Origin of the sequence: Pseudomonas sp. OV226 (assembly GCF_003148705.1) — a bacterium.
In the GTDB taxonomy this organism is placed as follows: Bacteria; Pseudomonadota; Gammaproteobacteria; order Pseudomonadales; family Pseudomonadaceae; genus Aquipseudomonas.
Genome location: NZ_QGGS01000006.1, coordinates 172,319 through 229,989 on the forward strand (window position 1 = coordinate 172,319; position 57,671 = coordinate 229,989).

General features: G+C 59.7%; 48 protein-coding genes and 2 pseudogenes (2 of these 50 running past the window's edge). 29 read left to right on the forward strand and 21 right to left on the reverse strand.

Annotated features, from left to right (window positions below):
• The 4 genes from rhlB to C7534_RS13670 form a co-directional block, all read left to right on the forward strand.
• On the forward strand, nucleotides 1–487 hold the end of the coding sequence (gene rhlB, locus C7534_RS13655; RefSeq protein ID WP_077430831.1) for an ATP-dependent RNA helicase RhlB. It extends 1,001 nt beyond the left edge of the window; the window shows 487 of its 1,488 coding nt (coding positions 1,002–1,488); its start codon lies off the left edge, out of view; the stop codon is at nucleotides 485–487.
• A 139-nt stretch (nucleotides 488–626) separates the two neighbouring features.
• Entirely contained in the window at nucleotides 627–1,574 is a 948-nt protein-coding gene (locus C7534_RS13660; RefSeq protein ID WP_077430832.1) for an ornithine cyclodeaminase family protein, read from the forward strand.
• 144 nt (nucleotides 1,575–1,718) lie between these two features.
• Nucleotides 1,719–2,846, forward strand: coding sequence for an NAD(P)/FAD-dependent oxidoreductase (locus tag C7534_RS13665; RefSeq protein ID WP_046028964.1), 1,128 nt, complete (start codon nucleotides 1,719–1,721; stop codon nucleotides 2,844–2,846).
• A gap of 89 nt (nucleotides 2,847–2,935) precedes the next feature.
• A complete protein-coding gene (locus C7534_RS13670) occupies nucleotides 2,936–3,562 on the forward strand; it encodes a helix-turn-helix transcriptional regulator (protein ID WP_046028962.1) in 627 nt (208 codons plus the stop codon).
• Nucleotides 3,563–3,686: 124 nt separating this feature from the next.
• Here C7534_RS13670 and C7534_RS13675 read toward each other — a convergent pair whose 3' ends face one another.
• From C7534_RS13675 to C7534_RS13700, 6 genes are all read right to left on the reverse strand, one after another.
• Nucleotides 3,687–4,463, reverse strand: coding sequence for an ABC transporter substrate-binding protein (locus tag C7534_RS13675; RefSeq protein ID WP_046028961.1), 777 nt, complete (start codon nucleotides 4,461–4,463; stop codon nucleotides 3,687–3,689).
• A 292-nt stretch (nucleotides 4,464–4,755) separates the two neighbouring features.
• The gene (moaE, locus tag C7534_RS13680) at nucleotides 4,756–5,208 is read right to left on the reverse strand and encodes a molybdopterin synthase catalytic subunit MoaE (protein ID WP_109786062.1); all 453 of its coding nucleotides are present in this window, start codon (nucleotides 5,206–5,208) and stop codon (nucleotides 4,756–4,758) included.
• Nucleotides 5,209–5,211: 3 nt separating this feature from the next.
• Nucleotides 5,212–5,454 (reverse strand): molybdopterin converting factor subunit 1, encoded by a 243-nt coding sequence (moaD, locus tag C7534_RS13685; protein ID WP_109786063.1) that lies wholly within the window; start codon nucleotides 5,452–5,454, stop codon nucleotides 5,212–5,214.
• Nucleotides 5,451–5,924 carry a cyclic pyranopterin monophosphate synthase MoaC gene (gene moaC, locus C7534_RS13690; RefSeq protein WP_077430837.1) on the reverse strand — a complete coding sequence of 158 codons (474 nt, stop codon included), beginning with the start codon at nucleotides 5,922–5,924 and terminating at the stop codon, nucleotides 5,451–5,453. Before moaC ends, moaD begins: the two co-directional genes overlap by 4 nt.
• Before the next feature lie 236 nt (nucleotides 5,925–6,160).
• Nucleotides 6,161–7,555 (reverse strand): PhoH family protein, encoded by a 1,395-nt coding sequence (locus tag C7534_RS13695; RefSeq protein WP_046028950.1) that lies wholly within the window; start codon nucleotides 7,553–7,555, stop codon nucleotides 6,161–6,163.
• A 335-nt stretch (nucleotides 7,556–7,890) separates the two neighbouring features.
• Complete coding sequence (locus C7534_RS13700; protein ID WP_109786064.1) at nucleotides 7,891–9,015, reverse strand: polysaccharide deacetylase family protein; 1,125 nt, start codon at nucleotides 9,013–9,015, stop codon at nucleotides 7,891–7,893.
• Between the two features lie 267 nt (nucleotides 9,016–9,282).
• Here C7534_RS13700 and yaaA point away from each other — a divergent pair, with 267 nt between their 5' ends.
• From yaaA to C7534_RS13765, 13 genes and pseudogenes are all read left to right on the forward strand, one after another.
• Nucleotides 9,283–10,062, forward strand: a complete 780-nt coding sequence (gene yaaA / locus C7534_RS13705; RefSeq protein ID WP_109786065.1) for a peroxide stress protein YaaA — start codon at nucleotides 9,283–9,285, stop codon at nucleotides 10,060–10,062.
• Between the two features lie 826 nt (nucleotides 10,063–10,888).
• Complete coding sequence (locus C7534_RS13710; protein WP_109786066.1) at nucleotides 10,889–12,205, forward strand: nucleotide sugar dehydrogenase; 1,317 nt, start codon at nucleotides 10,889–10,891, stop codon at nucleotides 12,203–12,205.
• A 151-nt stretch (nucleotides 12,206–12,356) separates the two neighbouring features.
• The gene (gene alg8, locus C7534_RS13715; RefSeq protein ID WP_109786067.1) at nucleotides 12,357–13,838 is read left to right on the forward strand and encodes a mannuronan synthase; all 1,482 of its coding nucleotides are present in this window, start codon (nucleotides 12,357–12,359) and stop codon (nucleotides 13,836–13,838) included.
• 36 nt (nucleotides 13,839–13,874) lie between these two features.
• Complete coding sequence (locus C7534_RS13720; protein ID WP_046028942.1) at nucleotides 13,875–15,044, forward strand: alginate biosynthesis protein Alg44; 1,170 nt, start codon at nucleotides 13,875–13,877, stop codon at nucleotides 15,042–15,044.
• 9 nt (nucleotides 15,045–15,053) lie between these two features.
• Entirely contained in the window at nucleotides 15,054–16,565 is a 1,512-nt protein-coding gene (algK, locus tag C7534_RS13725) for an alginate biosynthesis TPR repeat lipoprotein AlgK (RefSeq protein WP_109786068.1), read from the forward strand.
• Nucleotides 16,562–18,049, forward strand: coding sequence for an alginate export family protein (locus C7534_RS13730; protein ID WP_077430841.1), 1,488 nt, complete (start codon nucleotides 16,562–16,564; stop codon nucleotides 18,047–18,049). Before algK ends, C7534_RS13730 begins: the two co-directional genes overlap by 4 nt.
• A 26-nt stretch (nucleotides 18,050–18,075) precedes the next feature.
• Nucleotides 18,076–19,665 (forward strand): mannuronan 5-epimerase AlgG, encoded by a 1,590-nt coding sequence (gene algG, locus C7534_RS13735; RefSeq protein ID WP_077430842.1) that lies wholly within the window; start codon nucleotides 18,076–18,078, stop codon nucleotides 19,663–19,665.
• A gap of 10 nt (nucleotides 19,666–19,675) precedes the next feature.
• Nucleotides 19,676–21,124, forward strand: a complete 1,449-nt coding sequence (locus C7534_RS13740; RefSeq protein ID WP_109786069.1) for an alginate O-acetyltransferase — start codon at nucleotides 19,676–19,678, stop codon at nucleotides 21,122–21,124.
• An 8-nt stretch (nucleotides 21,125–21,132) separates the two neighbouring features.
• Complete coding sequence (locus C7534_RS13745) at nucleotides 21,133–22,257, forward strand: mannuronate-specific alginate lyase (RefSeq protein ID WP_109786070.1); 1,125 nt, start codon at nucleotides 21,133–21,135, stop codon at nucleotides 22,255–22,257.
• Between the two features lie 210 nt (nucleotides 22,258–22,467).
• Nucleotides 22,468–24,033, forward strand: coding sequence for an MBOAT family O-acyltransferase (locus C7534_RS13750; RefSeq protein WP_109786071.1), 1,566 nt, complete (start codon nucleotides 22,468–22,470; stop codon nucleotides 24,031–24,033).
• A gap of 11 nt (nucleotides 24,034–24,044) precedes the next feature.
• Nucleotides 24,045–25,163, forward strand: a pseudogene (locus C7534_RS13755) (alginate O-acetyltransferase); the annotation flags it as partial.
• A gap of 217 nt (nucleotides 25,164–25,380) precedes the next feature.
• The gene (locus C7534_RS13760; protein ID WP_109786072.1) at nucleotides 25,381–26,037 is read left to right on the forward strand and encodes an alginate O-acetyltransferase AlgF; all 657 of its coding nucleotides are present in this window, start codon (nucleotides 25,381–25,383) and stop codon (nucleotides 26,035–26,037) included.
• 255 nt (nucleotides 26,038–26,292) lie between these two features.
• Complete coding sequence (locus tag C7534_RS13765) at nucleotides 26,293–27,744, forward strand: mannose-1-phosphate guanylyltransferase/mannose-6-phosphate isomerase (protein WP_109786073.1); 1,452 nt, start codon at nucleotides 26,293–26,295, stop codon at nucleotides 27,742–27,744.
• A gap of 73 nt (nucleotides 27,745–27,817) precedes the next feature.
• On the opposite strand, the gene C7534_RS13770 is transcribed toward C7534_RS13765, so the two are convergent.
• A complete protein-coding gene (locus C7534_RS13770; RefSeq protein ID WP_109786074.1) occupies nucleotides 27,818–30,568 on the reverse strand; it encodes an RHS repeat domain-containing protein in 2,751 nt (916 codons plus the stop codon).
• 166 nt (nucleotides 30,569–30,734) lie between these two features.
• Between C7534_RS13770 and C7534_RS13775 the strand changes: the two genes are divergently transcribed.
• The 4 genes from C7534_RS13775 to C7534_RS13790 all read left to right on the forward strand — a co-directional run bounded on the left by C7534_RS13775 (nucleotide 30,735) and on the right by C7534_RS13790 (nucleotide 34,073).
• Complete coding sequence (locus C7534_RS13775; RefSeq protein ID WP_109786075.1) at nucleotides 30,735–31,199, forward strand: multidrug transporter; 465 nt, start codon at nucleotides 30,735–30,737, stop codon at nucleotides 31,197–31,199.
• Between the two features lie 32 nt (nucleotides 31,200–31,231).
• Complete coding sequence (locus C7534_RS13780; RefSeq protein ID WP_109786076.1) at nucleotides 31,232–32,056, forward strand: SDR family oxidoreductase; 825 nt, start codon at nucleotides 31,232–31,234, stop codon at nucleotides 32,054–32,056.
• Between the two features lie 145 nt (nucleotides 32,057–32,201).
• A complete protein-coding gene (locus C7534_RS13785; protein ID WP_109786077.1) occupies nucleotides 32,202–32,600 on the forward strand; it encodes a DUF4440 domain-containing protein in 399 nt (132 codons plus the stop codon).
• A gap of 174 nt (nucleotides 32,601–32,774) precedes the next feature.
• Entirely contained in the window at nucleotides 32,775–34,073 is a 1,299-nt protein-coding gene (locus tag C7534_RS13790) for a hypothetical protein (RefSeq protein WP_109786078.1), read from the forward strand.
• Between the two features lie 19 nt (nucleotides 34,074–34,092).
• Here C7534_RS13790 and C7534_RS13795 read toward each other — a convergent pair whose 3' ends face one another.
• From C7534_RS13795 to C7534_RS13815, 4 genes are all read right to left on the reverse strand, one after another.
• Nucleotides 34,093–34,959 carry an efflux RND transporter periplasmic adaptor subunit gene (locus C7534_RS13795; protein ID WP_109786079.1) on the reverse strand — a complete coding sequence of 289 codons (867 nt, stop codon included), beginning with the start codon at nucleotides 34,957–34,959 and terminating at the stop codon, nucleotides 34,093–34,095.
• Nucleotides 34,960–34,984: 25 nt separating this feature from the next.
• Nucleotides 34,985–35,185 carry a DUF1656 domain-containing protein gene (locus tag C7534_RS13800; RefSeq protein WP_077430850.1) on the reverse strand — a complete coding sequence of 67 codons (201 nt, stop codon included), beginning with the start codon at nucleotides 35,183–35,185 and terminating at the stop codon, nucleotides 34,985–34,987.
• Nucleotides 35,175–37,367 carry an FUSC family protein gene (locus C7534_RS13805; protein WP_109786080.1) on the reverse strand — a complete coding sequence of 731 codons (2,193 nt, stop codon included), beginning with the start codon at nucleotides 37,365–37,367 and terminating at the stop codon, nucleotides 35,175–35,177. Before C7534_RS13805 ends, C7534_RS13800 begins: the two co-directional genes overlap by 11 nt.
• 139 nt (nucleotides 37,368–37,506) lie before the next feature.
• The gene (locus C7534_RS13815; protein WP_109786081.1) at nucleotides 37,507–39,018 is read right to left on the reverse strand and encodes an efflux transporter outer membrane subunit; all 1,512 of its coding nucleotides are present in this window, start codon (nucleotides 39,016–39,018) and stop codon (nucleotides 37,507–37,509) included.
• A gap of 272 nt (nucleotides 39,019–39,290) precedes the next feature.
• On the opposite strand from C7534_RS13815, the gene C7534_RS13820 reads away from it, so the two are divergent.
• The 3 genes from C7534_RS13820 (at nucleotide 39,291) to C7534_RS13830 (ending at nucleotide 42,742) form a co-directional block, all read left to right on the forward strand.
• Nucleotides 39,291–40,259 carry a LysR family transcriptional regulator gene (locus C7534_RS13820; protein ID WP_046026746.1) on the forward strand — a complete coding sequence of 323 codons (969 nt, stop codon included), beginning with the start codon at nucleotides 39,291–39,293 and terminating at the stop codon, nucleotides 40,257–40,259.
• A gap of 324 nt (nucleotides 40,260–40,583) precedes the next feature.
• A complete protein-coding gene (locus tag C7534_RS13825; protein ID WP_046026749.1) occupies nucleotides 40,584–40,961 on the forward strand; it encodes a DUF6124 family protein in 378 nt (125 codons plus the stop codon).
• Between the two features lie 806 nt (nucleotides 40,962–41,767).
• Nucleotides 41,768–42,742, forward strand: coding sequence for a 2-hydroxyacid dehydrogenase (locus C7534_RS13830; RefSeq protein ID WP_109786082.1), 975 nt, complete (start codon nucleotides 41,768–41,770; stop codon nucleotides 42,740–42,742).
• Nucleotides 42,743–42,782: 40 nt separating this feature from the next.
• Here the strand turns inward: C7534_RS13830 and C7534_RS13835 are convergent, their stop codons facing one another.
• Entirely contained in the window at nucleotides 42,783–43,685 is a 903-nt protein-coding gene (locus C7534_RS13835; RefSeq protein WP_046026751.1) for a DMT family transporter, read from the reverse strand.
• A gap of 138 nt (nucleotides 43,686–43,823) precedes the next feature.
• On the opposite strand from C7534_RS13835, the gene C7534_RS13840 reads away from it, so the two are divergent.
• A complete protein-coding gene (locus C7534_RS13840) occupies nucleotides 43,824–44,699 on the forward strand; it encodes an AraC family transcriptional regulator (RefSeq protein WP_109786083.1) in 876 nt (291 codons plus the stop codon).
• Nucleotides 44,700–44,843: 144 nt separating this feature from the next.
• Here C7534_RS13840 and C7534_RS13845 read toward each other — a convergent pair whose 3' ends face one another.
• The 5 genes from C7534_RS13845 to C7534_RS13865 all read right to left on the reverse strand — a co-directional run bounded on the left by C7534_RS13845 (nucleotide 44,844) and on the right by C7534_RS13865 (nucleotide 50,966).
• Nucleotides 44,844–47,273 (reverse strand): TonB-dependent siderophore receptor, encoded by a 2,430-nt coding sequence (locus C7534_RS13845; RefSeq protein WP_109786084.1) that lies wholly within the window; start codon nucleotides 47,271–47,273, stop codon nucleotides 44,844–44,846.
• A gap of 237 nt (nucleotides 47,274–47,510) precedes the next feature.
• Entirely contained in the window at nucleotides 47,511–48,500 is a 990-nt protein-coding gene (locus C7534_RS13850; protein ID WP_109786085.1) for a FecR family protein, read from the reverse strand.
• Complete coding sequence (locus tag C7534_RS13855) at nucleotides 48,497–49,060, reverse strand: RNA polymerase sigma factor (RefSeq protein WP_109786086.1); 564 nt, start codon at nucleotides 49,058–49,060, stop codon at nucleotides 48,497–48,499. The genes C7534_RS13850 and C7534_RS13855 overlap by 4 nt, the downstream gene beginning before the upstream one ends.
• 336 nt (nucleotides 49,061–49,396) lie before the next feature.
• A complete protein-coding gene (locus C7534_RS13860) occupies nucleotides 49,397–49,804 on the reverse strand; it encodes an HPF/RaiA family ribosome-associated protein (RefSeq protein WP_046026758.1) in 408 nt (135 codons plus the stop codon).
• Between the two features lie 214 nt (nucleotides 49,805–50,018).
• Entirely contained in the window at nucleotides 50,019–50,966 is a 948-nt protein-coding gene (locus tag C7534_RS13865; protein ID WP_046026759.1) for a LysR substrate-binding domain-containing protein, read from the reverse strand.
• A gap of 135 nt (nucleotides 50,967–51,101) precedes the next feature.
• Between C7534_RS13865 and C7534_RS13870 the strand changes: the two genes are divergently transcribed.
• Together C7534_RS13870 and C7534_RS13875 are read left to right on the forward strand one after the other, a co-directional pair.
• Complete coding sequence (locus C7534_RS13870; RefSeq protein ID WP_046026760.1) at nucleotides 51,102–52,478, forward strand: L-serine ammonia-lyase; 1,377 nt, start codon at nucleotides 51,102–51,104, stop codon at nucleotides 52,476–52,478.
• Nucleotides 52,479–52,895: 417 nt separating this feature from the next.
• Nucleotides 52,896–53,213, forward strand: a complete 318-nt coding sequence (locus tag C7534_RS13875) for a DUF3509 domain-containing protein (protein WP_046026761.1) — start codon at nucleotides 52,896–52,898, stop codon at nucleotides 53,211–53,213.
• Here C7534_RS13875 and C7534_RS13880 read toward each other — a convergent pair.
• Nucleotides 53,210–53,710 (reverse strand): phosphate-starvation-inducible protein PsiE, encoded by a 501-nt coding sequence (locus C7534_RS13880; RefSeq protein WP_109786087.1) that lies wholly within the window; start codon nucleotides 53,708–53,710, stop codon nucleotides 53,210–53,212. The genes C7534_RS13875 and C7534_RS13880 overlap by 4 nt on opposite strands.
• Before the next feature lie 364 nt (nucleotides 53,711–54,074).
• Here C7534_RS13880 and C7534_RS13885 point away from each other — a divergent pair.
• Nucleotides 54,075–54,329: pseudogene (locus C7534_RS13885) on the forward strand (YebG family protein); the annotation flags it as partial.
• 169 nt (nucleotides 54,330–54,498) lie between these two features.
• Here C7534_RS13885 and C7534_RS13890 read toward each other — a convergent pair.
• The gene (locus C7534_RS13890; RefSeq protein WP_046026764.1) at nucleotides 54,499–55,518 is read right to left on the reverse strand and encodes a Glu/Leu/Phe/Val dehydrogenase family protein; all 1,020 of its coding nucleotides are present in this window, start codon (nucleotides 55,516–55,518) and stop codon (nucleotides 54,499–54,501) included.
• 183 nt (nucleotides 55,519–55,701) lie between these two features.
• Between C7534_RS13890 and C7534_RS13895 the strand changes: the two genes are divergently transcribed.
• Nucleotides 55,702–56,505 carry a SirB1 family protein gene (locus C7534_RS13895; RefSeq protein WP_109786089.1) on the forward strand — a complete coding sequence of 268 codons (804 nt, stop codon included), beginning with the start codon at nucleotides 55,702–55,704 and terminating at the stop codon, nucleotides 56,503–56,505.
• A gap of 36 nt (nucleotides 56,506–56,541) precedes the next feature.
• On the opposite strand, the gene maiA is transcribed toward C7534_RS13895, so the two are convergent.
• Both maiA and fahA read right to left on the reverse strand, forming a co-directional pair.
• Entirely contained in the window at nucleotides 56,542–57,177 is a 636-nt protein-coding gene (gene maiA, locus C7534_RS13900; protein ID WP_109786090.1) for a maleylacetoacetate isomerase, read from the reverse strand.
• Nucleotides 57,178–57,189: 12 nt separating this feature from the next.
• On the reverse strand, nucleotides 57,190–57,671 hold the 3' end of the coding sequence (gene fahA, locus C7534_RS13905; protein WP_109786091.1) for a fumarylacetoacetase. Its footprint extends 823 nt past the window's final position; only the last 482 of its 1,305 coding nucleotides appear in the window; the start codon falls outside the window, past its right edge; the stop codon is at nucleotides 57,190–57,192.

Here is a 57,671-nt window from a genome sequence, read left to right on the forward strand (position 1 = left end):
CGCCGTTGCCGGTGCCGACAAATACAAATTGCTCTACAACCTGGTCAACGACAACGGTTGGGAGCGGGTGATGGTCTTCGCCAACCGCAAGGATGAAGTGCGACGCATTGAAGAGCGTCTGGTGCGTGATGGCGTCAACGCCGCGCAACTGTCTGGCGATGTACCGCAGCACAAGCGCATCAAGACCCTGGAAGGTTTCCGCGAAGGCAAGATCCGCGTTCTGGTCGCCACTGATGTGGCCGGTCGCGGCATTCACATCGACGGCATCAGCCACGTGATCAACTTCACCCTGCCGGAAGTCCCGGACGACTACGTGCACCGCATCGGTCGTACCGGCCGGGCGGGCGCTGATGGCGTGTCCATCAGTTTTGCCGGGGAGGACGACTCCTACCAGTTACCGTCCATCGAGGCGCTGCTGGGTCGCAAGATCAGCTGTGAAACACCACCGACGCATCTGTTGCGGGCGGTTGAGCGCAAGCGCCCATAACCGGGCACTTGAAGAAAGAGGCGCAGCCGGCAACGGACTGCGCTTTTTTTTCGTCTGGTTTTTTTCAACAGGAGCTTGCCCGATACAACTAAAAGTCCATAATGGACAAATTAGTTTAGTTCAGTGTCCGGAGCCGACCATGTCCAGTACGCCTTATGTGATCACCCAACCTCAGGCTCGCGAGCTGCTGGCCAGGGTCGATGTGCCGCAAATCCTGCGCAAGCTGTTCCGCGACCTGGCTGCCGGGCAAGCGGTGCAACCGGCACAGCAACTGGTGGAATTCCCTCAGGGCGCGGGCGATTTCATCAACTACCTCGGCGTACTGGCGCAAGACGGTGTCTACGGGGTTAAAACCTCACCGTACATCGTCCGCGAACAAGGCCCGCTGGTGACCGCGTGGACCCTGCTGATGTCGATGCAGACCGGCCAGCCGCTACTCCTTTGCGATGCCGGTGAATTGACCACCGCACGCACGGCCGCCACCACCGCCGTGGCGGTCGATGCACTCGCCCCTTTAAAGGCTCGGCGTCTGGCGATCATCGGCAGCGGCAAAGTTGCCCAGGCACACCTGCACTACGTCAAAGACCTGCGCGACTGGCAGAGCATCACGCTGTATTCGCCAAGTCTGAGCGACAAGCAACCCGAAGTATTGGCGCACCTCAACAGTCTCGACCCACGCCTGGTCATCGTCGACAGTCGCGAAGCGGCCACCGGGGACGCCGACGTGATCATGCTGTGCACCTCGTCCGCAGGGCCGGTGATCGACCCGTCAAGCTTGAGTAAACCGGCGCTGATCACCTCCATCAGCACCAATGCCCCACGCGCCCACGAAGTTCCGCCGCAGAGCCTCAATGACATGCAGGTGTTCTGCGACTACCGTGTGACCACACCAGGGTCGGCCGGTGAAATGCTGATTGCCGGCGAGCAACATGGCTGGGACAAGCAGGCGATTGTCGGCGACTTGCCTGACTTGCTGAGCGAAAAGGTACAGCGCCCCGATTACAGCCGGCATGTGTTCTTCCGCTCCATCGGCCTGGGCCTGGAAGACATCGCGCTGGCCAATGCCATTTACCAATTGCAGCGTTAACCCTCCGTTTCTGTAGGAGCAAGGCTTGTCCGCGATTGCATCACCGCGGCTAACCTGAATGCCCGCGGCGTCTGCATCGCGGACAAGCCTTGCTCCTACAGAAAACCATTTACTCCGGCCTTTGCGCCCCATCAGGAGACGTTCATGAGCCAGGCAGACTTCATCATCATCGGCGGCGGGATTGCCGGGGCTTCCACCGGTTTTTGGCTCTCGCAGCAAGCCAGGGTGATTGTGCTCGAACGCGAATCGCACCCGGCCTATCACTCCACCGGACGTTCCGCTGCGCTGTACACCGCCGCCTACGGCACTCCCCAGGTTCGCGCACTGACCCAGGCCAGCCGCGACTTCTTCGACGCACCACCGCCCGGTTTCTGCGAACACCCGCTGCTGACACCACGGGGCGAGATGACCGTGGATTTCACTGGCGATCCCACTGAATTGAACAATCAATACCTCAGCGCCAAAGCCACCGTACCTGAGATGCAACTGCTCAGCGCCGACGAAGCCTGCGCGCGCCTGCCGATTCTGCGCCGGGAAAAAGTCCATGGCGCGATCTACGACCCCACCGCCAGCGACATCGACACCGACGCCCTGCATCAGGGGTACTTGCGCGGCATTCGACGCAACAAAGGCGAAGTCCTGACCGACACCGAAGTGCTAGGCCTGGCCCGGAACGCCGAAGGGATGTGGCAGGTAACCACTAACGGCCAGACCTTCAGCGCCCCCGTCATCATCAATGCCGCCGGTGCCTGGGCCGACAAAATCGGTGCACTGGCCGGCGCCCGGCCGTTGGGCCTGCAACCGAAACGACGTGCCGCTTTCATCTTCGCCGGTCCCGACGGCGTGGACATCCACCATTGGCCGATGCTGGTCAGCCTCGATGAATCGTTCTACATGAAACCCGACGCGGGGATGTTCCTCGGTTCGCCCGCCAATGCCGACCCGGTAGAGCCGCACGACGTGCAGCCCGAGGAGTTGGACATCGCGATGGGCATCTACCAGATCGAAGAAGCCACCACCTTGACCATTCGCCGTCCGACCCGCACCTGGGCTGGCCTGCGCAGCTTCGTACCCGACGGTGATTTGCTCTCCGGCTTCGACCCGACAGTGCCAGGGCTGTTCTGGGTCGCTGCACAAGGCGGTTATGGCATTCAGACGTCACCCGCCATGGGCCAGGCCAGCGCAGCATTGGTGCGCGGCGAAGCCTTGCCGGAGCCACTCAGCCGTTTCGGGCTGGACGCCGGCATGCTCTCCCCCGCTCGCCTGGGCTGATCACCTGCTCAGGTGACGTGTCGACACGATTGCGGCAAACTTCACGCGCCCTTTTTGCAGGGCGCTGACGCTGCCTGGAGCTCCACTGTATGAACGCACCTGAAAAAGACCCGGCGCTGGACAATTACCGAGCGATCGCCGATGCCATCGCCACGCTGTTTTTTCCTCATGCCGAGGTGGTGCTGCATGACCTGCGCACGCAAAAGATCGACTACATCGCCAACAATCTGTCAAAACGCGAAATCGGCGATGACGCCGCGCTGGAGGACATGCTCAGCGACGATGTCAGCGAAACCAACATCGGCCCTTACGAAAAGCTTAATTGGGACGGTCAGAAGATTCGCAGTTTGAGCACGGTATTGCGCGACGCAGAAGGTCACCCGCTCGCGGTGCTGTGCGTCAACCTGAACATCTCGCTGTTCGAAAATGCAAAAGCGGCGCTCGATCTATTCCTGTCGCCGTCCAAATTGATCCCGCAGCCGGATTCACTGTTTCGTGATGACTGGCAGGAGCGCATCAACACCTTCCTGCACGCCTGGCTGCGCGAACGTCAGTTGAGCCTTAACCTGCTGACGCGCGATCACAAACGCGAACTGGTGCTGGCGCTGCACGCCGAAGGCGCCTTCAAGGGCAAGAGCGCTTCGAACTATGTGGCCAATGTGCTGAACATGGGACGGGCGACGGTTTACAAGCATTTGAAGGAATTGAAGGGCTGAAGATTTGCAGTGATTGCTCCGGCCCAATCGCGGGCAAGCCCGCTCCCACAATGTTCGAGTCGTGCACAACATACATGTGCATCACTGAACCTGTGGGAGCGGGCTCGCCCGCGAAAGCGATTGATCAGTCGCCGTAGATATCGGACTTGAAGTACTTGTCGGAAATCTTCTGATACTCGCCATTGGCACGAATACCATCAATGGCAGTGTTCAGCTCACTGACCAGCTCACCATTGCCCTTGCGCACCGCGATCCCCGCACCCTCGCCAACGTATTTCGGGTCCTTCAACTCCGGCCCGACAAACGCATAGCCTTTGCCGCGCGGCATCATCAGGAAGTCATTGAGGGGAATGGTGTCGGCAAAAATCGCATCGAGACGACCGGCGGCCAGGTCCATGTAGATTTCTTCGTTATTGCCATAGCGCTTGACGTTGATGCCCTTGGGCTCAAACACCTCGGTGGCATATCGGTCAGTGGTGGTTGCCCGCTGCACGCCGACAGTCTTGCCCTTGAGGCTGGCGTACTGGTCATCCACGACAGCGCCGTCCTTCATGACCAGACGCGAGGAAGTGAAGTAATACTTGTGGGTGAAATCCACCGACTTCTTGCGGTCTTCGTTAATGGTCATGGACGACAGGGCCATGTCGATTTTCTTCACCTTCAGAGAAGGAATCAGACCGTCGAACTCGCCTTCGACCCACACACATTTGACCTTCATCTGCGCGCACAGGGCATTACCGATGTCGTAGTCGAAACCGACGATCTCGCCTTTGTCGGTTTTGGAAGCGAACGGCGGATAGGCGGCTTCGATACCGATGCGCAGGGTTTTATCAGCGGCGAACAGCGAACTGCACGCCAACAGGCTCAGCGCCAGACCGGTAATGAGGGGGAGTTTCTTCATGTTCGTTCTCTCGCAGGTTGTTGTTGGTTTGGCAAGACAGAGGAAAGAGCTGAAACAGGGAAATATCTTTTTTGTACTTATATTTCCATACTGGACTTTAATGTACAAATCGTCAATCGGGCGCGCGCACCTCGCACCGGCCGATGGTCGGGAGGCGAGTCAGCGAGAATTGATCGTTCCCACGCTCTGCGTGGGAATGCCTGAACGGACGCTCTGCGTTCGGCTCTGAAAGGGACGCGGAGCGTCCCGGGATGCATCCCCACGCAGAGCGTGGGAACGATCAACGCAGGAACTACTTGTTCCAGCGATCCGCCGCCGCATGATCGCTGTCACGCCCTTCCACCCAACGCGGGCCGTCGCTGGTGTTTTCCTTTTTCCAGAACGGCGCGCGGGTTTTCAGGTAATCCATGACAAAGGCACAGGCATCGAAGGCGGCCTGACGATGGGCGCTGGCGGCGCCAACGAAGACGATCGGTTCCCCCGGCTCCAGGGCGCCGATGCGGTGCAACACTTCCAGCTTCAACAGCGGCCAGCGTTGCTCGGCTTCGATGGCAATTTTGCCAAGCGCTTTTTCGGTCATGCCCGGGTAGTGTTCAAGGAACATCCCGGCCACATCGAGGCCGTCATTAAAGTCGCGCACGTAGCCGACAAAACTCACCACCGCGCCCACGCCCACATTGGCAGCGTGCATGGCGTTGACTTCGGCACCCGGATCGAACGGCGCAGGCTGCACGCGAATCGCCATGGCTCAGCCCCCGGTCACGGTCGGAAAAAACGCCACTTCATCGCCATCGCTGACAGGTTCGTCGAGCTGGCACAGGTCTTCGTTGCGGGCGCACATCAAGTTCTGCTCGCTCAATACATCGGCGCCGTCACGTTGGGCCAACTGCGCGCGCACGTCATCAACCGTAGCGAAATCGCCTTGAACCTTTACCGAGTCCACACCGAGCGCTTCACGGTAACGAGCAAAAAACTTCACGGTGACGTTCATGATGGATCCGCCTGGAAATGACCGCTCTTGCCGCCGACCTTCTCCAGCAGTCGCACGCTTTCGATGGTCATGCCGCGATCCACAGCCTTGCACATGTCATAGATAGTCAGGGCTGCCACGCTGGCGGCGGTCAGCGCTTCCATCTCGACGCCGGTCTGCCCGGACAATTTGCAGCGCGCAACGATGCGCACGGTATCGTCGCCTTCGGCACTGAGTTCGACTTTGACCCCAGTCAGCATCAGCGGATGGCACAGAGGAATCAGATCGCTGGTTTTCTTCGCCGCCTGAATGCCGGCAATACGCGCCACGGCAAACACATCCCCTTTGGGATGACCGCCACTGACGATCATCTGCAACGTTTCGGGCAGCATGCGCACCAGCGCTTGGGCCGTCGCTTCACGGAACGTCACGGCTTTTTCGGTGACGTCGACCATGTTGGCGCGACCTTGGGAATCGAGATGAGTCAGCACAGGGTTACTCCTGATCAGGAGCGTCGATTGTAAACCTGCGGGTCAATTTTCCGCACGTTTGATTGCAAGATCACATTGAACCCTGTGGGAGCGTGGCTTGCCCGCGATGGGATCAACGCGTTATGCCTGAGGCACCGCGGTGTCTGCATCGCGGGCAAGCCACGCTCCCACAGGGTTTGCATTCATCCATAAAAAAACCGGGCGACCTTTGGGGCCGCCCGGTTTGGGTTGAGCAGTTACAAATGCGACTCTGCGTATTCGGCCAGAATCGAACGAGGCACCCCTTGCAGGGTGATGTGCACACCGTTGGGGAAGTCTTTGAAGCGTTCGGTCAGGTAGGTCAGCCCGGAGCTGGTCGCGGACAGGTAAGGGGTGTCGATCTGCGCCAGGTTGCCCAGGCACACCACTTTGGAACCGGCGCCGGCACGGGTGATGATGGTTTTCATCTGGTGCGGTGTCAGGTTCTGGCATTCATCGATCAAAATCAGACTCTGCTGGAAGCTGCGACCTCGGATGTAGTTGAGGGATTTGAACTGCAACGGCACTTTGCTGAGGATGTAGTCGACGCTGCCATGGGTGTTTTCGTCATCCATGTGCAAGGCTTCGAGGTTGTCGGTGATAGCGCCCAGCCATGGCTCCATTTTTTCCGCTTCGGTGCCGGGCAGGAAGCCGATCTCCTGGTCCAGGCCCTGCACGCTACGAGTGGCAATGATTCGGCGATAGCGTTTGCTGACCATGGTCTGCTCGATCGCCGCCGCCAGCGCGAGGATGGTTTTACCCGAACCGGCTGCACCGGACAGGTTGACCAGGTGGATATCAGGATCGAGCAAGGCATACAGCGCCAGGCTCTGATAGATGTCACGCGGTTTCAGGCCCCAGGCTTCCTGATGCAGCAGCGGTTCCTGGTGCAGGTCGAGGATCAGCAAACGGTCTTCTGCAATTTCCTTGATCCAGCCGACAAACCCCTGCTCATCAATGATGAACTCGTTGATGTGCACCGCCGGCAGGTTGTCAATCAACTGCACCTCGTGCCAGGTGCGGCCATGGTCCTGACGGGTTTCAACCTTGCTCACACGGTCCCAGAAAGAGCCGGTCATGTTGTGGTAGCCGTTGGGCAGCAATGAAACGTCGTCAACCAATTGGTCGGTGCTGTAGTCCTCGGCCGCGATCCCGCACGCCCGGGCCTTGAGGCGCATGTTGATGTCTTTGGTGACCAGCACGACAGGCAGCTTGGGCGAGCGCGCGTGCAGATCGATCAACTGGTTGATGATGATGTTGTCGTTCAGGTGCTCGGGCAGAATGATATTCGGCTCGGTGCGCTTGCTCATCAGAATTGACAGCAAACCCTTGGGCCCACTTTTGCCACGCTGGATCGGTACACCAAGCTCTACGTCTTCAGGACTGGCATCGCCCAGCGTCTTGTCGATCAGGCGAATCGCCTGACGGCATTCCGCAGCCACGCTGTGATGCCCGCTCTTGAGCTTGTCCAGCTCTTCAAGGACGGTCATCGGGATGGCGACGTGGTGTTCTTCGAAATTGAGCAGCGCGTTTGGATCGTGAATCAATACGTTGGTATCGAGTACATAAAGGATTGGCTGGTTGGAAGAAGAGCTACGTCCGTGATCATCCATACTCGGTCACCTTTGTGGGAGCCAGTAGACGCAATACCTGGGCGGTGCTGCGCCTCGAAGTGGCCGCCGAATCTCACCTGCGGAGAATCAAGTGACTGCAAACAAACGGGTCTTGGAAGACGCCACCTGTGTTGCAGGTTTCGGCGGTCTGTCTTCGTAATACTCCAAAACATGTGACAGAAAAAAGCACTTTGACGTTTTTTTGAAGTTTATTTTTCAGAATGACCAATAGCACTTGGCGGACTGCCACCACCCGTTTAAAGTCGGAAGTCCGCCTGCTGCGAAACCCCTCAAAAAACCGCCTTTAGCCCAATGTTTACGGGCACTTTCCATTTTCAGCGAAACGCGTCCTGACAATCCTCCCAACCGATCCCGCTTTGCGCCGTTTGCGTAATGAGCCAGGGCATCGCCGTTTTCACCGCGTCCTGCTTCACATTGAAATTGATCACGCCGTGGCGCCACAGCAGCATCAGCGTCAGCACACGCTGCGCGCTGGGGTTGCCCTTGAGCTTGCCCGCCCCGTCCTGTGCATCGATATCCCACAACGCCACCTGCAAGCCCTGGGCCTTGAAGAAGCCTTCGGCATCGGAGCGACGTTGACCGTCGGGCGGGCGAAACAGCGGTACATAATTTTCCGGCAATTTGCTTTTGACCAGCTCGACGCTGCGTCGCACCGAATCCTGCCAATCCTGCCAGTGACTATGGGAGCGGAACTCCCAGCCCTGCACGCCGATGCATTGCTGCGAGTACATCGCTTGCAGGCTCGCCACCGAGCGCTCGGCCAGACGCGCCTGAATATCCTTGCCGAGGACGAAGAACGTGCCGCTCATGTTCGATTTTCGCAGGTACTCGGCGACCCAGCCGGTGTTGTCGGGGGCGACGTTGGCCGCGCTGTCGAAGGTCAGCAAAAACAACCGGTCATGCATCGCATCGCCGTTGCGCTCGTAGTCGCCAAAACGATCGACTTCACTGCTGGTCTGCGGAAACAGAGCAGCCTTGCGCAATTGCTCGTCCAGGTACTGCGCGTGGAACAAACGGCTCGGCTCGGCCCACTTGATGTAGTAGCTCTCGTCGCTGACCTGGAACTTGGCCGCTTGCCCGCGCAGGGTTTCCATGTCCTCGACCAGGAAACAGAACGAAGCATCCTGATCACAGCTTTGCTGGGCGAAGTTGTAGTTGGTCAGCAGGCGCTGCCACAGACGCTGGCGCAGTTGGTTGACCGCTTCCAGATTGATCTTGCGCAACCCCAGGCGCTGGGCCAGTGCCGGTTCATCCAGCGACTCGCTGGCCAGCAGCACCCGTGCAAACATGAGGATTTCGCCCCGCGACGCTACGTCGAACAGGGTCGGGCTGGTGAGCTTTTCAGGCCAGGTGCTGCGATCAAACGTCGCCAGATCGCCCGGCGCCGCCAAGGCACCAAAGCTCAACAGCCAGGCTGAAAAAATAAAAACGATACGCAATGGGATGTCTCCATAACAAAACCCGCGCCGCACTATATATCGAGACGATCAAAAGAGCGCAGCCTCGCGTTGCTCGACAGCGGCTACACCTTGATTAACGCCTCTTCGGACGCTCCGCGTCCGCTTCGACGGTGACGCGGAGCGTCACTGGCTGCATTCCCACGCAGAGCGTGGGAACGATCACCGTCCGGCACCTATCACGTTGATAGCTGGAGTCATCCGGCTCTACCCCCTAGAATCGCGCCCACGATTACAGGAGACGACTTCATGCTGATGGTGATTTCACCCGCCAAGACCCTCGATTACGAAACACCGCCGGCAACCCAGCGCTTTACCCAGCCGCAGTACCTCGATCATTCCCAGGAATTGATCATGCAGCTGCGCGACCTGACACCGGCGCAAATCAGCGAGCTGATGCACGTCTCCGACAAGATCGGCGGGCTCAACGCCGCGCGTTTCGGCAGCTGGACGCCTGCGTTCACCCCGGAAAACGCCAAGCAAGCGTTGCTGGCTTTTAAAGGCGACGTGTACACCGGCCTGAATGCACAAACCTTCAGCGAAGCCGATTTCGACTACGCCCAACAGCATCTGCGCATGTTGTCCGGACTGTATGGCCTGCTGCGTCCCCTGGATCTGATGCAACCGTATCGGCTGGAGATGGGCACCAAACTGGCCAATGCCCGCGGCAAGGACCTGTATGCCTTCTGGGGCACGCGAATCAGCGAATGGCTGAACGAAGCCCTGGCCGATCAAGGTGATGACGTGCTGCTGAACCTGGCGTCCAAAGAGTACTTCTCGGCCGTCAAACGCAACGCCCTGAACGCACGCATCATCAATACCGACTTCAAGGACCTGAAGAACGGCCAGTACAAGATCATCAGTTTCTACGCGAAAAAAGCCCGCGGCATGATGAGCCGCTTCGTCATTGAAGAGCGCATCAACAACCCTGCCGACCTCAAGCAATTTGACGTTCAGGGTTACCGCTACAGCGCCGAGCAGTCCAAACCGGACAATCTGGTGTTCCTGCGCGATCACGCTCCCGAATAAAACCACTCTACGGCGCACGACATCCATAACCTCGTCGTGCGCCGACGGCCGATCGTCCAACAATTCCCCTTCCGTCTCGTCGTTTTATTGGCGTCAAAAATACATCACCTCGTTTTTTAACTTTAGTTTCACTCGACTTCGAACTTTTTTTTCAGTAGTGGCACTGAAAATTTTTATCGGTAGTGGCATAAAACTATCGAACTCGGTTATCACCCTATGTATCAAGGGTGAAACAGCAAGTGCCATCACAATGAAAGTAGTGCCATCTTTCTCAATATTTCAAAAAATTTCAGATTCCGCGATGAATGGGCTGGAACTATGTCCAGATGCGTCGTTCATACCACCGGTAACGATTATCAACGTGCTTGTACGAGATAACTTACGCAGACAAGCGATTCACGTAGCGAAGTTGTCACATTAACTTCTGAACATGAGTCACTTATTTGGACAACACACAAAGGACAGGAGATACGCATCATTAATATCACCTGCACGGCCAAGGCAGCGCCCCTATAAACGTGCTCACCTGAGCACCCAACCGCTTGATTTACGGGCTTTTTGCCTGGCATTGAGCGCGCTAGACCTTTGCACAAGCGTCCTCAGGCCAGAGGATCGGCTGCATAACAGGGCACGTCATAATAATAAGGCCTAGTTACGCACATCTTGAGTGCACTTATTTAGACACTCGAAACTTATGTATGTCTGCACACGGCATTGCGGCGCCTGTACGGCGCACTTTCGAGTGCACTATGACCGCAAAACACCATTAACTCCGGCCATCTAATGGCTCGTTGAATACAGTCTTGATAACAGTGAGGTAATTGCGATGCGCATCAGCATATTTGGTTTGGGTTACGTCGGCGCAGTGTGTGCCGGTTGCCTGTCTGCACGGGGCCATGACGTCGTTGGCGTCGATGTTGCCAAAGACAAAATCGATATGATCAACGCCGGCAAATCACCGATCGTTGAACCGGGCCTGGGCGAACTTCTGCGCAAGGGTATCGATACGGGCCGCCTGCGCGGCACCACCAACTTCGCCGAGGCGATTCGTGACACCGACTTGTCGATGATCTGCGTCGGTACGCCGAGCAAGAAAAACGGCGACCTGGAACTGAACTACATCGAAGCCGTGTGCCGCGAAATCGGTTTTGTCCTGCGCGACAAGACCACCCGCCACACCATCGTGGTTCGCAGCACCGTGTTGCCGGGCACCGTGGCTAACGTCGTAATCCCGATTCTGGAAGACTGCTCCGGCAAGAAAGCCGGTGTTGATTTCGGTGTTGCGGTGAACCCTGAGTTCCTGCGTGAAAGCACCGCGATCGCCGACTACGACCTGCCGCCAATGACCGTCATCGGCGAGTTCGACAAAGCATCGGGTGACGTTCTGCAATCGCTGTACGAAGAACTCGACGCACCGATCATCCGCAAGGACATCGCCGTTGCCGAAATGATCAAGTACACCTGCAACGTGTGGCACGCCACCAAGGTCACCTTCGCCAACGAGATCGGCAACATCGCCAAGGCTGTCGGCGTCGATGGCCGTGAAGTGATGGAAGTGGTCTGCCAGGACAAGACCCTGAACCTGTCCCAGTACTACATGCGCCCAGGTTTCGCGTTCGGCGGTTCTTGCCTGCCAAAAGACGTTCGCGCCCTGACCTACCGCGCCAGTTCCCTGGACGTGGAAGCGCCACTGCTGAACTCGCTGATGCGCAGCAACGAATCCCAGGTGCAGAACGCCTTCGACATCGTTTCCAGCCACGACAAACGCAAAGTGGCCCTGCTGGGTCTGAGCTTCAAGGCCGGCACCGATGACCTGCGCGAAAGCCCGCTGGTGGATCTGGCAGAAATGCTGATCGGCAAGGGTTTTGACCTGAGCATCTACGACAGCAACGTCGAATACGCCCGTGTCCACGGTGCGAACCGCGATTACATCGAGTCGAAAATCCCTCACGTCTCGTCGCTGCTCAACGCCGACTTCGACGACGTGATCAACAACTCCGACGTGATCATCCTCGGCAACCGTGACGAGAAATTCCGCGCCCTCGCGCAGAACGCCCCACATGGCAAGCAAGTGGTTGACCTGGTGGGCTTCATGTCCAAAGCCACCAGCGTCAGCGGCCGCACCGAAGGCATCTGCTGGTAATCCGGAATCCCGTCTCTGATACCGCGCTTTCGCGGATGAAACACCTGTAGGAGCACGGCTTGCCGGCGATAACGGACTTGAGATCGCCATCGCCGGCAAGCCGTGCTCCTACAGGGGCGCGGGGCTTGCAACTGACTTTAGGATTCCGATTATGCACAGGCTAAAGCACGGCCTTCTTCAGGCCGCCGGTTGGCTGTTTTACCTAAGTTTACTGATGGGCATCGCCATGGCGCTGCCTGCGTCCACGTTCGACTCCGAGTCGAAGGACTTCATTTTCCTGATCGGGTTCATCGGCATCTGGCGTTACTCGATGGGCGCCACGCACTTTCTGCGCGGCATGCTGTTTCTGTACGTGGTCTACCCGCACCTGCGGCGCAAAGTGCGCAAGCTGGGTAAAGCGGCAGACCCGTCCCACGTGTTTTTGATGGTCACCAGTTTCCGCATCGACGCGTTGACCACCGCGCAGGTTTACGCCTCGGTGATCCGCGAAGCCATCGACTGCGGCCTGCCGACCACCATGGTCTGCTCGATCGTGGAAATGTCCGATGAGCTGCTGGTGAAGAGCCTCTGGTCGCGGATGAACCCGCCGGCCCGGGTCAAACTCGACTTCGTGCGCATTCCCGGCACCGGCAAACGTGACGGCCTGGCCTACGGTTTCCGCGCCATCTCGCGCCACTTGCCGGACGACCGCGCCGTAGTGGCCGTGATCGACGGCGACACCGTGCTCGGCGAAGGCACGGTGCGCAAGACCGTGCCGTGGTTCCAGCTGTTCGGCAACGTCGGCGGCCTGACCACCAACGAGTTCTGCGAAGTGCGCGGCGGCTACATCATGAGCGAATGGCACAAGCTGCGTTTCGCCCAGCGCCACATCAACATGTGCTCGATGGCCCTGTCCAAGCGCGTATTGACCATGACCGGGCGCATGTCGGTGTTCCGTGCCACGGTGGTCACCAACCCGGAATTCATTGCCGACGTGGAAAGCGACTCGCTGCAACACTGGCGCCTGGGTCGTTTCAAGTTCCTTACCGGTGACGATAAGTCGAGCTGGTTCAGCCTGATGCGACTGGGCTACGACACCTTCTACGTGCCGGACGCCGCGATCAACACCGTGGAACACCCACCGGAAAAGAGCTTCATCAAGGCCAGCCGCAAGCTGATGTTCCGCTGGTACGGCAACAACCTGCGCCAGAACTCCCGTGCCCTGGGCCTGGGGATGAAACGCCTCGGCCTGTTCACGTCGGTGGTGCTGTTCGATCAGCGCGTGTCGATGTGGACGTCCTTGCTGGGCCTGACCGTGGCGCTGATTGCCAGCTTCAAATACGGCACCGCGTTCATCCTGGTTTACCTGCTGTGGATCGGCATTACCCGCCTGATCCTGACCGTGCTGTTGTCCCTCTCCGGTCACCGAATCGGCCCGGCCTACCCGGCGATTCTCTATTACAACCAGATCGTCGGCGCGCTAGTGAAGATCTACGTGTTCTTCCGCCTCGACCAACAGTCCTGGACTCGCCAGCCCACTTCTCTGACCCGTGATCTCGCCAGCTTTCAACGTTGGTTCAACACCTGGTCGTCTCGGACCATGACCTTCTCCGCCGGCAGCATTTTTGTCGCCGTGCTGCTGATGATGGTCTGACCGCCCCTCTATTGAATTAACCAGGAAATCGCCCCTATGAATACCGCCGTCAACGCCAATGTAGTGCATGAATCCGAAGCCCAGCGCCAACACGCCCGAGTGAAAATTCCGGCCAAGCTGCGATTCTTCGGTCCAGACCGGACGCCGGTTGAAGCCCGCGTCATCGACCTTTCCGCCGGTGGCCTGGCGTTCAACGCCGGGCAATTGCCGCTCAAAGCCGGCGATGTGTACAAGGCCCGCCTGCAATTCGTCATCGACAACCTCGGCCTGGCCATGGACGTCGAATTGCAGGTCCGCTCCTATGATCGCGAGACCGGTCGTACCGGGTGTCAGTTCCAGAACCTGGAGCCGCGCGATATTTCCACCCTGCGTCACCTGATCACCTCTCACCTGGCCGGCGACATCGTCAGCATGGGTGAAATGCTGGCGACCCTGCAGCGCGACAACTTCACCAAGGCGCGCAAGGTCAAGGATGGCGGCCACGGCATGACCGCGTTCGGTCGTCTGCGTGCAGTGACCTTCAGCCTGGGGATTTTCATCGTCGGCGTGGCGGCGTTCGGCTTCATTTTCAAATCGGTGTACGGCATGTACTTCGTCAGCCACGCCCAGGCCGGCCTGGTCAGCGTGCCCGGCATGAACATCACCATGCCGCGTGACGGCACCGTGCAAAGCCTGATCAAAGCCGACGGCGTTGCCGCCAAGGGCGCACCACTGGCAACGTTCAGCACCAGCATGCTCGACGTGCTCAAAGGTCATCTGGACGAAGATCAACTGCAACCGGCCAAGGTTGAAGAACTGTTCGGCAAGCAAATGACCGGCACCCTGACCTCGCCGTGCGATTGCACCGTGGCGCAACAACTGGTTGCCAACGGTCAGTACGCCAGCAAGGGCGACGTGATCTTCCAGTTGGTGCCACGCAACAGCGAAGCCAACGTTGAAGCCCGCTTCTCCTATCGCCAGTTCCGCGACGTGCGCCCGGGCACCCCGGTCAGCTTCCAGATCGCCGGCGAAGACAAAACCCGCACCGGCAAAATCGTCAGCAGCACCAGCCTGAAAAGCGCTGACCTGTCATCCGACATCCGCGTACTGATCCAGCCTGACGAAGCCCTGGACAGCAGCCTCGCCGGTCGCCCGGTCGAAGTGAACAGCGATCGTGGCCCGAACCTGAACTGGCTGATCGACAAAGCCATGGCTGCCGGTCTTTAAATCGAGGACATGCCTGTGACTATCATCAGCCTCCTGAGAACACCGAGATCCCTGTGGGAGCGGGCTTGCCCGCGATGGGATCACTGCGGTGTTTCTGAAGAACCGCGTCAAGCGAATCGCGGGCAAGCCCGCTCCCACAGGGGTTATATGGTGTGCTCGCTGGCGCTGGCAGTCAGCCTGGCCGGTTGCGCCGGCCTGCCCGACCAGCGTCTGGCCAACGAAGCCCTCAAGCGCGGCGACACGGCGCTGGCTCAGCAGAACTACAAACAACTGGCCGACCTGGGCTACAGCGAGGCGCAAGTGGGCCTGGCCGATATCCAGGTCGACAGCCGTGACCCGGCGCAGATCAAGCAAGCCGAGGCGACTTATCGCGCCGCAGCCGACGTCTCGCCGCGAGCGCAGGCCCGCCTCGGTCGCCTGCTGGTGGCCAAGCCGGGCTCTACCGAAGCCGAACAGCACGAAGCCGAAGGCCTGTTGAAAAAAGCCTCGGCCAATGGCGAAGGCAACACCCTGATCCCGCTGGCCATGCTCTACCTGCAATACCCGCACAGTTTCCCGAACATCAACGCGCAGAAACAGATCAGCCAATGGCGCGCCGAAGGCAAACCGGAAGCGGGTCTGGCGCAAGTGCTGCTCTACCGCACTCAAGGCACCTACGACCAACATCTGGATGAAGTCGCCAGCATCTGCAAAGCCGCCCTGAACACCACCGACATCTGCTACGTCGAACTGGCCACGGTTTATCAGAAACAGGCCAAGCCCGAGCAACAGGCCGAGCTGATCAAGCAGATGCAAGCCGCACACGCCCGCGGCACCGTCTCCGCGCAGCGGGTGGACAGCGTCGCCCGTGTGCTCGCTGATTCGAGCCTGGGCAAAACCGACGAGAAAACCGCGCAGTCACTGCTCGAACCCATCGCCCCGGGCTACCCGGCGTCGTGGGTCACGCTCGCGCAATTGCTCTATGACTTCCCCGAACTGGGCGATCTCGACCAGATGATGAAGTACCTGGACAACGGTCGCGCCGCCGACCAGCCGCGCGCCGAACTGTTGCTGGGCAAGCTCTACTACGAAGGCAAAATGGTCCCGGCCGACGCCAAGGTCGCCGAAGAACATTTCCAGAAAGCCGTCGGCCGCGAAGTCGCCGCCGATTACTACCTCGGCCAGATCTACCGCCGCGGTTACCTGGGCAAGGTCTATTCGCAAAAAGCGCTGGACCACCTGCTGACCGCTGCACGCAACGGTCAGAACAGCGCCGACTTTGCCATCGCCCAGCTGTTTTCCCAAGGCAAGGGCACCCGGCCCGACCCGCTGAACGCTTATGTCTTCAGCCAATTGGCCAAGGCTCAGAACACCCCGCAAGCCACTGAGCTTGCGCAAACACTCGAAGCACAACTGCCGCCTGCCCAGCTCGCCGAGGCCCAACGCCTGTTGAAACAAGAACAGGCCGTTCGCGGGTCCTTGAGCCAGAACACGCTGGAACTGCATGCCCTGCAAGAAGAAGACGGCGAGGAATCCCTATGAAGTTGAATCCATTCATGAAGGCCGGCATCGGCCTCACGTTCGCGCTGATCTGGTCTTGCCCGACACTGGCCGCGATCACTGAAACCAAAAACTTCGGCCTCGAAGTGAAAGTCACCGGCCAGTCCGAAGACGACAGCGACCTGGGCACCCAGAGCGGTGGCGACGTCAACGGCGTCGGCCTCGACCTGCGTCCGTGGATCTATGGCGAGAGCGGCGCGTGGAGCGCCTACGCCATGGGCCAGGCCGTGACCGCCACTGACATCATCGAGACGGATACCTTGCAAGGGACCGCCGGCGACGGCACCACGCCGACCACCAACGATGATCGCAAGACCAAGAAAAACTACCTGGCGATGCGCGAATTCTGGGTCGGTTACAGCGGCCTCACGCCGTATCCGGGCGAGATGCTCAAGTTCGGTCGCCAACGTCTGCACAATGCTGACGGCCAATGGCGCGACACCAACATCGAAGCCCTGAACTGGACCTTCGACACCACCCTGTTGCGCGCCAACGTCGGTGTCGCCGAACGCTTCAGCGAGTACCGCACCGACCTCACGGAACTGGCCCCCAAAGACAAGGATCGCCTGCACGTCTACGCCGACGCGGAGTATCAGTGGACGCCGGGCAACTGGGTCGGCATTCGGGGTCATCACACCCACGATGACGGCAAGCTCGACTACCCGCAACCGGGTGTACCCACCGATTCGCTGGACAAAAAACAGAACGGCGACATCAGCTGGCTGGGCCTGACCGCCGACAGCGACGCCTACAACTGGCGCAACACCAACACCGTCAATTACTGGGGCAGCATCACCGGCATGAGCGGCGACACCGACACGGTCAACCCGCTGAACGCCAACGGTACGCCTCCGGCCGAAGCCAAGCGCGGTCAAGACCTCAATGGCTGGGCCACGGATGTCGGCGTGCGTCTGCGCCTCGATCCGCAATGGCAAGTCGGTGCCGCCTATGCCCGCGCCAGTGCCGAGTACGAACAGAACGGCCTGGAAAGCAACCGCTCGAACTACACCGGTACCCGTTCGCGGGTTCACCGTTTCGGCGAAGCCTTCCGCGGTGAAATGCAGAACATGCAGACCGCGACCCTGTTCGGTTCGTGGATGCTCAACGACGAATACGACGCCAGCCTGATCTACCACAAATTCTGGCGCGTCGACGGCAACAAGCCGATCGGCAGCAACGGCATCAACGCGGTCGAGAACAACACCGACGACCCGACCGGCGCGATTCTCTCCACCACTTCCCTGCCGCTGAACGATGGCGAAAAAGACCTCGGTCAGGAAATGGACCTGGTCGTGACCAAGTACTTCAAGCAAGGCCTGTTGCCGGCGGCGTTGAGCCAGTCGATCGACGAGCCTTCGGCACTCGTGCGTTTCCGTGGTGGTGTGTTCAAGCCGGGTGATGCGTACGGCAAGGAAGTCGATTCGTACATGCATCGCGCGTTTATCGACGTGATCTGGCGCTTCTGATGCGAACCGCGAAGGGAGTGCCCGACATGAACAATTCGAAGCGAGGTTCGCTCACCTTGCTGGCCAGCGCGATGTTGCTGGCCAGTGCGGCTGCCTTCGCCAATGTGGAGCCGGTCACACCCGTCCAGAAAGGACACCCGGCGACCCTTGCCAAAGGTTTGCAACAAGCCAAGACCTACACCGTCAGCAGCGCGCCGACCGCGCCGCTGGAACTGGCCAAACCAAAACTGCCGGACCTGTCCGGTTACACCGCCGAAGCCATTGCCGCGAAGATCGTGCGCAGCAAGGCCGGCAAAATCAGCGTGCGCCGGATGATGCAGGAAGACGCCCTGAAGGACTTCATCGGCGGTGACAACAAGATGGCCGAGTGGGTGGTGCGCCAGCACGGTATCCCGCAGGCAATCTTCGTCGACGACGGCTACATGAACCTCAAGGACCTGGCGAAGAAACTGCCCAAGCAGTACTTCAGCGAAACCTCGCCGGGTGTGTTCCTGGCGAAGTTGCCGATCGTGGTCGGCCGTCACGGCATTCTTGAAATCGACAAGCAGACCCAGGAATTGCGCCTGTCGCAAGAAGCCGGTTCGTTCCTGGTCAACGACGGCCAGCTGTTTGTGCGTGACACCAAAATCACTGGCTGGCGCGAAAAGGACAACGGCCCGGCGACGTTCACTTCGCCCAAGGAATTCCGTCCGTTCCTGCTGTCCTGGGGCGGCACCGAGACCTACATCGCCAACAGCAAGATCGCCAGTTTCGGCTATGCCAACAGTAAGTCCTATGGCGTGAGTATTTCCCAATACACGCCGAACATGGCCAAGGTCCTTAAGCGCCCTGAACCGACCGGCTGGATCGTCGGTTCCGAGTTCTCGGACATGTGGTACGGCTTCTACTGCTACGAGACCCGCGACTTCGTGGTCAAGGGCAACACCTACAAAGACAACATCGTCTACGGCATCGACCCGCACGACCGTTCCCACGGTCTGATCATTGCCGACAACACCGTCTACGGGACCAAGAAGAAGCACGGGATCATTATTTCCCGTGAGGTCAACGACAGCTTCATTTTCAACAACCGCAGCTACGACAACCACCTCTCGGGGCTGGTGATCGACCGTAACAGCGTGAATAACCTGATTGCCTACAACGAGATCTACAAGAACCACACCGACGGCATCACCCTCTACGAGAGTGCCGACAACCTGATCTACGGCAACAAGGTAATCAGTAACAAACGCCACGGCATCCGCATTCGTAACAGCGTGAACATTCGCCTCTACGAAAACCTGTCCATGGCCAACGGCCTGACCGGCGTCTACGGCCACATCAAAGACCTGAGCGACACCGATCGGGACATCAAGCTCGACCCGTTCGACGCCCAGGTGTCCTTGATCGTGGTCGGCGGTGAACTGGCCGGCAACGGCAGCGGCCCGCTGTCCATCGACTCGCCGTTGAGCGTCGAGTTGTATCGCGTGTCCATGCTCTCTCCGACCAAAGCCAGCGGCATCAGCTTCAGCGGCATTCTCGGCGAGCGTCAGGATGAAATTCTCGACCTGCTGGTGCGCCAGCAGAAAGCCGTGCTGATCGACCCTGTCGAACGCCAGACCGAAATGCGGGACTGAGGATTATTTTATGCACCCACACTTGATCAAATTACTCAGCCTGTCGGCCTTGACCGCCGGCATTCTCGCGGCCAGCCATGGTGTTCGCGCGGATGAAATCCAGGCTCCAAAGTTCAGCGCCGAACCGTGCTGCAACCTGTGCCCCGAAGCGCACGACGCGAAGAACTACACCACGCGCTATCAGCAGAACTTCACCACGCTGGTGCAGGCCCAGGGCGACTGGCTGTTCCGGACGCAGGAAGACTTGCGCACCGAATTCGACACCACTCCCGCCGGCTACAAACGCATGAAAGAGCTGCACGATGCGTTCAAGAGCAAAGGCGTGGAGCTCGTTGTTGTTTATCAACCCACTCGTGGCCTGGTGAATCGCAACAAGCTCAACCCGCAAGAAAAGGCCCAGTACGATTTCGACAAGGCGCTGAAGAACTACAAGGGCATGCTCGGTCGTTTCGCCGCCATGGGTTACGTGGTGCCGGACCTCTCGCCGCTGACCAACGAATCGCTGCCCGACACCTTGCCGGCCCACGATTTCTACTTCCGCGGCGACCAGCACTGGACACCGTATGGCGCCCAGCGCACGGCGAAAATCGTCGCCGAAAAGGTCAAGCAGATTCCGGCCTTCGCCGGCATTCCCAAGCGTGAATTCGAGACCCACAGGTCGGGTCGCATGGGCAAGACCGGAACGTTGCACAACATGGCCGGTCAACTTTGTGGCACCAGCTACGCGATCCAGTACATGGATCAGTTCACCACCGAGCCCAAGGGCGAAGCCGCCGACGGCGACCTGTTCAGTGATGCCGGCAACCCGGAAATCACCCTGGTCGGCACCAGTCACAGTGGCAAGAACTACAACTTCGCCGGTTTCCTCGAAGAGGCCATCGGCGCCGACATCCTCAACGTGGCGTTCCCCGGCGGTGGCCTGGAAGGTTCGATGCTGCAATACCTGGGCAGCGAAGAGTTCCAGACCAAGCCGCCGAAAATCCTGATCTGGGAATTCTCGCCGCTCTATCGCCTCGACCAGGAAACCATCTACCGCCAGATGATGGCGCTGCTGGACAACGGTTGCGAAGGCAAGGATGCACAGATGTCCGGCAGCGCCACGCTGAAACCGGGCAAGAACGAATTGATGGTCAACAGCAACAACCTGAACCTGCAAAACAGCAGCCACCAGGTCGACATCCGCTTCGCCGATCCATCGGTGAAAACCCTGCACGCCACCCTCTGGTACATGAACGGTCGCCACGAGGACATCAAGATCGATAAACCGGAAACCTCCGACACCGACGGGCGTTTCGCCTTTGAGTTGCGCACGGACGAAGACTGGGCCTCGCAGAACTTGCTGGCCGTTGAAGTCCAAGGCCCTGAAGCCGGTGCCGCACCACAAAAAGTCGAAGCGAAAATCTGCAAACGCAACGTGTTCCCGAGTGCCGAGCAGCGTACTGCTTCGGTCGGGCAATGAGGTCTGCTATGCGAAATCCGAAATTGAAGAATCTGTTGGCACCGACGCTGTTGAGCCTGGCGATGTTCGCCGGTGCCACCCAAGCCGCCGCGCCCCTGCGTCCGCCCCAGGGTTACTTCGCGCCGATTGAAAAAGTCAAAACCGGCGACAGCAGCGAAGGGTGTGATGCGATGCCGACGCCGTACACCGGCTCACTGCAATTTCGCAGCAAGTACGAAGGCTCGGACAAGGCCCGCGCGACCCTGAACGAGCAATCGGAAAAGGCCTTCCGTGACAGCACCGCCGACATCACCAAAATCGAACGCGGCACCAGCAAGCGTGTGATGCAGTTCATGCGTGACGGTCGCCCGGAACAACTGGAATGCACACTCAACTGGCTCACCGCCTGGGCCAAGGCCGATGCCTTGATGTCCAAGGACTTCAACCACACCGGCAAGTCCATGCGCAAATGGGCGCTGGGCAGCATGGCGTCGTCGTACATTCGCCTGAAGTTCTCCGACTCGCATCCGCTGGCCAACCATCAGCAAGAGTCGCAGTTGATCGAAGCCTGGTTCAGCAAAATGGCCGATCAGGTGGTCAGCGACTGGGACAACCTGCCGCTCGAACAAACCAACAACCACTCGTACTGGGCGGCCTGGTCGGTGATGGCAACGTCCGTCGCCACCAACCGTCGCGACCTGTTCGATTGGGCGGTCAAGGAATACAAGGTCGGCGCCAATCAGGTCGACGCCCAAGGCTTCCTGCCGAATGAACTCAAGCGTCAGCAACGCGCCCTCGCCTACCACAACTATGCCCTGCCGCCACTGGCGATGATCGCCAGTTTCGCTCAGGTCAACGGTGTGGACTTGCGCCAGGAAAACAACGGCGCACTGAAACGCCTGGGTGATCAAGTGCTGGCCGGGGTGAAAGACCCGGACATCTTCGAGAAGAAGAACGGCAAGGAACAGGACATGACCGATCTGAAGATCGACTCGAAATTCGCCTGGCTTGAACCGTTCTGCACGCTCTACACCTGCGCGCCGGATGCGCTGAAGAAGAAGCACGGGATGCAGCCGTTCAAGTCCTTCCGCCTCGGCGGCGACCTGACCAAGGTCTACGACCCGGCCAATGAAAAAGGCAACAAGGGTTCTTAGCGGCAAACACAAAAAGCCTGTAGGAGCCGAGCTTGCTCGCGATGACTGAGTGTCAGTCGACATCGATGTTGAATGTCAGACCGCTATCGCGAGCAAGCTCGGCTCCTACAGGGTGCAAGGCATGAATTGAGTGTAATGCCCCCGGATTTTCGTGGGGGGTTTGGGGGGGCCGTTGGCCCTTGACTGTTGATTAAACATGGAGAGATCAGGATGGTATTTTCATCCAATGTGTTCCTGTTTCTGTTCTTGCCGATCTTTCTCGGCTTGTACTACTTGAGCGGAATACGCTATCGCAACCTGCTGCTGCTGATCGCCAGTTACGTGTTCTATGCCTGGTGGCGCGTGGACTTCCTGGCGCTGTTCGCCGCCGTCACGCTGTGGAATTACTGGATCGGCCTGAAAGTCGGTGCCGCCGGCGTGCGCACCAAACCGGCCCAACGCTGGCTGCTGCTCGGCGTGGCCGTCGACCTGTGCATCCTTGGCTACTTCAAGTACGCCAACTTCGGCGTCGACAGCATCAACGCGATGATGACGTCGGTCGGTCTGTCGCCGTTCATCCTGACCCACGTGCTGCTGCCGATCGGGATCTCGTTCTACATTTTCGAGTCCATCAGCTACATCATCGACGTCTACCGTGGCGACACCCCGGCGACCCGCAATCTGATCGACTTCGCGGCGTTCGTGGCGATCTTCCCGCACCTGATTGCCGGCCCGGTATTGCGCTTTCGTGACCTCGCCGACCAATTCAACAACCGCACCCACACCCTGGACAAATTCTCCGAGGGCTGCACGCGGTTCATGCAGGGTTTCATCAAGAAAGTCTTCATCGCCGACACCCTCGCGGTCGTGGCCGACCATTGCTTCGCCTTGCAAAACCCGACCACGGGCGATGCCTGGCTCGGGGCGCTGGCCTACACCGCGCAACTGTATTTCGACTTCTCGGGCTACAGCGACATGGCCATCGGCCTGGGCTTGATGATGGGTTTCCGCTTCATGGAAAACTTCAAGCAGCCGTACATCAGCCAGTCGATCACCGAGTTCTGGCGGCGCTGGCACATCAGCCTGTCCACCTGGCTGCGTGACTACCTGTACATCACGCTGGGCGGTAATCGCAAAGGCACGTTGATGACCTATCGCAACCTGTTCCTGACCATGCTGCTCGGTGGTCTGTGGCACGGCGCGAACATCACCTACATCGTCTGGGGTGCGTGGCACGGCATGTGGCTGGCGATTGAAAAAGCCCTGGGCCTGAACACTTCGCCGCGCAGCATCAACCCGATCCGCTGGGCCCTGACTTTCCTGCTGGTGGTGATGGGCTGGGTGATCTTCCGTTCGGAAAACCTGCACGTCGCCGGCCGTATGTACGGCGCGATGTTCAGCTTCGGTGAATGGTCGCTGTCGGAACTCAACCAGGCCAGCCTCACCGGCCTGCAAGTGGCAACCCTGGTGGTGGCTTACGTGACGCTGGCGTTCTTCGGCATCCGTGATTTCTACACCAACCGTCCGCCGGAGAAGACCAAGCCTGCCGTCAACGTCGAGACCGATGGTCCTGCCGCTGCGACCCCTGGAATGATCAAAGCCGTACCGGGCGACAACCCGGCCAGCATCCATCAACCGGGTTACACCGTCGGCGTCGAAGCCACCGTGCAACCGGCCTACTGGACCGCTGACTGGTCGCGTTATGTGATGCGCGCCCTGGTGCTGCTGCTGTTCATCGCTTCGATTTTCAAACTCTCGGCGCAAAGCTTCTCGCCGTTCCTTTACTTCCAGTTCTGAGGGATCTGACCATGACCCGCTCATTACGCATCTTCTACATCGCCTTGTTCCTGTTGACCCTGTTGGTCTTGGGCCTGTGGTCCACGCGCAGCTTCTTCGGTTTCAGCACCAGTGCCGACACCACGGTGCTCAACGGCCGCTGGACCAAAGCCGTGGAGACGCACTACGACGACGAGTTTCCGATCAAGCGCCTGGGCACCAACCTCTGGGCCGCGCTGGATTTCAAACTGTTCAACGAAGGTCGTCCGGGCGTTGTGCTCGGTCGCGATCAGTGGCTCTACAGCGATGAAGAGTTCCACCCGGTCGTCAACGAAGAGCTGAACCTGCAAGGCAACTACGCGCTGGTCGAAGGCGTGCGCCAGACCCTCAAGGCCAAAGGCGTGCAACTGGTGATGGCGGTGGTGCCGGCCAAGGTGCGCTTGTACCCGGAACACGTGGGTGAGGTGAAACCGGCCAGCATCCACGCCAACCTCTACAAGGATTTCCACCAGCGCCTGGCCGCCGACCGGATTCCTGCGCCGGACCTGCTCGGCCCGCTGCAACAGGCAAAACAGAACGGTCAGCAAGTGTTCTTGCGCACCGACACCCACTGGACCCCGGAAGGCGCCGAGATCGCCGCCAACCGTCTGGCCAGGACCATTGCCGACAAATACCCGCTAAGCGGCGAGCCGCAAAACTTCGTCACCCAAGCGGCAGAGAACATCACGCACAAGGGTGACTTGCGCCTGTTCCTGCCACTGGACCCGCTGTTCGAAAACCTGATGCCGGCACCGGAGCCTTTGCAAAAGCGCAACACCGTGGCCGCTGAAGATCAACCGGCCGGTGACGACGCCCTGTTCGCCAACACCGAAGTGCCGGTGGCCCTGATCGGCACCAGCTACAGCGCCAACCCGAACTGGAACTTCGTCGGTGCGCTGAAACAAGCGCTGCACAGCGACGTGGTCAATTACGCCGAAGACGGTCACGGCCCGATTCTGCCGATGCTCAGCTACCTGAAAAGCGATGCTTTCAAGAACAGCCCGCCACAGGTGCTGATCTGGGAGTTTCCTGAACGCTATCTGCCTGTGAACAACGAAATCGGTGACGCCGACCCGCAGTGGGTCGCAGAGCTCAAAGAAGCCGGCGCTCGAACCGGGCTGGGTGGAAGCGTCGCGAGCGAAGGCAAGACAAGGCAAAAACAGGCAAGGACGCGGAGTTTACGGGCTGTAAATGAGCAGTCCGAGCCTGTTTTTAACGCCGGATTGCCGAGCGCAGCAGCTTCCACCCAGTCCGGCCAACAAAACGTAGCTGCAAACACTACATCCGAGACGCCCGACCGGGCGCAAAACTGAAAGAGAGAGGTACACCATGACTTTCACTACGACTACTCCTCGCCGTCTCGCCAAGACCTTTGCTCTCGTCGCTGGCATGAGCGTGCTGTCCATGTCCGCCTTCGCCGGCGACGCCGCACTTTACGGTCCGACTGCACCGAAAGGTTCGACCTTCGTGCGTGTCTACAACGCCAGCAACGCTGAAGTCAGCGCCACGGTTGGCAGCACCAGCCTGAGCGACGTTGCGCCGCTGGCCAGCACCGACTTCAGCTTCATGCCGGGCGGCGATTACAGCGCCAAGGTCGGCAGCCAGACCCTGCCGGTGAAACTGGCCGGTGATCACTATTACACCCTGGTCAACAACGCCGCCGGCGCGCCGCAGTTGATCGAAGAACCGCCGTTCAAGAACAAGCAGAAGTCCCTGGTGCGTCTGCAGAACCTGAGCGACAAGTCCCTGACCCTGAAGACCGCCGACGGCAAGACTGACGTGGTGCCAAGCGTGGCCGCCAAGGGCCGTGGCGAGCGTGAGATCAACCCGGTGAAAGTCAGCCTGGCGCTGTTTGAAGGCGACAAGAAAGTTGGCGACGTCAAACCGGTTGCCCTGGAACGCGGTGAAGCCGCCGTGCTGTACGTCACCGGCACCGGCAGCAGCCTGTCGCCAGTCTGGGTAAAACGCCCCGTCTCGACGCGCTAACACATTCATCAGGACGGAGATCCCCCTGTAGCAGCTGGCGAAGCCTGCGTCCGACTGCGCAGCCGTCGCAATCCAGACAACTCGGTTTTTCTGAATGACCGCGTTGAACGGATTGCGACGGCTGCGCCGCCGAACGCAGCCTCGCAGGCTCGGCAGCTGCTACATCGGTGAAACGGCCTGGTTACGGAATAAAAACAAGAGTGAAACGACAGAACGTTCGTAGCTCTAACCAATCGATTTTAAAGGAGTAACAACATGATTCCGGTGATCTTGTCAGGTGGTAGCGGCTCACGTCTTTGGCCGCTTTCGCGTAAACAGTTTCCCAAGCAATTCCTCGCCCTGACCGGCGAACACACGCTGTTCCAGCAAACCCTGGAACGCCTGGTGTTCGAAGGCATGGACACGCCGATTGTGGTCTGCAACAAAGACCACCGCTTCATCGTCAACGAACAGTTGGCCAACCGCAAACTGGAAACCCAGCGCATCCTGATGGAGCCCTTCGGTCGCAACACAGCGCCGGCCGTGGCCCTGACCGCGATGATGCTGGTCAATGAAGGTCGCGACGAGTTGATGCTGGTGCTGCCGGCCGACCACGTACTGGAAGACCAGAAAGCCTTGCAACGCGCCCTGGCCCTGGCCACCGTCGCGGCTGAAAACGGTGAAATGGTGCTCTTCGGCGTGCCGGCCACCAAGCCGGAAACCGGCTACGGCTACATCAAATCCACCAACGATTCGCTGTTGCCGGAAGGCGTGAGCCGCGTCTCGCACTTCGTCGAAAAACCCGATGTGAAACGCGCCACCGAGTTCGTCGAGTCCGGCGGTTACTTCTGGAACAGCGGCATGTTCCTGTTCCGTGCCAGCCGCTTCCTCGAAGAACTGAAGAAGCACGATCCGGACATCTACGACACCTGCCTGCTGACCCTCGAACGCAGCCAGCAGGACGCCGACTCCATCACCTTCGACGAAGCCACTTTCGCCTGCTGCCCGGACAATTCCATCGACTACTCGGTGATGGAAAAAACCCAGCGCGCCTGCGTGGTGCCGTTGACCGCTGGCTGGAGCGATGTCGGTTGCTGGTCGTCGCTGTGGGAAGTGAATGAAAAGGACGCCAACGGCAACGTCACCAAAGGCGACGTGGTCATTCAGGACAGCAAAAACTGCATGATCCACGGCAATGGCAAACTGGTGTCGGTGATCGGCCTGGAAAACATCGTGGTGGTCGAAACCAAGGACGCCATGATGATTGCGCACAAGGACTCGGTCCAAGGCGTGAAACAGATGGTCAACACCCTCAACGAGCAGGGCCGCAGCGAAACCCAGAACCACTGCGAAGTCTATCGTCCGTGGGGTTCCTACGACTCGGTGGACATGGGCGGTCGCTTCCAGGTCAAGCACATTTCGGTCAAGCCGGGCGCCTGCCTGTCGCTGCAAATGCACCACCACCGTGCGGAACACTGGATCGTGGTCAGCGGCACCGCTGAAGTGACCTGCGACGAAAACGTGTTCCTGCTGTGCGAGAACCAGTCGACTTACATCCCGATTGCCTCGGTCCACCGTTTGCGCAACCCGGGCAAGATTCCACTCGAGATCATCGAAGTGCAATCGGGCAGCTATTTGGGTGAAGACGATATCGAGCGCTTTGAGGATATCTACGGTCGATCGACACCGGTCGAGCGCGGCGTGTCGGTGAAAACCATCGCGCAGTAAGCGTTCAGCAAAATAAAAGCCCCCGTCCAGCCCGCTGCGTTCCCTATCCGCAGCGGGTTGGGCGGGGGCTTTTTTATTTGGATCGGCTTCTTTTGCGCACGCGTGTTGCCGGTGCGACGGCTGGCTCTGGGGTATCAAATCCTGCGGCCAGCAGACGCATTGCCAATGGGCTTGGTGAGTTCGATGGCGGCTCCACTGAACCAGTAAAAGGCGATTGGGCAGTCGTCAAAGCAGGCATCGTCGATGACCTGGCAATAACCGTTGGCGGACCTTCAACGGTTGATGCCTGAAAGCTGCTCAGCTGTCTGTACTGCATTTGTGTCTGGGCTTCCGACACTTCCATATACCGTCCCACAGTCTGCACCATGGTCCCCAATGCACTCAGTGCCGGGCGTCGAGAGAACGACGCCAGTTTCCCCACGCCCTTCAGACCTTTAGCCACGGCATCGCGTCGATCCGCCAGAACCTGCGGATCCTCGACCGGACTGTTGAAGGCGACCGACATCGGGCCCATGACGCGGCTTGTTGTTTGCTCTCCCACTACAGTGTTCATCACCCCCGAAATGAGCTCCCCAGAGTGATACAGCACCGCCCCGGAGGGTGCCGCCGTCTGGGTCCTTGCCGCGGCAATGACATGAGCTTGATGGGTGTTGGTGAACGCTATGTTGCCGCCTTCACCCAACTGCGCGAGGGCTATCGGAATCTGCTGGCGATAAGCCAGAGTCGATGGGTCCTGGCTGTCCGCAAAATAATTGCGGATGGGTTGCATGCCAGACGCTTGAAGTGGGTAAACGACGCCCTCGTTGGCAAGATCGTGATAAACACCATCCTTTGGTTTTTGATCAGGTGTGGGCACTAGACCATCGACATCCTTATAGAACAACGGATTGTTGCGCATCGCCCGGTATCGACTCAGCCCATCGATGTTTCCCCCAGGATCCGGATTGATCCATCGTTGCAACCAGGCGGCGTAATACCTGTACCCGTAGTAATCGAGCCCTGTAGCATCACGCTCCTTGCCCGAATACCGAACGGTTTTGTAGTCAGCGTCAATCGCATTCCCGCCCGCAAACCAAGCGGTCTCACCAAAGGGATAAAAAATTTCCCGGCTGATGATTTGAGCATCGCCAGACAGTTCCACGGTGCATGAGCCCAGATGATCGACCAAGTAGTTCCGATACTGATCGTTGCAGCCGGACGGAGGGTCGCTCTCCCAGTGCAACACCCGAACGGTATTCAGGCCGGCCTGTGCGGCGATGACCTCCAGCCTCTCCCCGGTGCCACTGTCGGTACGCAGTTCCAGCCCCGGTAAGTAGCGCACTTCGGCTATTACGGCTCGAGCGTTGGTCTGCAACGAGCGGATTTTGCGTACCCGCAGGCCACCGCCATCGTAGAGATAGGACTCAACGTCATTGCCTCCGGTATCGCGTTCCACCGGGCTGACCGATTGCAATTGGTTACGCAGATCCCACGTCAAAAAACGCCCTTGATCCAGTTCCAGCAAATTGCCGTTGGCGTCGAATGCCGCGGCGATTTCTTCCTCGGTCGGCGGTTCGCCGTTGCGCCAGGGTAGGCAACGATTGCTGTACCGGGCGGCTTGCAGATCACGTCCAGGACTTTGCACACCGACATGTGTCAGCTTCAGCAGGTTGCCGCCGTCGTCGTAACTGTAAGTCTGATGGTAGTTGCCGAGCGCGGCCGGATCGTTACGCCCGACGGACTCCGGCCCCTGATTGGGAGCGCCCGCCTCCCAGCCAGTCGCCGCGATCAATTGATACAGACTGTCGTAGGTAAATCGACTGACGGGTTCGATGCGTTGATTGTTGAAGTAACGCACCGGCAACGCCTTGTCTTCGATGCTCAGCACATTGCCCATTCGGTCGTAGGCGTAGAACAGGTGTTGCAGCAAGCCACTGTGATCGCTGTGCGCCCGGCGCTCGATCAAACGTCCGTCTTTCGGAGAATACTTGAGGGTCGTCTGTACGTTGTTACCCGCCACTTCGCGAGTGATCTGTCCTTGAGCGTTGTATTCGATTCCACTCACCAGTGTTTGGCCGGACGGCTTGCCTGCGAGCTTCAAGGCACATTGACGTAGTCGACCATCAAGGGTGTAGCCAAAGGTCTGACAGTTCTGCCTGGCATCGACTGAGTCCAGCACATTTCCCTGCGGACCGAACCGCCACGTCGAAACAGCGCCATCGCCTGGCTCCAACAATTCATCGCGATCAGCAATCGGCTCTGGCCAATCAGGGGCGACGGCATCCAGAGAGAAGTGTTGAACGTGTCTTGAGCATTGGCCGGTGATCGCAAACGCCTCAAACAATACGGTCCCGCCGGGGCCATCCCGTCGAATCAGTTGCCCGGACAAGTTGCGATCCTGATGCCCCTGACCGGGACGACCATATTCCATGCGCTCGGCACAACGTCGTGGCGCGGTGGCGAGGTGTTCAAACACCGTCACCGGACGCAGCAGTTCGTCGTATTCAACCACGCGTCGTCTGCCGCGACTGTCCCAGCCTTGCAGCACTTCATTGGCCAGTCCGACGAGATTGATCTGCGAGCCGGCATCCACGCTGAGCGTCGATACGGCAACATCGGACAGCGAATACGCCGTCACGAGATTGGCGGGCGCCAAGGGGTCTTGTTCCCGTAATTCCCAAAGCCGGGGGTCCCACTGCATGATCGCGTGCCCGGCGGCATTGTAGAGCGTGCGGTTGATGCGTGCCTGAGTCGGCTCGCCTTCAACCTCGCGCCAATAATCAATGGAAAGGATCGGCAGCTTTCGCGGGTCGACGACCGACACGGTGGGAGTTTTATAGTGCATGCCGGCGTGCCCCTGTGAGCCAGTGGTGAGCTAATCGCTTGTGGCGCGAGCCGGCTACTGTCAGAAATTACAGTTCCGACCAATGGCAACAGCGCTTGATCCACGAATGTCCATTCGCGCAGCCCTTCGGTAGGATGGAGGCCATGAGTTCAAGGAGCGTACACACATGTTCATCGGCGTCCTGCTGGTCATCACCTGGCTGATCCTGCTGCTGCGCTACCCGTCCAAGGCGTTTCCAGTGTCCGTGGCAGCCGCCGTCGGTTTGGGCCTGGTGGCCATGTGGGTGATCTGGCTGGACAACCGCGAGATCAAGCAACTGGCGCGACTGGATTTGCGCATCGCCTACGCGCCAGAGCAGTGCCCGGCGGATCGTCCGTTGCAGCTGAAAATGAACAACGGCAACGACGTGCCGCTGACCGAATTGCGCTGGCGCATCGCGGCGTATGCGCCGGGTGACACGGTCAATCTGGCTGACAATCAATACGAAGCCCCCCGTTATCGCGGCCCCGGCGAACTGCAAGCCGGCGCCAACTGGGAAGACTGTTTGCCACTGCCGCCGCTGCGTCCTGGCTACCGCCCGCAAACCCTGGAGTTTCGCGCCGAGCGATTGCAGGGTAGTTTCTCCGATTAATCCCCTTCTTCTTTTTGCACAAGGACCGCGCTATGCCCGTTGCGTTGATTACCGGTTGCTCCAGCGGCATTGGCCGCGCCCTCGCCGACGTGTTCAAAAACGCCGGCTACAAAGTCTGGGCCAGCGCCCGCAAGGCTGAAGACGTCGCGGCCCTGACCGCCGCCGGTTTTACCGCCGTGCAGCTGGACGTCAACGACGGCGCGGCACTCGAACAGCTGAGCGAGCGCATCAACCAGCAACATGGCGGCCTCGATGTACTGATCAACAACGCCGGTTTCGGCGCGATGGGGCCGCTGCTCGACGGCGGTGTGCCGGCGATGCAGCGCCAGTTCGAAACCAATGTGTTTGCCATCGTCGGTGTCACCCGAGCACTGTTCCCGGTGTTGCGTCGCGCCAAGGGCCTGGTGGTGAACATCGGCAGCGTTTCAGGAATCCTGGTCACGCCGTTCGCGGGCGCCTACTGTGCTTCGAAAGCCGCCGTTCATGCGTTGAGCGATGCGCTGCGCATGGAATTGGCGCCGTTCGGTGTGCGCGTGATGGAGGTCCAGCCGGGCGCCATCGAATCCAGCTTCGCCAAAAATGCCGGCCACGAGGCGGAACAGTTAATCACCGAACAATCGCCGTGGTTTCCATTGCGCGAAGGCATTCGCGCACGGGCCAAGGCATCGCAGGACAATCCAACACCGGCCAGGGCGTTTGCCGAAGGGGTGCTCAAGGCTGTTCAGCAGAGCAAACCACCACGCTTGATTCGCCTGGGCAATGGCAGCCGGGCGTTGCCGTTGCTGGCGGGGTTGCTGCCCAAGGGCTTGCTGGAAGCGGGATTGATGAAGCGGTTTGGGTTGCGCGGGCAACTCTGAGACCGAGTCGACACCATCGCGGGCAAGCCCGCTCCTACAGGGATCTTGGGTGTGAATGCTATTTATGCCACCCAACAGAACCTTGTAGGAGTGAGCCTGCTCGCGATGGCGTCAGAACTAACACAGAAAAAATTCAGGAAACATGATGACCGATTACACCCACTACTTCGACGAAGTCATCCAGGCCCACATCGCCATCGAACAATGGCTGGCCGAAGAACAAGACCCGACTGCGCTGGAGCACTTGCTGACCCGATTTTCACCACAGTTCTCCATGGTCTCGCCGTTGGGCCGGGTGCTGGATTTCGAGGCGTTGAGGGAGTTGTTTCAACTGGCGGGCGGCAAGAAACTCGGGTTCAGGATTCAGCTTAGTGAATTGCGCGGTGTCGCCCTGCATGACGGTGGCGCGACCGTGAGTTATCGCGAGCAGCAGACCGATGCCACCGGGCTGCACTCTGATCGGCGCTCGACGGTGGTGTTTGAGAAACAGGCCGATGGTCGGCTGGTCTGGCGGCATTTGCATGAGACTTTTATCCAAGGCTGAACACATTGCCCGCTCGTCTGAAATCCGCGACTACCTGTTACTTCTGACAGTAGACGCATTGTAGCTCCTCGCACAGGCTGCCGCTTACCGGGAAATGACTGCCTGCACCTCGCAAGCCTTTTCGAGTAACACGCATCTGCCGGTGAACATCACGTTAACCATGCAGAGGTTGTTATGAATCCAAAAAACTCGACACGCCGCGCAGGCGACCTCGACACGACTTTCGGTACTGACGGTGAAGTCTCGCTGAGTATTCTACCGACCTATATTGGTACTGACCGCCTTCTCCAAGGCGTTCTGATCCTCCCGGACAACAAGATCCTGGTAGGCCTGGGAGTGTCAATAAACCCATTGATTGGGTTTGGGGCTCCACCTTCGTACGGACTGGCGCGGCTGTCTCCTGATGGGATACTTGATAAAGATTTTGGTGTTGATGGAGTCATTACCGACAATTTCAGGCCTAAGGAATCCAGCAAGGGTGGCCGGCTGCTGCGCCTTGAGGACGGACGCCTGTTTATGCTCGGTAGCGTCGGTATAAACGAGGGGGGAACGTCAATTCCCCACTTGGCCATGGCCTGTTACACCGAGGACTATAAGCTGGACACGACTTTCGGAGGAGAAGGCACAGGCCATCTCGTTATCGAAAATAGCTCAACCGAAATTTACATGTCCCGCTACGCCAATGTCACCCAGCAAGCAGATGGCAAGCTACTCATCTGCACCGAGTATCATGAATGGGGCAACGCTTACAAAACCACTGGCATACTTTATCGGCTGCATACCAATGGCACACTCGATACAACCTTCAACGGTAACGGCCGCCTGGAGATCAAAGGGCAAGACCCGGACGCAGCCACCGGCCTGAAAGCCTGCCTCGCGCAAGCCGGCGGAAAAATTGTGGTGGTGGGTCATATTTGTTTTCAACCCGGATTAGGAACAGCAGTCATTGCACGCTTCCATAACGACGGCACGCTCGACAAGACTTTTGGCCGTCGAAACTCACCGGGTTACCACACCGTACCCGTAGGCGGTCTCTGGACCCAGTTCAACAACCTGTTGTCCACACCCCGCGGATTTGTCGCCACAGGTAAGGCTGGTGAGGATGAACCCGGTACGGTCAGCCAGGGAATGATGGTCGGCATAACAAAAGAGGGGCTGGAAGACCTCGACTTCAATGATGGCAAACCACTAATTACGAAATATACGTCAGAAACAGAGACCTCCTGGTCCGACGGTTACATGCAACCTGATGGAAAACTGGTGCTCTCGTCAGCGGGACGCCCATTCCTTTCACGCTGGCTGAGCAACGGCAGCCCCGATACCGAGTTCGGAACGGACGGCGCCGTATTGATTAGGGACACGGGTGTCAGATCAGCCTTTGTGGTGAGCCGCCCCGATAGCAAGATTCTTTGGGCAGCAAATGTCGGCGGGATAGGGGGGTCGATAGGCTCGCTGCGCCGTTACCTAGGCTGAATCATTGATGTACCGGTTGCTATAACGGCAGCGGGGATGGCGTGACCACCACCGTGCACGTAATCCCCGCCGCCAACAGCACCCCGTCCGGCACTTCATCAATGTGAATCCGCACCGGCACCCGCTGTGCCAGGCGCACCCAGTTGAAGGTCGGGTTCACATCGGCAATCAGCTCGCGACTCTCCGGGTTGTCGCGGTCATAGATACCGCGAGAAATACTCTCCACGTGCCCTTTCAGCACTTCACCGCTCATCAACTGCATGTCGGCCTTATCGCCCACGCGAACGTGCGGCAACTTGGTTTCTTCGAAAAAGCCGTACACCCAGAACGAGTTCATATCGACCACGGCCATTTTCGCTTCGCCGATGCGCGCGTAGTCGCCGCGATGCACGTTGAGGTTGGTCACGTAGCCGTCCACCGCCGCCCGCACTTCGGTGCGCTTGAGGTTGAGTTCGGCGGCTTCGAGTTGTGCCTGCGCGTGTTGATAATCGGCCAGTGCCGAGTCGGCGATATTGCTGGCGTCGTCGCGGTTTTCCTTGGAGATCACCAGGTTGTCCATGTCGGCGCGGCGATGGGCATTGACCTTGCGCATCTCCCAGGTCGACTTGCGTGAAGCAACCAGCGACTGCGCCTGCTTGACCGCGATGCGATAGTGCTCGGGGTCGATCTGCATCAGCAAATCGCCCTTCTTCACTAACTGGTTGTCGCGCACCGGCACGTCCACCACTTCACCGGTGACGTCGGCGGCGACGTTGATGATGTCGGCGCGCACCCGGCCATCGCGGGTCCAGGGGGTGTTCATGTAGTGCTCCCACAAGGTCCGGCCGATCCATAGCGCGAGGGCTAGCACCAGCAAGGTGGCGAGCAGGCTGAAAAGCTTTTTCATCAGGGCCTTCTTCAGTGATAGAGAGTCAACGGTAGACAGTCAGCGCCAGGGCGCCAAACAGACAGGTAAACAGGCTCAGGCGCAGCAGCGCCGGGTGCCAGAAGAAGCGGTACAGATCGAACCCGGACAAGAATCGGTCCAGCGCCCAGGCCATTGCCGCCGCGATGAAAAACATCAGGGTCATGGTCGGCATGTACACGCCGTGGAAGGCGATCTCACGAGGCATGTTCAAGTCCTTTGGGCTCGGTTTTCGTGAAGCCCGCGAGCGGTGACTGCGGGTCCAGCAACGACGTACGAATGAAGTGCAGGTAACTCTTCACCCGGCGTAGGGCCGAGGTGTCGAAGTGCGGAGCGAAAGGCTCATCCGTGGCTTGCACGCGACTGATCGCATGGTCGACCGCGATCAGGCTGCGCTCCAGATTGCTCTGGCTCGGTTGCAAGAACAGCCGCACCAGCGAACGGCCCATCACCCGGATGGCCTGGCGCCACGGCTGCGTTTCGGCATAGGCCGGGTGCACCGGCAGAATCGCCTGTTCCTTGCGCAATTCGATGATCGCGTGCCCCACCTCCAGCACCACGAACATCCAGCGCAACAAGTCGCTTTGGACTTGCGGCTGACCCGCCGCGAGGCCGTAAGCCTGGTGCAGCAAGTCCCGCGTGCGGCTTTCAAAACTCGACGCCAGCCCCTTGAGTTTGCCGCTGATGGCGTACACCACTTGCCCGCGCAAATCCTGCTCCAGCCGACGCCACAACCAGCGGCTGTTAGGCGGCAAAATGATTGCCCCGGCGGCCGCGCACACCAGCATGCCGAGCACCATGGCGATGTAATCGTTGATGAAGGTGTACGGGTTGTAGACCGTGAGGTTGTCCGGCACTGAACCGGTGCTGAAGAAGATCAGCAAGCCGAGACCGACACCGGCGTATTGCGGTCGCGACGTGAGGAACGAACCGAGCACGATCACCGGCGCGAGCATCACGCACAGCAACGGGAAACCGTCGATCCACGGGAAGATGAAAAACATCTCGACGAAGCCGATCAACGCCCCGAGCAGCGTCCCGCACGCCATCTGAAACGCCATGCGCTTGGGGTTGGGTGTCGCCGCAGAAAGCCCCACGGTGGCGGCGGCTATCAGGGTCATGGTCGCGCCACTCGGCCAGGCCGTGGCCACCCAGTAACTGCCGAGCACCACCAGAATGAACGCCGCGCGAATCCCCGAAGCGGCGGACGCCATCCAGTTGGTTTGCGGGGTGAACGGCTCATCCCATTGCTCCCGCTCATGGCTATGTTCAGCCAGCGAGGCGTGGGTCTGTGCATAACTGTGCAGGTCATCGACGAAGCGGTAGAGCAACTCGTACGCGGTGTGGAAATCCAGCAACTCGGCGTCGCTCGGCCGGGTCTCCTGAAAGTGCGCACGCAAGTTGCGCACCCGGGCCGGCAAACCCTCTTTGTAAGCGCTCAACTCGGCGACCAGGCGGGCCGCGTCTGCATGGGTCAAGGCCCGGCCACTGAAGCCGTCGAGCACTTCCGCCAAGTCCTGCAACCCCGGTTTGATCGCCGCGACCACGGGGTCGGCACCACTGCTGCGCAAGCGTTCGAGCAACTGATGCAAGGCATTGAACCGGGTGGTGATGCCCATGAACTCGCTGTTCAAGCGATTGAGCCGACCGTTGCGTCGACGCATGTGCGGGTCTTCAAACACGGTGACGCTGCGCAGCCCTTCCAGCCCGACCGCCTCGGCGATGAAGCGCACGTTGCTGGCCTCAAAAGCCTCCCGTTGACTGCGACCGCGCAAGCCATCGGTGACGAACAAGGCGAACACGCCGAAGCGCTGATACAAAGCGTTGCGCATCGCCGCGCTGGCGGTTTGCGGCAGGATGGCGGCGCTGACCAGTGTCGAGCAGAGAATGCCGAGGGAGATCTCCAACACTCGCCAGACTGCCGCCATGAAGGCGCCGTCCGGGTGTGCCAAGGCAGGCAAACCGACCATTGCGGCGGTGTACCCGGCGAGGACAAAACCGTAGGCGCGAAAGTTGCGATACCGCGCCGCGCCGGCCGAGCAAATACCCACCCAAATCGCCAGCGAGCCGAGGAACAGCTCAGTGTTCTGCGCGAACAAGGCAATCAGCGCGACCATCACCGCCGACCCGGTCAACGTGCCGAGAAAGCGGTAAAAACTCTTGGCAAACACCTGCCCGCTCTGCGGCTGCATCACGATAAACACCGTGATCATCGCCGTGCGCGGTTGCGGCAATTCCAGACGCATCGCCAGCCACAGCGTCAGGAATGCGGCGAACAGCACCTTGAAAATGTAGACCCAGGTCACGCCATCACTGCGCGCCCAGTCAAAGAAACCCCGGCGCCATTCAAGGGAATACAGCCAGCGCAAGGGTGCGGGCAAGGGCGTCATGAAATCCTGCTCAGTGAGATTCGATTAAGACGCAGAACCTGTGGGAGCGAGCTTGCTCGCGATGGCGGAGTGTCAGGCGACACATGCATTGACTGACACGGCCTCATCGCGAGCAAGCTCGCTCCCACAGGGTCCGTGTTCAATTTGTGAGGCTCTGAAGCAGGGCCGGGGTCTTTGGTGCCTGGGTTTGTACGGCGGTTGGCACATCATTGCCCGCCCCCAATCCTCCACCGAGCGCCGTCACCAGTTCTGCATGAGCACTCAACCGCGCCGCCTGAACCTGTTGCTGAACTTGCTGCTGCTTGAACAACAGCGTCTGGGCATTGAGCACGTTGAGGTAATCGGTGAGCCCGCGCTGGTAGGCGATCATCGCGATGTCATAGGTCTTCTGCGCGGTGGCCACCGACTCGGCGGCGAAGGCCTGCTGCTTGTCCATGGACTCACGGCGGATCAACTGGTCAGAGATGTTTTTCAGTGCATTGACCAGTGTCTGGTTGTACTTGGCCACGGCGATGTCATACCCGGCCGAGGCTTCACCCAGCTCCGAACGCAAACGCCCGCCATCGAAAATCGGCAACGAAATCGCCGGGCCGACGCTGTAGTTGAGTTTCTTGCCGGTCAAAAACTCCAGCGCCCCGCCGCCCGTGGCCATGTAGCCGAGGCTGCCAACCAGATCGACGTTGGGATAAAAACCGGCGTGCGCGACATCAATGCCCCGCGCTTGCGCGGCCACTTGCCAGCGACTGGCGACCACATCCGGGCGTTGACCGAGCAATTGCGCGGGTAACGCCGACGGCAATTTCAGCGCCGTGCCCAACGACAATGTCGGCCGCTGCAATTGCGCACCCTCCCCCGGACCGAAGCCAGCCAATGCCGCGAGCTGGTTGCGGCTGAGGGCGATTTCTTCGTCCAGCGCATCAATCTGCCGATGGGTTTCCGGCAGCGGCGTTTGCGCCTGGCTGACTTCGAAATGCGTGCCGATGCCACCGTTCAGGCGCTTTTGCGCCAGGTCGAGAATCTGTTGTTGCTGTTTCAGGGTCGCTTCGACGATGTCGCGCTGCACGTAATGCAACGACAGCTCGATGTAGGCACGCACGATGTTGTTCTGCAATTCGAGCTGCGCCAGGCGCGCTTCGGCGGCGCTCATGTGCGCCATGTCCACGGCGCGTTCCGTGGCATTGCTTTCGCGACCCCAGAGGTCCAGCGCATAGCTGAAACCCAGGGCGGCGTTGTTATCCCAAGTGGTGGTGTTGGCCAGCTCACCCGGCCCGTAGAACTGATCGGTCGGCCAGTTGTGGCGCTTGAGGGTGGATTCGCCATTGATCTGCAACGACTCGGCGGATTCGGCGATGCCGGCCATGGATTTGGCCTGGCGCACCCGTGCGGCGGCCATGGCCATGGTCGGGCTGCCTTGCACGGCGCGGTCGATCCAGCGGTTCAGTTGCGGGTCGCCATAGGCCTGCCACCATTGTGCGGTGGGCCAGTGCGCGTCTTGTGCGGCGCTCTGGATGGCTGCGTCGGTGGCCAATGAATCGGCCTCCAGTGCCTTGCCCTGCGGGGCAATCCCTGCGGTACCGATGCAGCCACTGATTGCCAGGGTTAAAGCCAAAACACTGAGCGGCTGAAGCGCTCTGCTGATGCGACGCGGCACTGCTGCGATTTCCTGAAAGAGGGGAGGTACGAGTTCCTGTAGGAGCCGGGCTTGCCCGCGATGGCATCACCGCGGTGGGTCTGGATGACCGCGGTGATGCCATCGCGGGCAAGCCCGGCTCCTACAGTGGCGCAATTCTAGGGGTGGGTCTGGTTGGCGATAAGCTGGGATTCTTGTGAATCTTTGTTACCGTTAACGCGATAATCCCTTTGTCGGGGTCTCAGCCCCTGAAACTTCGTGTCACAATTTGCCATCGAACCCGAGAGCACCCCATGGACACTTTGCAAAACATGCGCGCCTTCAGTTACGTGGCCGAGGCCGGCAGCTTCACCGCCGCCGCCGTGCAACTGGACACCACCACGGCCAACGTCTCGCGCGCGGTCTCCAACCTGGAAGCCCACCTGCAAACCCGCCTGCTCAACCGCACCACCCGCCGCATCGCCCTGACCGAAGCCGGCAAGCGCTACTTGTTGCGCTGCGAGCAGATCCTGGCCTACGTCGAAGAAGCCGAAGCCGAGGCCAGCGACGCCCATGCGCGGCCGGCCGGGCAGCTCAAGGTGCACACCATGACCGGCATCGGTCAGCACTTCGTGATCGACGCCATCGCCCGCTATCGCAAGACCCACCCGGACGTCACCTTCGACCTGACCATGGCCAACCGCGTGCCGGACCTGCTCGACGAGGGCTACGACGTGTCCATCGTGCTGGCCAGCGAACTGCCGGACTCGGGTTTCGTGTCCCAGCGCCTGGGCATCACCTACAGCATCGTCTGCGCCTCGCCGGCCTATGTGAAAGCCAACGGCTGCGCGCAAAAGCCCAGCGACTTGCTCAACCACATGTGCCTGCGCCTGGTAAGCCCGGTGATCCCGCTGGAGAAATGGGCCTTCGACGGCCCGGATGGCCAGGAAATGGTGACCATCAACAGCTCACCGTTTTTGGTGAACTCGGCGGATGCGATGAAGACCGCAATCACCAGCGGCATGGGCGTTGGCGTGTTGCCGGTGTACGCGGCGATTGAAGGGCTGCGCAACGGCTCGCTGGTGCGGGTGATGCCCAAGTACCGGTCGCAGGAGCTGAACCTGTACGCAATCTACCCGTCGCGCCAGTATCTGGATGCGAAGATCAAGACGTGGGTCGAGTACTTGCGCGGGTCGTTGCCGGAGATTCTGGCGGCGCATCAGGCGGAACTGGCGGCATATGAATTGAGCGGGAGCCTGGCTGGCGCCCGGGTGGCGAACTGATTTCACGGTCCTACAGACGCGGAGAATTTGGGGAAGGTTTCCGACGGGTTCTGTCGGTTGTTGGGTCAGACGGGAAATGGGTAGGCTTTGGGCGTCGCTGGCTTTTCAGCGATCGGGCCTGGAAAACCCGAAGATAGGGTCACAGCACATGACATAATGCGGCGCTTTTTCAGCTCCGCGATTTAAGTTATGGCGGCTGTGCGTGGGAGACCTTCGGGTCTGCCGGGTTTGATCCTTCTCGGTTTTTCCAGTCCGCGTACAGCTGCCACCCAATCGTCTGGAAAACGGAAAGTGGCGGCTCCTCGACTTCAAGGATCTTTGCCAATGATTAAAGAATCACCGAATCCTCCGGAAACCGACGACGTTTCCCCCTACGAATCCATCGATTCGAAAAAACTCAACGAAGCCGCCGAACGCGCGCTGAATCACTACCTCAACCCCGCTGCCCTCAAATCACCCGCGACTCGCAAGCCCAGCACGATGTTCGTGCTTGCGCCCAATATCAAAGACGAGGACTTGCTGGCCCACACTTGTGAATCGTTGGCCCAGGCCAGTGTGATGGCCGGCGATTTTGCCGCCTATCTGGAAGGCCCGCATCGGAACACGGCGATGGCGATTCAGCAGATCGTCATGCTGGCGGAACTGGCAGCGAACCGGATGATGGATAACCTCGAAATCCCCAAACCCACGCCACACCGCTAATCTCCGGGCAGAAACCAATCCTCCCTGTAGGAGTGAGCCTGCTCGCGATGACGGTGTGTCAGTCGACTTCAATGTTGAATGTGAGTCCGCCATCGCTGGCAAGCCAAGCTCCTACAGGGAATGGGTACATCTGGAAGAGATTGGTTGGCTGTCAGGCCGCCATCGCGAGCAGGCTCGCTCCTACAATTGGACCGGGGCCGTCTGTTAGAGACTGGTTGGCTGTCAGGCCGCCATCGCTGGCAAGCCAAGCTCCTACAGGGAATGGGGACATCTGGAAGAGACTGGTTGGCTGTCAGGCCGCCATCGCTGGCAAGCCAAGCTCCTACAGGGAATGAGTACACCGGCCGCTTCTCACCACTCATCAGGCCGAGCGTTAGCTCGCCTACAGCTCTTGATCTTGATCCACCCGCCCCTTCGGGAGGCTGAGTGGAGGTGTGCATCCGGGGAGTGGCGCGTAGCGCCGTTCGACGCAGTCGAACACGCTGCATGTAGGTCGAAGCGAAGCCGACCGGAGGGCAGTGTCCCCGGAGGGATACCGGAGCGAAGGAACGCCGAGCCCCAGCGAGGGGCCGGACGCTCGGGGCGAGCCTTTTTTTGCTTACTTTTTTTTGGCGTTTGAAAAAAAAGTGAGTCGCCGTAAGGGCGAAACCCTAAGCGGCCGTTACCGCAGCAACGGATATGTACACAACCCACAAGAACATGGTCGGCCCAAAGGCCGCCAAGTTCAAAAGCTCACAACCACGAAAAAGAATGTTAGCGTGCTTGGCATTCTCCAAGCCAAACCAAGCCCGACGAGCCCACCTCCCATGAAAAAGACCGTCCTCGCCTTCAGCCGCATCACCCCCGAAATGGTCGAACACCTCAAGCAAGACTTCGAAGTCATCGTGCCAAACCCGAAAAACGGCGACATCAACGCCCAATTCAACGAAGCCCTGCCCCACGCCCACGGCCTGATCGGCGTCGGCCGCAAACTCGGTCGCGCACAACTCGAAACCGCCGCCAAACTCCAAGTCGTCTCCAGCGTCTCAGTCGGCTACGACAACTACGACCTCGCCTACTTCAACGAACGCGGGATCATGCTCACCAACACCCCCGACGTCCTCACCGAAAGCACCGCCGACCTCGCCTTCACCCTGCTCATGAGCAGCGCCCGCCGCGTCGCCGAACTGGACGCCTGGACCAAGGCCGGCCAATGGCAAGCCACCGTCGGCGCACCACTGTTCGGCACCGACGTGCACGGCAAAACCCTAGGCATCGTCGGCATGGGCAACATCGGCGCGGCCATTGCCCGTCGCGGTCGCCTGGGGTTCAACATGCCGATTCTCTACAGCGGCAACAGCCGCAAGACAGACCTGGAACAACAACTCGGCGCCCAGTTCCGCACGCTGGATCAACTGCTGGCCGAAGCCGATTTCGTTTGCCTGGTGGTGCCACTCAGCGAAAAGACCAAACACCTGATCAGCCACCGCGAACTGGCACTGATGAAACCCGGCGCCATCCTGGTGAACATCTCACGCGGCCCGGTCGTGGACGAACCAGCCCTGATCGAAGCGCTGCAAAACAACCGCATTCGCGGCGCCGGTCTGGACGTCTACGAAAAAGAACCGCTGGCCGAGTCGCCGTTGTTCCAACTGAAAAACGCCGTGACATTGCCGCACATCGGCTCGGCCACCCACGAAACCCGTGAAGCCATGGCCAACCGCGCCCTGGCCAACCTGCGCAGCGCGCTGTTGGGCGAGCGGCCGCAAGACCTGGTCAACCCGCAAGTCTGGAAAGGCTGACGAAAAACGGGCAGACGTGTCCAAACGTCTGCCCGTACGATCAAGCCAGTTTTCCACTTCCCCCCAGCATCGGTGCCTTGGGTTTACGAAATACCAGCACGTTGCCCAGCATCACCAGCACCAACCCCACCAGCGCCGGCGCGGTCCATTGGTAGCCTTCGGCAAACGCCGACACATTCAGCGCCACCACCGGAAACAACACGGTGCAATACGCCGCGCGCTCCGGGCCCATGCGCCCGACCAGCGTCAGGTAAGCGGTGAAACCGATCACCGAACCCGGGATTACCAGGTACAGCAGCGAACCGATGTAGCGCGCGTTCCATTCCATGTCGAACGGAATGCCTTTGACCAGGCACCATACCGACAGCATCGCCGCACCATAGGCCATACCCCAGGCGTTGGTCGTCAGCGGTTTCAATCCGGCCTTCTGCTGCAAACTCGACAGCATGTTGCCAGCCGAGAAGCACAAGGTCCCGAGCAAGGCCAGGCCCAGGCCGAGCAGCGTTTCCGGGCTGGCGGTATGCCCGGCCAGTTCCGGCCAGAACAACAGGCCAAGCCCGAACAACCCCAGTGCCCCGCCCATCAACACATTGCGAGCGATTTTTTGACCGAAAAACACCCGCGCATTCAGCGCATTCCACAGGGTGGCGGTGGAAAACACCACGGCAACCAAACCACTGGGAATCCACTGGCTGGCCGTCAGGAAGCACATGAAGTTGACGCAGAACAGGCACAGCCCCTGCGCCAGACAGATCAAATGCCCACGCCGGTTCATCACTTGCAGACGCCGACTCAGCAGCAACATCGCGAACAGCACCAGCGCCGCGAGGCCGAAGCGATAGACGATCGACACCGGAATCGCCACCACGCCCAGTTGCCATTTCAAGGCAATCCAGGTGGTGCCCCAGATCAGCACGGTCAGCAAGTACAACGACAGGTTCATGGCAAACACTCCTCAATAGAGGTTCAGTGTCCCGCGCCCGCTCGCCCCGCACTTGCATAAACTTGCGCTTTTGTCGGCGCAGAGGCTGGCAGGCCAACGTCTACGGAGTAGGATGCAAGGCGTTGGAGAGAACCGATCATGCCCGCACTGGAAACACTGCAAGTCTTTCAAGCCCTCAACCGCTCGCCCAATGCTCGCCTTGAGCACAGCGCCGAGCTCGGTGACGGCATGGCTGCAGCCTTGTGGAGCAACCATCACGACGCGCAGGATTACGAAGCGCCGAGTCATCACACGTTGTCGTGCTACATCGCCGGCGGCACCGGCACGTTTCGCCGCGACCAACCCGGCACCAAGGGCGGCCCCGACAAGTTGTGCATTCTGCCCGCCGAGCATCAATCCGGTTGGGTGATCAACGGCGACATTCGCCTGGCCCACGTGTATTTCAGCCCCGAACAATTCGCCCTCGGCTGCGTCACGCTGCTGGACCGTGAACCGCGCGAACTGCAATTGCGCGAAGGCACTTTTCTCGACGATCCGGCGCAAGCCCGACGCTTTCGGCAGATGCTCACCCTTAACTGGAACGAACCCGGCGAACGCGTGCTGACCAGCAGCCTGGCCCACGAAATGCTCAGCCACGTGTTGCTCGGGCAGGTTGGAATGCGTGAGGGCTTGCGGCTCAAGGGTGGACTGGCCGCGCATCAGCGGCGGCAGTTGGTGGAGTTCATCGACAACCAGTTGGCGGAGGCCATCAGCCTTGGGCAATTGGCCGCGCTGTGCGCGTTATCGGAATACCACTTTGCGCGGATGTTCAGGGAAAGCTTCGGCTTGCCGCCGCATCAATATGTGTTGGCGCGAAGACTGAGCCGGGCAAGGGAGTTGCTGCGCTCGACGTCGCAGCCGTTGGGGGAGATTGCATTGGCCTGCGGGTTTGCCAGCGCCAGTCATTTCACCAATCGGTTTCGGCAGGCATTGGGTGGGACACCTGGGGACTATCGCCAGGCGTTTTTGCGCTAAGGCCCATGACAGTCGCTGCCTCTCAGGACGCCATCGCGGGCAAGCCCGGCTCCTACAGGAATAGGTGTCGAAGCGCACTCCTGTGAACGACACTATTCCTGTGGGAGCCGGGCTTGCCCGCGATGAACGATGACGCGGTCTCGGTCAGAACTCCAAAGTGCTGGAAAACAACACCTGCCGCGAATCGCCCATCGACACAAAGAACCGGCTCGCCGCCGAGGTGTAGTAGGTGCGGTCGAACATGTTCTTCACGTTGAGCTGGAACTTGACCTTCTGCCCTTCGACCTTGGTGTCGTACGTGGCGAATGCATCGGCCACGGTGTAGGCCGGCAGGTCGAAGTCGTTGACGGCGTTACCCGCCCGCTCGCCGACATATCGCGCACCCGCGCCGACGCGCAACTGATCGCCACCGACGATGGTGCCGAAGTCATAGACCGCCGACAGCGAGCCGCTATTCTTGGCGACGTTCTGCAGTTGCTTGCCTTTGTAATCCGGGTCTTCGGTGACTTCAGCATCGATGTAGGCATAGCTGCCGATCATGCTCCAACGGTCCGTGAGCTGGCCGGTCAGATCCACTTCCAGGCCACGGGAACGCACTTCGCCGGCAGCACTGTAAATCGTCACCGGGCCTTCGGCGTTGGCCACCAGTACGTTGCGTTTCTTGATGTCGAACAGCGCGATATCCGCCGTGATGCGGCCCGGCATGTCGAGCTTGGCCCCAACCTCCCAGGACTTGGCTTCTTCCGGCGCAATGCTGCCGTCGAGCACGGTGCTGCTGCCGCTCAACGGCGCGATGGTGGAGTTGGGTTTGAACGATTCGGTGTAGCTGCCGTAGAACGACAGTTCGTCGGTGTAGCGGTACACCAGGCCCGCACGCGGCACCCATTTCTGGCCGTTGTTGTCCGTGTTGGCCTTGAACGGCACACCTTTGCCGGCGTACTGGTCGTATTCCTGGAAGCGCCCGCCCGCGACGAAAATCCATTGGTCGGTGAGGTGGATCGAGTCCTGAAGGAAGATCGAGTTGCTGCGCAATTCATCGGTTTGATTACTGTCGGCCGCACTGACGGTGGTGCCCGGCACTTCAAGGCCGTAGATCGGGTCGACGTAGCTGAAGATGCTCCGGCTTTTCTGGCGGATCAGGTCTTCGCGGTAAATCTTGCGGTACTCGTCATCGAGGCCGAACACCAGGTCGTGTTTCATCCCGGACCATTCGACATTGCCTTCGAGGCCGACGGTGGTGAAGCGGTCGGTGCTGATGGCGTTTTGCGTGCCGTCCATGCTGCGGGTCAACGTGCCTTTGTCGGTGTCGATGGCGGTCACGCGCACCTGGCTGGCGTCGTAGGTTTCACGGTTCCAGCTGTAGCCGAAGTGAGCTTTCCAGTTGTCGTTGAGCTCGTGATCGGCCTCGAAGTGGTACAGGTCCGAACGGCCTTCCATGTTGTTGAACGGCTCGTCGAGGCGCAGGTTGCGCGAGATGTCCAACGGATGATTGGTGTTCGGATCGATGACTGTGCCACGGTCAAACGGGGTCAGAAACTCACGGTGTTCATAGGAGAACAACAGCGTGGTGCTTTCGCCGAACCAGGCCAGCGACGGCGCGATCATCGACTCGCGGTGGGTGCCGAAATTGCGCCAGTAATCTTCGTCTTCATGGTCCAGCACCATGCGATAAGCGAGGCCCGATGTGCCCAGTGCGCCGGTGCTGTCGAGGGTGCCACCGCTGCCGTTCTTGCCATCGTCGTAGGTCGAACCGCGCAGAGTCAGGGCGTTGTACTGTTCCAGTTCCGGCTTCTTGCTGACCATGTTGACCACGCCGCCCGGGTCCTGGATGCCGTAAAGCAAGGACGCCGGCCCCTTGAGCACTTCGACGCGTTCGACACTCTCACTCAGGCCACGCCCCTGCACGATCGGCATGCCGTCGCGCATGATCGAGCCGTTGCGGTTGTCACCGAAACCACGCGTCATCACCGAGTCCTGGGTGCTCGCCAGTGTGTTGCCCTGGGTGATGCCGCTGACGTTGGCCAGCGCGTCATCCAGATTGCGCGGCACCTGATCGCGAATGACTTGGGCCGGGACCACATTGACGGTCTGCGGGACTTCCTGGAGCAAGGCCGAAGAACGCATCACCGAACTGGTGGGCGGCGGCTGATAACTCATGGATTGATCGGCCACCGAGGTGATGGTGGTGGCGCCCAGGTTCAGGGTGCCCGCCGTCGGCACCGGCTCAAGGATCAGGGTGTTGGGGTCGGTACGGCGGAAGGTCAGTCCCGAACCGCTGAGCAAACGCTGCAGGGCTTGTTCGGCGCTCAACGGGCCGTTGATCGCCGGGGCGGTGACGCCGTAGGGCGCTTCATCGGTGTAGACCACACTGATGCCGGTCACCCGGCTGAAGTCGCTCAGGGCCTGGGGCAGCGGTTTGGCGGCAATGGCGAAGTTGAACGGCGCCCGCTGTTGCGTGCTGCCCGTGTCAGCGGCCGAGGCGATGCTCAAGGGCAGCAACGCCAGCGCCGACATACTCAGTGCCGAGGCACCCAACCACTGTTTGACCCAACCCGATTTTGCCCTGGACTTCATTGCTCGATAGACCTGTGTAGAACCGCAACGGATGCGAATGACTCGCAGTTTCAGTCACTACACGGATGGGGCTTGGTTTTACCTCATCAAAATGTTGAAAATAATTTTTGTTCTGAAAGATGCGGTGTCTGATCGGTCCTCATCGCGGGCAAGCCCGGCTCCTACAGGGATCGGGTTCCTTCATGAGAATGCGGTCAAGTGTGGGAGCCGGGCTTGCTCGCGATGGGGCCAGCAGCTTTAACGCAAAATAATCAGCTGCCCCAACACGCTGTGCTGCTCAAACCCCAACACCCCTTGCAACGAACTCAACACGACCTGCGGATCCCTGCTCGGAAAGCTGCCACTGATTCGCCGCGCCGCCAGTTCATCATTGAGCAACACGATCCGCCCCGGGAAGTAACGCCCCAAATCCTGCACCACCTCGGCCAGCGTCGCCTTGTAGTAATTGAGCCAACCCTGGCGCCAGGCCAATTGCGCTTCGCTGTCCACCGCATGGGATTGTTGCGTTGCGCCGTTGCCATAGGCCACTTGCTGGCCGGCGGTGAGGATTTGCTGCTCCGCGTGCTTGTCCGCAGTCACGCCCACCCGTCCGGACAACACCGTGACTTGCGCCCCCTGCGGTTGCAGGCGCACTTCAAACTGCGTGCCCAGCACTCGCGCCTGCCCCTGTTCGGCATCGACCACAAACGGGTCGCCGGTGTGCGTCACGCTGAAAAATCCGGCGCCGCGTCGCAGCTGGACGCGCCGTTCACCGCGACTGAAATCCACGGCAATGGCGCTGTCGGCATCCAGCGTGACTTGCGATTGATCGGCCAGTGTCACGGTGCGAATTTCGCCCGGTGCCGAGACATAATCGGCGCCCAGATCATCGACCCAACGCATCGGCTGCCAACCGACCCCTACGCCGATCATCAGCACCAGACACGCCGCCATGGCCAGCGCACCCGACCAGCGCTGCACGCTGTTGCGAGGCGATTGATTCATCGCATTGAGATACCCCTGCAAGGCCAATGCATCTTCATCGGCCAGGGTTCGCGCCGGCGCTTCGCTCAATTCCCACACGACTTGCGCCTGTGCATAAGCCTCGGCGTGGGCAGGATCAGCCTGCAGCCAGTGACTGAACGCAAGTTGATCGCCACTGCTGGGCTGGTCGTGCAACAAGCTCAGCCAAGCGTAGGCGGCCTGCTCCTGAGCGGGCGTCGGGGTGACGCGTTCGGGCTGATTCACGGTGCTTTCCCTGGCGTGCGCATGGGCGATTCCTGCAGGCTGGCCTTGCAGGAATCGAGGGCGCGCATCATATGTTTTTCCACGGCGCTTTGGGACAAGCCCATGGCCTTGGCGATTTCGGCGTATTTGCGACCGTGGATGCGGTTGAGCAAAAAGATCTGCCGCGTGCGCTCCGGCAAGGCCCGCAACGCCGCTTCGACGTGACGCAAATCATTACCGGCTTCCAGCGCGGCTTGCGGTTCGCTGCCGTGGCTGTCTGGCGCCTCCGGTATCCAGCCTTCGTTGACCCGCACCCGCGTGCCTTCGCTGCGCAAATGGTCAATGGCGATGTTGCCGGCGCAGCGCAGCAAGTAAGTGCTGAGCTCTTCGACTTGTACCAGCGGCCGCCGCCAGAAACGCAGGAACAAGTCTTGCACCAGGTCCGCAGCCGTCGCCCGACACCCCACGCGCCGGTTCACCAAGGCTTCCATCTGCGAACGCTGGGAAAGGAACACCTGCAGGAAATGCGCGCGCGTCCCGGGATGTTCTTCGTCGTGTGGTTCGGGTGGGAGGGTGATCATCGGCTCAGCTCTGCGCAAACGTGGTGACGATAGAGGCACCAACGAGGGCGAGATATTAATGATAAATATTCTCATACGCAAAGAGACCCGATTGCCGGATCCCGTTTTACCGAGGAGGCATGAACCTGTTTCTGATGGTTCCCACACCTGCATGGGAATGCAGCTTGGGACGCTCCTCGTCCCAACAGCGGACGCAGAGCGTCCATCGAGGCGTTCCCACGCAGAGCGTGGGAACGATCAGTATCTGCGTGGGAACGATCAGAAATCAGTGCTCAAACAAAAACGGGCCTGCAATCGCAGGCCCGTTTTTTGGGGAGGGTAAAAGTGAATCAGGCTTCAGCCGTTTTGCGCTGCCTGTTCGTTCTCGAGAAATTCGTCTTCCAGCAGCGCATCGGCTGCGTTTCTCTCGAACGGCACCACCACGGCACGTGGTTTGCCTCGCAGTTTGCCGAACAGGTGCTCTAGCGCGTGTTCGAGTTTTTCGGCTGCACCGTCGATCGCCAGTTCCAGATTGGCGGCTTTATGGGTGACAGAAATCGGTTGGTGGCCTTTTGGCCTCGCTTCCAGTTGGCAGCGTATGTCGTGCGGTCCGGGCTTCTCGCCGTTTTCGTCCCGCAGGTGAACCTCGACGCGAGTCAGGTCCTCTTCATATCGTTCGAGCGTGCTCTCAATGGTCGTACGTACCCACTCCTCCAGTCGTTTACTGCCTTGAATATGGTTATCGCTATTGACTTGGATTTGCATAGTTCTTCCCTTATTTCAGCTAGCTCGCGAGAGGCCGGTCAGCTAAGCCCTTGGGCGTCATCACCGTGACCTCTTAACTACACAATCGGTCTGTACGCTGAACAATTCAACCCCTTAAAAAAGATAAATATCTAATCGCAAAAAAAGCCGGACAACGGCTAAAAGCGCTGCTAAGGTCGGGAGTTGGGTCGCTTCACTTCTTTGTCACAATTACTCACATCTGCTGCTCCGCCAGCGGGTGCACACTTCGAAATATTCCCGCCTCCTCCACCAGCCAGTCATGCACCGCGCGCACGCCCGGATGGCTCAAAGCGCCCGGCGCATACAGCAGCATATAGCGCTTGTGATTGGGCACCGTCAGCCCGAACGGCACGATCAATGTCCCTCGCTCCAACTCATCGTTGAGCAGCGTACGCCGCGCAATCGCCACGCCCATCCCGGCGATGGCGGCTTCGATGGTCAGGTGATTGCGATTGAAGGTGTGCCCGCGCCGCACGTCCGCGCCCTCGAAGCCGATGGCATTGAGGTAGAACTCCCATTCCGCGTATTCGTAGCTGCCGCGCCAGGCGGTGATGTCGTGCAGCAACGGGAAATGCATCAGGTCCGCCGGGCCATGCAGCGGTGGCCGCCCTCGCAACAGGCTGGGGGCACAGACCGGAAAGATCTGTTCGTCGAGCAAGGCTGTGGATAACAGGCCGGGGTAGCTGCCATCGTTCAGGTCGATGGCCAGATCGAAATCCCCCTCGTGCAGCGGCACGCTGCTGTCCTCGGCCACCAGGCGCAATTGAATGTCCGGAAAGCGCTGCTGCAAACGTGGCAGGCGCGGGGTCAGCCATTTACTCAGGAATGACGGAATCGAGCGTAACCGCAAAGTGCCGCTGATCATTCCGGCGTCCAGACGGCGTAATTCGGCATCGATGCTGCCGTACGCCTCGTTGACCGTAATGGCCAGACGTTGGCCTTCTGCACTCAGTTCCACACCGCGAGCGCGACGATGAAACAGGCGAAAACCCAAGCGTTCTTCCAGCTGCCGAATTTGCTGACTGACCGCCCCCGGCGTGATGTGCAGTTCTTCGGCGCAACGGGTGAACGACAAGTGCCGCGCGGCACAGGAAAACACGTGCAGCCAGACGTAGGTCTGGGCATGCAATTGACGACTCATCGTTTAGTCCTGCTAAAGGCTGTCTTAGGAAGTTTCGTTGGTCACGATGGACCGAGGGAGTCAGTATCGCCGAGATTGCGCTTGTCCTACAAAAATGGCAGCGATTTCTCCTCCATTACTTGTATAGGCTTTAGCATGGCTATCAGTGTTTTCGATCTCTTCAAAGTCGGCATCGGTCCGTCCAGCTCCCACACCGTCGGCCCGATGCGCGCCGCCGCGACCTTCGCCCAGACACTGATTGACCACGGTTTGCTGGACGCCGTGCGCCGGGTAGAAATCCGCCTGTATGGTTCGCTGTCCGCCACCGGCGTCGGCCACGCCACCGACCGGGCCTGCGTTATGGGCTTGATGGGTGAATGGCCGGACAGCATTGATCCGGGCAGCATCGACAGCCGAATCAACACGTTGCTCGAAACCGGTGAACTCGCGCTGGCCGGCAAAAGAACCATCGCCTTCAACTGGCAGCGCGATCTCTTGTTGCTCGATGAGAGCCTGCCCTATCACCCCAATGCCATGTCCCTGACAGCCTTCGGCGAAACCGGCGAATTGTCGGAGCAAACGTATTACTCCGTTGGCGGCGGTTTTATCATCGAAGCGGCGCAAGCCGAGTCCGGCATCGCCCCTGCCAGCGATGTGGTGCTGCCGTATGATTTTTCCAGCGCCGCCGAACTGCTCAGACTCTGCAACCAGCACGGCTTGCGTGTGTCCGAATTGATGATGGCCAACGAATTGGCCTGGCGCAGCGAAGCCGAGATCCGCCAGGGTCTGCTGCACATCTGGTCGGTGATGCGTGAGTGCGTCGAGCAAGGTTTACGTCACGAAGGCATCCTGCCAGGTGGCCTGAATGTGCCACGTCGTGCCGCGAAACTGCACCGCAGTCTGTTGGAAATCGGCAAACCGAATGTCATCACGTCCACCCTGTCGGCCATGGAGTGGGTCAACCTGTTTGCCCTCGCCGTAAACGAAGAAAACGCCGCAGGCGGGCGCATGGTCACGGCACCGACCAACGGCGCGGCGGGGATTATTCCAGCAGTGCTTCATTACTACATGAAGTTCAACCCGGACGCGTCGGACGATGACGTAGTCGCGTTCTTTCTGGGCGCGGCGGCGGTCGGGATTCTGTGCAAGAAAAACGCCTCGATCTCCGGTGCTGAAGTCGGTTGCCAGGGCGAAGTCGGTTCCGCCTGCGCGATGGCCGCTGCCGGCCTGGCCGACGTGCTCGGCGCCACCCCGGAGCAACTGGAAAACGCCGCCGAAATCGGCCTGGAACACAACCTTGGCCTGACCTGCGACCCGGTCGGCGGCCTGGTACAAGTGCCGTGCATCGAGCGCAATGCGATTGCCGCCGTGAAAGCGATCAACGCCACACAAATGGCCCTGCGCGGCGACGGTAAACACTTCATTTCCCTGGACCGGGTCATCCGCACCATGCGCGATACCGGCGCCGATATGCATGACAAGTACAAAGAAACTTCACGGGGCGGCCTGGCGGTGAGCTGGGTAGAGTGCTGATTGCACTGTCTGCGGTCATCGCTTCATTCTTGCCCTGAAACGGGCACACGCAATCGCACTTCGTAGCAGCTGGCGCAGCCTGCGTCCGGCTGCGAAGCAGTCGTTAAATCAGACGACGCGGTGTTTCAGAAAGACCGCATACCCAGGTTTTACGACTGCTGCGCAGCCGAACGCAGGCTGCGCCAGCTGCTACAGAGAACGGTGTGGTTTAGTGAGCTTGGATGAGCCAGGACGTCCGTCGCTTTTTTGCCGAGATAGTTGTTCGACAACTTTGTGCGGCATGCCCCTTGCTACGTCACCGATGAGGCAAATGGACTTTTGAAACCTCAGCGAGCGATCTGCCGATGGTCTGGTGGTGCGAACCAACCCGGACATGGCCGGTCAACAACTGCACGTTCAATCAAGCGGTGACGCATCATGGACAACCCCTTTCAGGTCATTACCGATGCCTTTGCACCGGATTACCAGATCAACCTGAGCATTCAGGGTCTGGACGGCAGCATCATGCTGACCCTTTCCAACGCGGGCCGCGTGGTCGCCAAACGCATGATCAGCGCCGACCAGCGCAATGACCCCAAACGCCTCAAACGCCTCGTGCAAAGCATCCAGTTCGGCATTGCCATCGAACAGGGCCACAGTGCCATGGCCATCCTCGAAGCCATGACCGACGGCGACGATCACACTTTGCCGCCGCCCTACATCAATGGCCAGCCCCGACACGCGGTCCGGCTCTAAAGCTCGCCCTTCTCCACTTCCGGATGCTCACCGGACCCCGCACCGATCTTGCGTTGCGGGTGTTCGATTTTCACCGAAGGAAACTGCGACGAAGCGTAACGCACCACCAGGATCGAAAACGCCAGCAGCAAAATCCCGCCGCACAGGTAGATGATCCCCAGGTCCGGCGGGTTATGGTGCGAGACGTTGGAAATCAGCAAGCGCGTCAGCGCGGTGATCGCCACGTAGATCAGGAAACGCACCGGCATGTGGTTGGTCTTGAAATAAATCCCGACCATCGCACCCAGTTCCAGGTAGATGAACAGCAGCAAGATGTCATCGATCTTGATGTGCCCTGCTTCGATCATCCCCATAAACTCCATCACCGCGGCATACGCGGTCACCGCACCGATGGCGAACAGCGCCAGGTAATGGAAGGTTTCGACGAACAGGTTGCCCAGGGATTCGGCCAGTTGGTGCACGTTCTGCCGCAGGTTTTCGGCCCAGTTGATTTTCACGATGATGCTTCCTTAGCTCGGTTCGAGCGGATGATGCGCGATTGACGTGACGGTTGTTCTGCATGCAGAAAAAAGGCCAGCCGCTCTCGGTGAGAAGATGATGAGTTGTTGCTGGACACTTTTGCGGTGAATTCACTGACGCCATCGCGAGCAAGCTCGCTCCCACAGGGGATCTGTGGTGTTCACAAAACCACTGTGGGAGCTTGCTCGCGATTGGGGACAACACGGTTCACCTGACAAACGCCAATTTCGGTCTACATTAAAAAGCCACTACCCAAAGCGCAGGGATTCGCTTATCCTTTTCGCTGTATATAAATACAGTGGTCGAAACAGACAACTATTGTGAAGGCATGTGAGGTGGTGAATGGCCGTCGAAGTGGTATACCGCAGCAGCCGAGATCTGGAGCGCTTGTTCATGGATAAAGCCGAAGCTGACCGTCATGACAAAATGCTCGAACTGGCTGAATTGCTGGCTGAAGTGTTGCAAAAAGCCGTTCCGTCCCTGACCGAGCAGCAAGTGGAAGAAGCCGGGATTTACATGGCGAAGAATCGCGATGTATTTGCCAAGGCGTTCAAGAGCCAGCCGGATGCCTTGTCCGAGCTGCTGAATGCGCCGGCTGAAGTCATTGAAACGGCCGAAGCTGTCGAAGTGGCTGTTGAAGCGCCTGACGCTGCGCCGACCAAGCCAGCCAAAGCGGCCAAGGCACCGAAGTAAGAAACACCCGAATTGAATAGGCCCTGAGTCGAATGACTCAGGGCCTTTTTCATGTCTTGGGCAATAGCAGAATTCAGCGGTACAACACTTTCTCCGCCAGTTCGTCCGCCACCCGCGCAGGCGAGCGTTTTTCCGCCTGGGCATGGGCGAAGACTTCGGTCAGTCGCGAGGCGATTTTCGACAGGTGCGCGGTGATGGTCGTCAGCTCTTCGCCACGGTGCTTGAGCGAAACGTAGATCAGCCCGCCCGAATTGATCACGTAGTCCGGCGCATACAGGATGCCGCGTCGCTCCAGTTGATCGGCGACTTCCAGGTGCGTCAGTTGATTGTTGGCAGAGCCGGCCACCGCCGAGCAGCGCAGTTGTGTCACGGAGTGGCTGTTGAGCACGCCGCCCAGGCCACACGGCGCGAGGATGTCACACGGCGTGCTGAGCAGTGCGTCGTTGGCAATCGGGTGCGCGCCCAATTGTTCCATCGCCAGTTGCACCTTGCCGTGATCGATATCGCTGACCAGCAGTTCAGCGCCTGCCGCATGCAGTTGTTCAGCGAGCGCGTAACCGACATTGCCCAACCCTTGGATGGCCACACGCAGGCCCTCCAGATTATCGCTGCCCAGACGGGCCATCGCGGTCGCTCGAATGCCGGTGAACACGCCCATGGCGGCATGCGGTGCTGGGTCGCCCGCTGACGTGGTGCTGGTGACGTGTTGGGTTTGCTGGGCGATGCAATCCATGTCGGCGACTGAAGTGCCACTGTCGATAGCCGTGATATAGCGGCCGTCGAGCTGGTCGATGCAGCGCCCGAAAGCTTCGAACAATGCACCGCGATTTTCCACATGGGCCGGGCGAACAATCACCGCCACGCCGCCGCCCTGGGCCAGACCGGCCAGCGCAGCTTTGTAACTCATGCCTTGTGCCAGGCGTATGGCATCCTCGACCGCCGATTCGTCGCTGGGGTAGGCAAGGTAACGACAGCCGCCCAGGGCAGGTCCCAGCCGGCTGTTATGAATGGCAATCACCGCCTTCAACCCGGTGACCGGGTCGACGCTCAGATGCAGCGATTCAAGGCGAGTGCTTTGCATGAGAGCGAACATCGTGGGGCTCCCGAATCACTTCTTGTAGTCGCCAGTATAGGCTTGCGCCCAAAAATTGCAGAAGCGCACCGGAATAAGCGGCGCTACTTTGCAGGCTTTCGGACATAACCTGAAACCGCATGTGTGCAGCACTGGACGAATGCCGGAGACGGGGCTAAAACGAGGCATCCGCCGGAGATTTTGATGACGCCCCGACAATGCTTCTTCGATTGCCTGCAACGTTCACCGCCCGCGCTGTTCGAGGCAGGGCTGTGGATGGCGGTCGAGCACGATGCCAGGCTGGCCCCCGAGGCAGTACTGGCCGACCTCAACGACCTGACACAGCAGGTCAGCCAGGGTTTGCCGATGTTGCCGGTCGCCGAACTGGCCCAGCCGTTGTTGCGGCGGATGAATGACCTGGGGTTCGCCCAGGACGACTTCACTCCGTTACGCCCTCAAGTCGCCTTGCTCAACAGAGTGCTGGAGCTGCGACGTGGCCAGCCGTTGTCCCTTGGGCTGATTGCATTGGAGTTGGCCAAACGACTGGAAATCCCGCTGGTGGGCGTCAACTTCCCCGGGCACTTCCTGTTGCGGGTTCCCGGTGCCGATCATCTGCTCGACCCTTGTGGCGGGCGCCGGTTATACCCCAACGACTGCCGTGAACTGCTGCATCGACAGTACGGCCCGAACATGAAACTCAGCGCTGACCATTTACTGACGGCTGACCCGGTGCAGATGATGCAGCGCCTGTCGCGAAACCTGCGTCAGCTGCACCTGTCCCACGATGACTACATCGGTGCCCTGATCGACGCCGAACGCGTACTGGAACTGGGCAACGCCAACGCCGCCGACTACCTGGCCAGGGCCAGCCTCTATCAACGGCTGGATTGTCCGAATGCCGAGCGATTTGATCTGGAGCATGCACTGTTGCTCAGCGACGACCCGATCCAGCGGATTCGCCTGACGGAACGGCTGGGGCATTTGCCGCCCAACTCGATCGTCCATTGATTAATCGCCGGCTCCTACAGGGGTCAACATGAGGCTTTATGGGGTATCAGGCTGGTTGGCCGGGTGCGCCGTGATGAACGCTGGATGGGTGGCTGCCAGTGCCGCTACTCGGCGAATTCGTGGATACGCTTCGAGGGAAATATTGAATCGCTCGGCCGCGTACAGCTGCGGAATCAGGTAGACATCCGCCAATCCCGGTTCATCGCCAAAGCAATACCCTTCATCACCGATCAACCGTTCCACCGTCGCCAGCCCCTGGCTGATCCAGTGCCCGATCCACTCCACCACTTGCGGCTCGTCATGACCCAATTGGCGCAGCTTGTTGAGCACGCTGACGTTATGCAATGGATGCACGTCGCAACCAATCACCGCCGCCACACCGCGTTCATGGGCGCGGGCGGCAAGGTCTTTGGACAGCAGCGGCACCTGTGGATAACGTTCTTCCAGGTACTCGATGATCGCTGGCGACTGAATCAACAGATCGCCTTCGTCCGTGCGCAGAGCCGGCACCCGACCCTGCGGGTTGATGCCCAGGTAAGGCGGCTGCCGATGTTCGCCACCTTGCGGTGCAATCAGGTTGATCGGCAGCGCCTGGTAGTCCAGGCCCTTGAGCGCCAATGCGATTCGCACCCGAAAAGACGAGGTCGAACGGTAGTAGGTATAGAGTTCCATGACCCGATCCTCTTAGCGCGCCGACAGCACTTTGCCGCGGCATTCGCCGAAACCGATAGAGGCAAAACCTTCACGGCTGCAACGGGCACGCAGGATGATTTCGTCGCCGTCTTCCAGGAATTTACGCACCTCGCCCGACGCCAGTTCGATCGGCTTTTTACCGCCCTCGGTGATTTCCAGCAGGCTGCCGAACTGACCGCTTTCGGGACCGGACAAGGTGCCCGAGCCGAACAGGTCACCGGCCTGCAACTGGCAACCATTGACGCTGTGGTGCGCGACCATTTGCGCCACGGTCCAGTACATGTGTTGGGTGTTGCTGAGCGTCAGGCGATGGGCCGGCAACTTCTGCTCGCGCAGGCCTTCGGTGAGCAGCAGCACTTCGAGTTCGATGTCGAAACCGCCAGCGGCTTGATCGCGTTTGTCGAACAGGTACGGCAGCGGCTGCGGATCGCCTTCAGGGCGCGCAGCTTGCGGGCGACGGAACGGCTCCAGCG

Excerpts from the sequence above, each read along its gene's own strand:
- C7534_RS13660 (WP_077430832.1), top strand. The coding sequence starts at position 627 with ATGTCCAGTACGCCTTATGTGATCACCCAACCTCAGGCTCGCGAGCTG.
- C7534_RS13665 (WP_046028964.1), top strand. The coding sequence starts at position 1,719 with ATGAGCCAGGCAGACTTCATCATCATCGGCGGCGGGATTGCCGGGGCT.
- C7534_RS13670 (WP_046028962.1), top strand. The coding sequence starts at position 2,936 with ATGAACGCACCTGAAAAAGACCCGGCGCTGGACAATTACCGAGCGATC.
- C7534_RS13675 (WP_046028961.1), bottom strand. The coding sequence starts at position 4,463 with ATGAAGAAACTCCCCCTCATTACCGGTCTGGCGCTGAGCCTGTTGGCG.
- moaE (WP_109786062.1), bottom strand. The coding sequence starts at position 5,208 with ATGGCGATTCGCGTGCAGCCTGCGCCGTTCGATCCGGGTGCCGAAGTC.
- moaD (WP_109786063.1), bottom strand. The coding sequence starts at position 5,454 with ATGAACGTCACCGTGAAGTTTTTTGCTCGTTACCGTGAAGCGCTCGGT.
- C7534_RS13695 (WP_046028950.1), bottom strand. The coding sequence starts at position 7,555 with ATGGATGATCACGGACGTAGCTCTTCTTCCAACCAGCCAATCCTTTAT.
- yaaA (WP_109786065.1), top strand. The coding sequence starts at position 9,283 with ATGCTGATGGTGATTTCACCCGCCAAGACCCTCGATTACGAAACACCG.
- C7534_RS13710 (WP_109786066.1), top strand. The coding sequence starts at position 10,889 with ATGCGCATCAGCATATTTGGTTTGGGTTACGTCGGCGCAGTGTGTGCC.
- alg8 (WP_109786067.1), top strand. The coding sequence starts at position 12,357 with ATGCACAGGCTAAAGCACGGCCTTCTTCAGGCCGCCGGTTGGCTGTTT.
- C7534_RS13720 (WP_046028942.1), top strand. The coding sequence starts at position 13,875 with ATGAATACCGCCGTCAACGCCAATGTAGTGCATGAATCCGAAGCCCAG.
- algK (WP_109786068.1), top strand. The coding sequence starts at position 15,054 with ATGCCTGTGACTATCATCAGCCTCCTGAGAACACCGAGATCCCTGTGG.
- C7534_RS13730 (WP_077430841.1), top strand. The coding sequence starts at position 16,562 with ATGAAGTTGAATCCATTCATGAAGGCCGGCATCGGCCTCACGTTCGCG.
- algG (WP_077430842.1), top strand. The coding sequence starts at position 18,076 with ATGAACAATTCGAAGCGAGGTTCGCTCACCTTGCTGGCCAGCGCGATG.
- C7534_RS13740 (WP_109786069.1), top strand. The coding sequence starts at position 19,676 with ATGCACCCACACTTGATCAAATTACTCAGCCTGTCGGCCTTGACCGCC.
- C7534_RS13745 (WP_109786070.1), top strand. The coding sequence starts at position 21,133 with ATGCGAAATCCGAAATTGAAGAATCTGTTGGCACCGACGCTGTTGAGC.
- C7534_RS13750 (WP_109786071.1), top strand. The coding sequence starts at position 22,468 with ATGGTATTTTCATCCAATGTGTTCCTGTTTCTGTTCTTGCCGATCTTT.
- C7534_RS13760 (WP_109786072.1), top strand. The coding sequence starts at position 25,381 with ATGACTTTCACTACGACTACTCCTCGCCGTCTCGCCAAGACCTTTGCT.
- C7534_RS13765 (WP_109786073.1), top strand. The coding sequence starts at position 26,293 with ATGATTCCGGTGATCTTGTCAGGTGGTAGCGGCTCACGTCTTTGGCCG.
- C7534_RS13770 (WP_109786074.1), bottom strand. The coding sequence starts at position 30,568 with ATGCACTATAAAACTCCCACCGTGTCGGTCGTCGACCCGCGAAAGCTG.
- C7534_RS13775 (WP_109786075.1), top strand. The coding sequence starts at position 30,735 with ATGTTCATCGGCGTCCTGCTGGTCATCACCTGGCTGATCCTGCTGCTG.
- C7534_RS13780 (WP_109786076.1), top strand. The coding sequence starts at position 31,232 with ATGCCCGTTGCGTTGATTACCGGTTGCTCCAGCGGCATTGGCCGCGCC.
- C7534_RS13785 (WP_109786077.1), top strand. The coding sequence starts at position 32,202 with ATGACCGATTACACCCACTACTTCGACGAAGTCATCCAGGCCCACATC.
- C7534_RS13790 (WP_109786078.1), top strand. The coding sequence starts at position 32,775 with ATGAATCCAAAAAACTCGACACGCCGCGCAGGCGACCTCGACACGACT.
- C7534_RS13795 (WP_109786079.1), bottom strand. The coding sequence starts at position 34,959 with ATGAAAAAGCTTTTCAGCCTGCTCGCCACCTTGCTGGTGCTAGCCCTC.
- C7534_RS13800 (WP_077430850.1), bottom strand. The coding sequence starts at position 35,185 with ATGCCTCGTGAGATCGCCTTCCACGGCGTGTACATGCCGACCATGACC.
- C7534_RS13805 (WP_109786080.1), bottom strand. The coding sequence starts at position 37,367 with ATGACGCCCTTGCCCGCACCCTTGCGCTGGCTGTATTCCCTTGAATGG.
- C7534_RS13820 (WP_046026746.1), top strand. The coding sequence starts at position 39,291 with ATGGACACTTTGCAAAACATGCGCGCCTTCAGTTACGTGGCCGAGGCC.
- C7534_RS13825 (WP_046026749.1), top strand. The coding sequence starts at position 40,584 with ATGATTAAAGAATCACCGAATCCTCCGGAAACCGACGACGTTTCCCCC.
- C7534_RS13830 (WP_109786082.1), top strand. The coding sequence starts at position 41,768 with ATGAAAAAGACCGTCCTCGCCTTCAGCCGCATCACCCCCGAAATGGTC.
- C7534_RS13835 (WP_046026751.1), bottom strand. The coding sequence starts at position 43,685 with ATGAACCTGTCGTTGTACTTGCTGACCGTGCTGATCTGGGGCACCACC.
- C7534_RS13840 (WP_109786083.1), top strand. The coding sequence starts at position 43,824 with ATGCCCGCACTGGAAACACTGCAAGTCTTTCAAGCCCTCAACCGCTCG.
- C7534_RS13845 (WP_109786084.1), bottom strand. The coding sequence starts at position 47,273 with ATGAAGTCCAGGGCAAAATCGGGTTGGGTCAAACAGTGGTTGGGTGCC.
- C7534_RS13855 (WP_109786086.1), bottom strand. The coding sequence starts at position 49,060 with ATGATCACCCTCCCACCCGAACCACACGACGAAGAACATCCCGGGACG.
- C7534_RS13860 (WP_046026758.1), bottom strand. The coding sequence starts at position 49,804 with ATGCAAATCCAAGTCAATAGCGATAACCATATTCAAGGCAGTAAACGA.
- C7534_RS13865 (WP_046026759.1), bottom strand. The coding sequence starts at position 50,966 with ATGAGTCGTCAATTGCATGCCCAGACCTACGTCTGGCTGCACGTGTTT.
- C7534_RS13870 (WP_046026760.1), top strand. The coding sequence starts at position 51,102 with ATGGCTATCAGTGTTTTCGATCTCTTCAAAGTCGGCATCGGTCCGTCC.
- C7534_RS13875 (WP_046026761.1), top strand. The coding sequence starts at position 52,896 with ATGGACAACCCCTTTCAGGTCATTACCGATGCCTTTGCACCGGATTAC.
- C7534_RS13890 (WP_046026764.1), bottom strand. The coding sequence starts at position 55,518 with ATGTTCGCTCTCATGCAAAGCACTCGCCTTGAATCGCTGCATCTGAGC.
- C7534_RS13895 (WP_109786089.1), top strand. The coding sequence starts at position 55,702 with ATGACGCCCCGACAATGCTTCTTCGATTGCCTGCAACGTTCACCGCCC.
- maiA (WP_109786090.1), bottom strand. The coding sequence starts at position 57,177 with ATGGAACTCTATACCTACTACCGTTCGACCTCGTCTTTTCGGGTGCGA.